A 46,584-nucleotide genomic window follows, 5' to 3' on the forward strand; every position below is an offset into this window, starting at 1 on the left:
GATAAATCAGAAACTTGAGCTCTTACGTCGAATATCGGAGGATGAAAATTTATCCTTAATAGAGCTGGTCGAATCAGCGTTGAAAAAAATGGGAAAAACAGAATTGCTACTACTAGCTAGCTCTCTTCAAGAATCAATTAGCTTCATTAATGAAATGATTAAAAGTGAATACAATCAGTATCATGAGTATAATAAGATATTTGAAAGCCAAGCAGGATATACTTATAAAAATGAAATCACCATTGAAATGAGAGACAATCGATACGTTTTGATTAGTGAAATAACAGTCCATGAGCGCTATAAGAGACCGACACCACCACCACCTACTCCACCACCTACTCCACCACCACCAGAAAGAGTGGAGCGGCCTTTTCGTCATAATAGCTTCATGTATTGACGATTCCTTTTGTACAGCAATCATTTTTATGAGCTTTTTTTATGTTGGGCCTTTGAAATCATGTGGCCATAAATGGAGTGACTCTAATTTAATTTAGGAGATTTATATAATGAAGGCCGTCACATATGTAGTCATTATTCTCAGTTCTCTTTCGACTCCGGCATTTGCAGGATCAGTACTGGACGATTTATTTAACCTAGCAACACTTGGAAAATATAATCAGTCGTATGAAGAAGCTAAGGCAAGAACACTCAGAGATCTGGCTCATGAACAAAACGTATTGCAGAGCAAGTTAAATGACGTCAGTGCTGAAAGGGATTTATATCAGCTTAAGGTATTAGGAATTCAATACGACTTGGCAAACATTAACTATGAAAAAGCCAAAACATTTAGCAATTCTCTGATCGCCATCGTAAAGATGATTGAGAATATAAATTTATCCCACCTTAGATCTAACAACGACATTAATTTGTCACTTGAAGTGGCCAGTGACCTTCAAGAATCATATAAATATATGATGGAAATTAAAAATGTCAAATTTGATTCAAAGTACATTGAAAACGTTCAAAAGGTTTGGTGGGACTCCTTTTCCAAGATAGCAGAAATTGCAAAAGAAAATCAAAAAAGTCCAGATGAACTCTTCATCGAAGCCCTCATGAATTTAGATGAGAAAAGTATAGAATCGCTTTATCGATTATTGATTGAATTTCAAAATAACGTCACTTCCAAAATGGTCTCAGATTACAGAGAGAGAATGAGACTTCTCGCGAGGAAATACAATGGACAACTTAAGATAGTAAAAACGTTTGGAAAAGGCTTAGAGTTGAAAGAAATTGAATTGATTGAAGGTGATAAATGAGAGGAATAAAATATTTTTCTATATTAGCATTGTCCCTTATTTCAGCAGGTTGCTTCAAAAGCAAAGGCGAAAAACAAGATCAACAAAAAATAAGCAATCAAGAAACAAGGGAAGAAAGAAAGCCAGAAATTAAGGAATACAACTCTTCGAGTATCTTCTATATTTTGTCCAAAAGTATTTTTACACCTGAAAAATATGACATTAAATACAGCCACTATCTCTCATCGCGTGTTTTTGAGAAAGATAAAGAGACGTTTAAGTACATTGTATTTTTCGAAAGCCTGTTCAAGTACAATAAAGAGTATTTTGATTCACAGTACAAACTTCAAACGATAGCTGGAGACGATCGCATTCTTCCAGGAGCAATTATTGCAAATCATATTATTTTGAAAGTTTCGCCTCATGGCGAACCTTTGGGAGTGGTACATCAATACATCGACTTATATCATGGAAAGTACTCAATGAATTCAGAATTTGAACAAGCGATTTTTGGTTTTGATAGTTTTGGCAATTTGAGTGCTTACTGGCGAAACGGATTAGAAGTTCAAGGACAGGGAATGGTACTGTCAGAAATAGTTGAAGACAATTTTCATAATTTTATCGGCGACAAGTTGTCAGATGAATTGGGAAAAATTGATGGAATTCAACCCGTCGAATTCCATTTAGAAGATAATCCACTCGTTTTCGGATTTTTGATATCCGATAAGCTTAAAGTCAAGCATTCTCTATTAAGAAAAAGGCATTTGAGCGATCAGCTTTTGAGTCCCTTCGGACGGATTACCTCGGAAACATTACGCTACTCTAATAAAGTTCGCTATGTTCTACCTGGTGCGATTATTCATAGAAATATAGAGAGAAAGACATATCTCCAATCAACCATTGAAATGGACTTTGTGAATTTAAATTGGATTCTTTTTGTGAAATGCTATGAGGGGGTCAGTGCAGATAGAACAAATGAAAAATTCATGGGAAAGTTAGAACTTCACGATAACCAACTGATTCTTAAGAAAATGGGAACGATTGATTTAGATAGTTTTATCCTAAGATTACCAGACCTGTCGTTTTTAAGTAAATTCCCAAAAGATTGCAGACCCGACCAGCTTAAGTCATTTGAAGGACCTTTAGATTATCAGATCCATTTGGAGTCTAGGTAGACCATGAAAACATTTAAGGCATGTATAAAAATTTTTTTGGCGTTGTGTCTTTCGAAGCAATCATATGCTGAGAATCGAGAAGAGTATATTGTTAAACAAGTTGCTAAGGCAGCTGCGCAACAGGCTGTCAGTCATGAAATGCATAAGTACATATCACAATGGATAAACGATCAAATTTTGAAATCAATACCTCGCCTTAGGGGAAAACCGGGAGCCAAAGAACCGAATATTGGTGGAACAGTCGTTTCCACTATTCAGATCGGTCTTAGCATAGATAATTTCATAAAGTCAGAGAATGGTGATTTTAAAACGCTTGCAGGAGCAAATGTAATTGCTAGCATTGTTACTCTTGTTAATCCAGCGATTGGCGTGATCATGGAGGGCATTTTGTTTGTCGTCGGTGTTTTCATGGCCGCGATGGCATTTGATCATCAAATAAAAATGAGCGAGATTCTTGGAGAAATGCTGCAGGAATATTCTCTTTTGATAAAATCAAAGATGATCGATGCGAAGGCCGAAATGTCGAGAATCGAAGTGCCTTTGACTATAGCAATGATTTCACATCTGGAATCTCAGGCCTATACAGATTACTTAAATGTCAAATGTAATATCAGTACCGACTTCCCAGATATTGAACTAGTGTCAACTTGCCTAGCAGCGGCTGAAAGTGTTATTTCGTTAAAGCGAATATTTGTTGCACAACTCATGGAAGTTGTAAATTTAGATTTGAAATACATTCCGATTAGAGAGGCCTTAGATGCCTTAAAATATCCATACGAGAGAATTCAAACAGAAATAGCTGGCTACAATGAAAAACTAAAGGATGCCGAAAGACGGATACAAGAATATAAGAGCAGTATGGCCCATGAATATTTGGTTCAAACATATAAAAATCAAAAAGGCGATTTATCATTTGAAAGTACTGAATATGAGCACCTATTCACATGTAAATCCATGATAAGACGAAGTTTAAAAGACATCATCAAATTCAATTACGAGCAGCCGGAATATAAAATTAATGATAAAGGTGAATTGGAAAACAGAATTCTAATTCAGGGTGAGTCCGAAGACTTTCATACATGCCTTGAGAAGGTCTTATCGTCTGGCTCTTCTGGTGAGAAATTAGTTCAAAGTTACTTAGACCAATATAGATTATTTAGAAAGCGTAAGGAATTATGAAAAATTTCTTCTTAAAGATATTCTTTTCATCTGTTTTTTTGTAAACGGAGTATTTGCTGATAATGGCAGAATTCCGTTAATAAATGATCCTGTCAATAGAGTTTGGAGCATTAATGACTATTTGACTCAGTTCTTTCAGAATAGGAGTCCAAACGAGAAGGTTGAATTTAATTACGGTAATTTTAGGTACACGGCGACCTTCGCTGGGATTGGTAGTGAGGGACAATTTGTTGTAACTAATGTTGTAGCTGTGCCAATTTCCAGTGCTGGCGAAGTTGATTCGAAAGTGGATTCTCAAAACGAACGAGCAAATCCAAACAAAGGTAGTGCTGACGTAAATAAACCCTCTGTGTCCGAAAAAAATGGAGCGCAAGGGGGCGGTCCAAAATCTTGGCCTTTAACAGATGTTCAGAAGGCTGGATTCACAGGTGCAGTAAAAGAGGGAATTAGATTACTTGCTGTGCCACCTGAAAAAGTTAAAGAGTTCATTTCAGCAAAGGCATATGCAGAATATCAAGCTGTACAGTTAAACGAGTTACAAGAGGAATTTAAGCACCAAATTACGGATGGAACAGTTAATTTAGCATTGGCTGTAGCAGTTAGCCTAAGTGAGCTAGAGAAGGGACCTAGTTTAGATCTGGATCCACAGATATACATAAATTCTGACAAAAAATTCAGTTCTCCAAAGAATGTTGAATTTAAATCAGGTGACTCGCTTTTTTTATCTCAGTTAAATGATTACTACGCTAGGATTTACAATCATGTACCGATAACAAGAGTAGAAACATTTGCTCGGGAAATAGGCTTAGCCTCTTTAGTAGTCTCCGACGAGGCAAATTCAGAGGGATTAGTTGAAATCTCTAATTCACAGATGAAAATAGCAACAGCAATGGCTGATATTCTATTTTGTTTACCCATACATAAAAATCGCGCAATAAAATATCAGAGATCCAATCAGCTACTACTGCACATATAGCGCCTTATAACTTTCGCTGGGATCTTATGGTTGTGTGCTCATCTCACAATTTGTGGCGTTCAGCTCGAGATTTCTGGTCTTCATGTTTAAACTCAAGTATCCGTAGCAATTCTCATGCGGTGCTCTTCGTCCTTGAGAGCCTTGACCCCGGATCCCATCCACTCTCTTTTGCCTGAGCGGCATTGGTATATTTCACTGTCCACTTTTTCGTTTATGGCAAAATCGGGGGAAAATTGTTAGTAAATTATCGAGCGCGAATAAAATATCCGTGTCCATTTGATCCATCCAAGATTATCTTGAGATGTTTTGGAGTTTTTTTGCCTAAATGAATGGGTAAATCATTATGAATCATCGGAGATCATCATGAGTGATAAGCCCATTACTGAAAATTGGCGGGACGGGTTCTGTGGTGGGGCCGGTTCAGAAACGCACCTGCATGCTCGAACGCCTTTGCTATTGATCTCCCAAAGCTTTGGCCAAGCAAGTTGTTCTAGAAAACACATCAAGCTTGGCTCGACACAAAAATACAGGTGCCATGTTTCGAGAAGTGATCTTCTTGTTGCGTATAGTGGCTATGCACCTGAACATGTGTTCCTGGTTAAACCGCAATCGGCGCGCGGAAGAAATTGGGTTTATGGCATTTCCGATCGAACTCGCCCGACTACTACAAAGCGGTGAAAGACTCGCTTCGAAATATGAGTCTCTTATCAGAATGATTAGTTGTTCTATATATTGAGGAGAAATGAAATAGGCGAAAACCCTGAAGGCTTGCTCATCGATATAATGATTAGAAGCCTGCGTTAAAGCACCGTAAACAAGTCTGTAATCTTCGCCGCGAGAAAGTGATACGGAATACTCGAGAACGCTCTGCGGAATAACTTTTTGTATAATGTCAGTTTTGCATTCCCACCAGAAGAACCAACCCTGAAAGAATCCATCACACAATTTTGAAGCATCATCCAGTGAATGAACTACCGTCTGCCTCTGCTGTGGAAACTGGCTCAGGTACTGAATGGCCTCATCGACTGTTTTAAAGGAAGTTGTTTTGTTTCCGGCATCCTGTTCCTTAATTTTATTTATAAATGAAGCCACATCATCAGAACTAGTTTCACCTTGCTGAGCCATCAGCGGTATGGACCATAGGAGGCAGACCAGCAGAAAATATTTCATATTATTTTTCTCCATCCAGTTCTCAATAGTTTAGAAGCCCATTTTCAACATCTCTGCAAGCACTATGCCGATTTTGCTAGGGAGCGCGAGATCCGAATTGACCGAATTGACTCATAGGAAATCCAAAAGCGGAGACAAGCCAGCTCCCAAGGCTGCCTAAAGCAACATCTTAAATCCGAATGTTCCTATTGAATCCGAATCGCTGGTAGAGTTTCCCAACAATAGTGGACAGTTTTCTTCGAGCGCTTTAAGCTGACCTGCCCGGGCTAACCAGGTCCAATCTTTGTGTTAAGATGGGCCTCAAGACGGAGGTCAAAAATGGCGAGAAAGCGCTATACCCCAGAAGAAATTATCCAACATTTACGAACTGTTGAACTTGAGCAAGGCAAGGGCTCAAGCCTCGATCAAGCCGCCAAAAAAGTGGGGGTTACACCCCAAACTATCGTGCGTTGGCGCAATGAGTTCGGAGGACTCAAAGGTGGATCAAGCCAAGAAACTCAAGGAACTCGAAAGGGAGAACGCCCGGCTCAAGCGCTTGGTGGCCGATCAGGCTCTTGATATGGCTATTTTGAAAGACGTGGCCGAGGGAAACTTCTAAGCCCGATCAGGCGACGTGAAGCGGTTTCTCATGCGATGGAAAGTTATCGTGTGAGTGAGCGCCGCGCCTGCAAGGTTATCGGGCAAGCTCGAACAACACAGAGATACCGACCCAGTACCGATGAAGAAAAGGAGACACTTCGAGAGCGAGTCATCGAGCTGGCTACGGAGTATGGACGCTACGGTTATCGTCAAGTCACCAGTTTGATGAACAACGAGGGGTGGAAAGTGGGAAAAGACGCTGTGTTTACTATTTGGCAAGAAGAAGGTTTACAGGTGCCACAGAAGCAACCTAAGCGACGACGGCTGTGGCTTGCCGATGGATCTTGTATCAGGCTTAGGCCTGAGTATCCGAACCATGTTTGGTCTTACGACTTCGTTCAAGATAGGACTCATGATGGGAGACCCTTCAGGATTTTGAACCTCATCGACGAATACACCAAGGAGTGTCTCGCGTCCTTTACAAAGCGCAGGATCCGCTCGCAGGATGTTATCCTCGTACTTGCGGAACTGTTTTTGACCAAGGGAATTCCGAAGCATATTCGATCTGACAATGGCCCGGAATTCATCGCCAAGAAGTTGATCCATTGGCTTAAACAACTGGAAGTAGCTCCTTTATTCATCGAGCCAGGAAGTCCTTGGGAGAACGGCTGCTTGAATCATTCAATGGGAAAATGAGATACGAGTTTTTAAACGGAGAGATATTTTACTCGCTATTCGAAGCACAAGTTTTGATTGAGAAATGGAGGGTACATTACAACACTGTGAGACCGCATTCGAGCTTGGGAGGAAGACCTCCAGCACCGGAAACTTTTCAACCAACGTTAAACATACTTGCAGTGTGAGTTGAACTTATGTAGTGGTACTAAAACTCCCGGCTGGTCACTACCGGGGAGTCAGAATTATAGAGTTGAGGATAAAACTAGAGTTCCCCAATAATAGTGGGCGAGAGGCGCAGAGAATAGAGAAACTTTCCAAAGTTTCTCTAAATAGTGCTGCCACTAGACCTAGATGACCAAACTCCTCGACTTCAGTAATGGGCTTATCACTCATGATGATCTCCGATGATTCATTTTGAGACTCTCTTTTTATCGGAAGTTCGACCAAACTTTTGAAGGGATTTATTGGAGATTTGAAAATGGTCTTTGCCTGAGCGTTCAACTGCGAAATGTCACTTGGATGGCCCAATACAAACCTCACCCCAGCACTCCACCAATTAGTTTTAGTATCCTCTGTTTGGTCTATTTTTTTTCACTCAAAATACCTAGTGTTTAATTAATTATCCCCATGGCTGTGCGGACGTTTTGTTGCACCAATGAGGAGGCTGAAGCCCTTATCCAATTTAGACTGTCCTCTTACCTCTTGACGATGCCTTTCGACCAAACTCGACCCTTTCGCCTTATCTCCAAACTTCAAACGATCATACCCATCCATTAAGGCACCATTCTTGGTAAACCTCCTTCCCCCTCGAATTCGGCCCAAAAGGCCAAATCGTCTTTTTGTCTTACTAATATCCTTTAATAAATCAATCAGTGATGAGGCCTTTCATCCATTCGATGGTCAATAAAATGGTGGTCTTTTGTAATGATTTACCCATGGGTTTAGGCAAAAAAGCTCCAAAACATCTCAAGATAATCTTGGATGGATCAAATGGACATGGATATTTTATTCGCGCTCGATAATTTACTAACAATTTTCCCCCGATTTTGCCATAAATCAAAAAGTGGACAGTGAAATATACCAATGCTCGCTCAGGCAAAAGAGAGTGGATGGGATCCGGGGTCAAGGCTCTCAAGGACGAAGAGCACCGCATGAGAACGCTACGGATACTTGAGTTTAAACATGAAGACCAGAAATCTCGAGCTGAACGCCACAAATTGTGAGATGAGCACACAACCATAAGATCCCAGCGAAAGTTATAAGACGCTATATGTGCAGTAGTAGCTGATTGGATCTCTGATATTTTATTGCGCGATTTTTATGTATGGGTAAACAAAATTGACAAACCTCGAAATCCCAATTGCTCTTTCTTTGCGCCATCTTCCCTGACATGACCGGCTTAAACTGATGCAGGTGCTACGTCAATCCGGGCGGGAATTCTTCAAAAACACCTAAGGCAGATTAATTTGAGCAGGCGCACCATCATTAAAATATGATTTCAGGACGGGGCCAATTACCAGTGCCATCCACAATTTGACCTCGTGCTCTAGTTCGTTAGCTTCAGTAACAACATTTCGACCAAATATTTCGGCAAGATCAAGACTGGGCATAAACATCGACAAGACGAAGAGACTGGGTACGGACTCAATTTTAATATCCAAGCCTCCTTCTGTACCTCTAACAACTTGTCCTCTAATGACATGATTGCCCTCTAAGTTTACGTTAAAGGCCCCGGGTCGCTCGCCCTTCCAGTGTAGTTTCAAATAAAAATAAAATATTTGTGATGACTTGAAGCGATCGGGATGGACCGAAGTCGCCAATTGGTCCAGTTTTACCTCTACAAAGGCTCCCTGTTTGTCGCTAACCGAACGAGCCGCCATTGCACCAGAAGTGTCATTTTTTGGAACCATGGTACGCGAAAAGTCATTCAGAAAAAAGCAACTTTCTGCCTGTCCAGAAGCATCCAAAGGCTCACAGACAATCTGTCCGATTGGCACCGAGTTCTCCATATACCGAGAAATCCCTACACGCTCATCCGCTCTAGCGAAAGATGAAAGGACCAAGATAGAAAACATCAAACATTTAATTAAATAGCTACATCTCATTCTCGCCTACCTAGCAAAATCAATGCCTGAAGGCAAGAACTCTTCGATTCACAATTCAAGAAAAGGTATGATCGAGTTCACGTTACAGAACAGGTAAGTTACTCACGGAACCCAAGTTCCGCCGAGATTTGCACCGATACAATCGGCTTGAGCTGTGCCCGCGTTCCAGTGCCCGTTGTTGTAGTAGTACATAGTGCCAGTCGATGCAACAGTACAGGAGCCTACGGTGTTTGAGGTATCGCAGCCATTACCATCGCCCGAAGTCCAGCTTACGCCATTAATCGGGATGCTCGCGTAAACAGATTCTAAATCTGTCGTTACGGTTGAGTCACTGCACTTAGCGGCTGCGGTGTTGGCGTCGTATCCCTCGATGAAATCGAAACAGTGTATGATCACGAGACTCAGTCCGACTGTCTTTTTCAGTTCGCATTTTCCACCGCGAACATTTAACGCCTGGTCAGCGTCTTTGACGACCTGACAAGAAAGAGAAGACACAAGAGCAGTAGCGAGTAGTACGAAACTTATCTTTTTCATATCAGATGATTCTAAGCAAAGATCGCTTTTCCGCAACCAAAAATGCCGCGGACAAGGCTTCTTTGACTGGTACCTTAGCCCAGTCGCTGGGATTTTGCATGGCCCAGGGTTTAAACCAGTTACGGTAGGCGGTAAGCCGGATTATAGAATTTATCTAGGAAAATACGGATACAGATTTACCTGATGAAAGTGCAGATAAAAAATGAGGCCGCCCCGGAAATGAGTGTTGTATCAACGGCACTCATTTCCGAGCCAATCACCACAATCGCGATCAATTTCCGGAGAAAGACGCCTCTCAAGCACCCTTCAGCTCTTTTACGATTTCAGGCCTCTTGGAAATAATTTCTAACAGACGATAGACAGAGCCAGAAGGCTTCCGCAAACCCTGTTCCCAATGACGAACTGTTCCCTGTTTTACATTGAGAAGTGATGCAAATTCGAGCTGAGTACAATGGAGGGCTTCGCGTAATTTCTTGATTTCAGCTTTGGAAAACTCAGGTGCAGGCGGAGCAAGTTCACGCTCAACAGTTTTAAACTCAGTTTCGCCACGCTCATGAGCTACGGCCGCAGTTAGACTGGAGATCAGGGCTTGCCCCAAGACAGATTTTTTTCGTTTCACGGCAACTGAAGGCATTACCACTTGCCATCAGCATCGATGATTTTGAACGACTCGCGGCAATGTTGGTCAATAGACCAAAGCTAGGTTGACTTCAATAATGGGGTCGATAGCCCGCTTACATTCTTCCACCCGAAATCTGAATATGCCGAACCAGCATGCAACATCTCCAAAACCTGTGCTTATTCTCTAACCTTGCTGGCTGGCACACCATGGCAGCAATAATATCTGCCCTGATGATGGATTATATTGTTGATCGGATTCTCTAATTCGTTGATATTTTCTAAATGCGTTTGATGTTCAGTATTTGTACTTTGATTTTAATTTTTTCGTGCAGTGAAAAGCCGAGGCTTCATCTGGCCGACCTTAAAATGTCCAATGTGCCGTCTTCAGAGATAATTCTTTTCGAAGATGGATTGGATATGGATATTAGCACTGAACCCTCACATAATGTCGAGCCACCTCATGGAAAAATCGAGCGAGAGCGAACAAAATTGTTTCTAGAAGGAAATTGCATTGAAATTGGTTCCTATAAATTCTGCAGTGACAATGATATGCTGAATTCCAGACTTAAAATATCTGTAACTTCAGGAACCTCACGAGTCCAAGGGCGACCTCTAGGGGGGTCAGTTTCTGATATTTTGTATCGTTTCATTGGTGGTCCACCTGCAAGTCTCCATCGAATTGTTAGATTTGGACCAGAGTCCTTCGGTCTGGTTCATACATATGGACTGTCAGTCTTCCACAAAGGAATATTCTGCGAGCCAATTAAAACCAACCCTAACGGCAAAATTTCATTTGGGGTAGATTCGCAAAACGTTCCTTTGATTTTCATATCTGGGCCGCTGACAAGTGTTGATAGGCTTGTCGAGGGCTGGCGGGAATATGAAATTTCAAGCCTGTGCAAATAACAATACCTAATTTTTGCAAGCCACCGGCAAGGCTTGCGAGAAAAGATTGATTTGTTTACCCATACACAAAAATCGCGCAATAAAATATCAGAGATCCAATCAGCTACTACTGCACATATAGCGCCTTATAACTTTCGCTGGGATTTTATGGTTGTGTGCTCATCTCACAATTTGTGGCGTTCAGCTCGAGATTTCTGGTCTTCATGTTTAAACTCAAGTATCCGTAGCAATTCTCATGCGGTGCTCTTCGTCCTTGAGAGCCTTGACCCCGGATCCCATCCACTCTCTTTTGCCTGAGCGAGCATTGGTATATTTCACTGTCCACTTTTTGATTTATGGCAAAATCGGGGGAAAATTGTTAGTAAATTATCGAGCGCGAATAAAATATCCATGTCCATTTGATCCATCCAAGATTATCTTGAGATGTTTTGGAGTTTTTTTGCCTAAACGCATGGGTAAATCATTTTATTATCAGTGAGCTTTTTTTGATTCTCTGAGGATTTCAGGCGAAATGCCCCTTGCGCCTATTGGCGCTCTCTCCTCTACGACAAAGTCAGGACGATGGGGAATGGTTAACCTACCTTTAACTTTACGCGCTCTTTTCTCAATTGATCTTGAAGAGCCAACTTGACCAGCCACTCAGCAGGCAAATCCAATTTTTTTGCAATCTCCTTGGCCAATTTAATGCTGATATTGAAGCGATTGGCTTCGATATCGCTAAGCCGCTGTTTGGAAACGCCAAGTTCTTTCGCGAAATCGGTCTGAGACAACTCCTCGCCCTGCCGGTGGACTTTCAAAAACTCGCCAAAGCTTAAATTAACATTCAATTTAGTATTCATGTTTATTAACCTCTAAAATTTCAAGAATATCGTGCTTTTCATTTCTGATTTCCCGATAAATGATCCGATAAGATTTGGACAACCTTACCGAACGTTCGCCGCTTCGCTTTCCATGAAGAGGCTCGTCGTGGAAACCCTTATATTTCCTTGCTTCCCTTAAGCCCATATGAATAATCAAATCCTTCCAATATTCAAATTTGCATTGAATATGATCTGGCAACCGTCCTATCTGCTTACGCGCCACATTGGTCAAGCGGATTTCCATTTTCTATTAGTACGTGAAAAATACGTACTTGTCAAGAATTTTGATGAATGCCTCTCTTTTTATTCTCTTTGGCCTATTCGGCGCTACCTATACAGATAGGCCATCAATGTACCCGTGCTAAACAACTCTATTGAAGGTCTGTTCGAAGATATATTTTTCGTTATGCCGCCGCAAAAGTCATCTCGCCTCGCCAGACTTGAGTCCTGCGCCGAGACCGAAATTGCCTCTGAAAACTTGAACTCAATTGATGAACGAGGACAATGTTTGATATTTGAAATAGAAATCTCAGGACAACGAGGGAGAAAGTGTTGCTCATTTGAGCTCCCTCAGGCCGGCTCTGATTCATCTCCTGGGCCTGAAGCTCTAAAAAGGCGTCTTCTGAGATCATTGGTGTCGGTTGTGAGTTTTCTGGCCGCTGAGAGCCAAGCTTTATTCATGAATACCTCAATCGCCAAGTCGTTCTTAGCCATCGCGGCTTTGAGCCCAGAAATGCTTTCTCGCAGAACCTCTCCCTGAGCAATATTGCCCATGCCCTTACCAATCACATTCGAAGAAAAGGACCAGGATGAATAGAGAAAAAGAATCACGAGCACTGCTTTGACCAAAATTTGACTTGGCGGGTTTGAGGGCCTAAGAAAGGCAAACACGATCAATAGTCCTTCAACGAGAACGGCCGCGAGAATTGATTGTTCAAGGTTTGAATTGTTTGACTGATAAAATTCAACCGCTTCGCGGAGCAAAAAATAAGTGATTCCGGCAATAAGGAGTATCTGGGCCAGGAGGCCAAGAAATTCAAATTTGAAAGTTTGACTCCGAGGTTGACCGATTTGAGGAGCACGTTGAATTTCAAACAAGGAGAGTTGAGATTCAACTCTTGAGGCTTGAAATTCAGTTTTTTGAGTCTGTCTTTTCTGTCTGATTCGCTCTTTGTTGCGAGCGTAGTATTCTGAATTGTATTGTCTTCTGCAAAACTGACCCATCTTTTCTTCCCCTCCATGAAAATCTGATCCCCAGTCCCCTACTCCATTTCTTGGAGCTTTTGTTAAGAATTTGAAAGGCCCTCTAAAATCTTGGCCATCACGAGCCTGTCATGAGAAACACTGCCGATTTTAACCAGTCCATTTTCCGGGACGAGTCCAAGCTTCTCCTTTTCCGTCAGGTGAGAGACGATTTCCTGAGCCTTCGCCGTTAACTTGTCTTGAGCTTGGCGCTTTTGGAGGTCTGCCATCTCCCGTCTGCGCTTCTCGTTGTTCTCCACCTGGACTTTGAGCTCGTTCACTAGACCTTCAGAAATGTAGGCTCCAGAACGCCTGAGGATGCCCATCAGAAAGCCAAGCTTTGAACCGCGACTATTTACCTTTCCCACTTCTAGATCGTAAGCAAAGGCATCCAGGGACTCCTGAACCTCTGATGCGGATAAGGTACCCAATTGGAAGAGTTGTTTGATCTGAGTCTGACCAAAACCAATGGCCTTTACATTTTCGGGTGTCTGGATCTCGAGCCAGTCTTCGGGTAGGTCAGTTGGCTTGGATTCAGAGACGCTAGTATTAGTAATATTATTATAATTAAAATCACTACTACTACTAGAGAGCGCTGTTCCCTTATTAGTTCCCTTATTAGATCCCCAATTGCTCCCTATTTGTTCCCTATTCGATGCGCTGAAGTTATCAGGCCTTTGAAGTTCTCTGTCCAATAGCATCTTTTGATACAATTCCCGCCCAATAGCGAATTGTGTGAAACCGCCTTTGCCTCTTTTTCCTCCCGTCCTAAGGATGTATTGTTTTTTGCATAGTCTTTTCACAACCATTTTCAATACTTCCGCGTTCATATTGAGTTTTGAGGTGATTTCATCGAGCGTAATCGGTCCAGTGTCGAAGCTCCCCTGTGAGAGGCATTTTATAAAGACATAATCAATAAAGCGACTTTCATTTCCAACAAGAAGGTGGATGGAGGAGGCGAATAGGAAAGACTGTGATTGTTCCCCTATTGTTCCCTGATGTGTTCCCTGAATAAGCCCCTTGTTGTTATCTGATTGCTCCCCAATTGCTCCCCTATTAAGAGAAGAATATTCCCTTATTGTTCCCGTATCGCTCCCTTTTTGTTCCCTAATATGTAAAGGATCAGAGGAAGTTAACAAATCCTGAGATGATAGAATTCCAGAATAATCTGTTCCCTTATTGTTCCCTAAATGAGGTGGACTTCTTTCTGACTTTGTCTTTGAAATATGGAGATACTGCTCCCTAATTGTTCCCTTATTAGGGCTACCCGTATTTAAATTCATGACTCAAAAATCTCATGGGCACCCAAACTACTACTGCGCATATAGCGACTGATCACTTTCGCCCGGCCCTATGGTGTGTGCTCATCTCACTTGTGGCGTTCGGCTCAAGTCTTCTGGCCTTCGTGTTTAAACTTGAGTAGCCGTAGCAATTCTCATGCGGCAACCTTCATCCTTGAGATTGTTGGCCCCGGCCCCCGTCCTCTCTCTTTTGCCTTAAACATCGGCATTGGTATATTTCACCGTCCACGTAATTATGCTACCATAGTCTCGACTCAAGAATACTCAATAATTGGCTCTCAATGGGAGCTATGGCGTTTTTTTGCCGAAAACACGGGTAAATCACTTGATCGGGTAGGCAGGTGCATTGCTGAACGGGCATACCCGATCGATTTACACAGCAACCAGCCAATAAAATTGACACCAGCACTTCAGGACGGGGCCAAGAAAAAGCAGCCAATCGGTTGGCCTGCCTTTGTACTAACGGGATGCACCACCGCCAAAATGCCGAATACATATCCCCGCGTATTGAAGAACCGAAACACATAACGATCAAGAATTCATTCTTCCGCCTCAGCTTCCTTAACCGATTTCACGTGGCAAACAACCGATTCCGTTTTACCCCAATATTTCCATTCAAGAATAAATTGCAAATTCTGATCATCCTCTTCATCTTCAGGTCCCTTAACTTCTAAGGAAGAATAACTCGTATTGAGTGCTACTAAGTCTTTAATCTTTCTAAGGCACTCTTCTGCGTTCTCTATCTGATAGGTGCTTCCTGAAATGGAGTCCGTTCTCGTTCGATAAGGAATTGTAATCTTATCGTTATCTATCACCTTAAGACGACTTAATAGATTCACAATATTCTCTGTTCCATCTATTATTGTGAGGGTCCCTTTCGGGAAGTCTGATCCGCCATTCATTACAACCCATCTTCCATAGCCATTCTCAGCGTAAAAGAAAAATAGAGAGCAAAATCACAATCGGGATTAATCGCACTTTCATCGTTCTCATTTGGAGAGCTCCTCATGTTACAAGTTAAATAGGCAAGGCCCTAGCTTTGTGACATTATGCATTAATTGACGTCAAGGATTATTCTTTCTGTCATGTAAGAAAACCCTTATTTTCTTGCCTTCAAAATATGATCATAGCGCTATACCTGACCCTTCCAGATGTTGGGGCAATTCAATTTGAGATATTCTAAAACCACCGGAGCTTGTCAGGTGAGGACGGCGGAATTGTAGAATGGATGCTAGAGGAAATTCACTTAAATGACAAAATACATATTAAATGAACAATGGCGATGTAGGCGTATTTTCATTCTGATTTCTTGCTTAAGTGTGTTTCTGAGTTGTACGAGTACGAAACAATATCCCCGAGACACCAGGCGACCTGCGCAAGCCAAGAGCCTAGTGCCTATGGAGTATATTAATATGCTGCCAACAGAAGGTCTTAAGGACGCTGCGATTGAATACGCACGCATGGTCGGTTTAGATACAAACAAGGAGGATGAAGGTGATCTAGGGTTTAGCAATGCAAGCCTGGTGAATTTTAACTGGGGCCTCCTGCAGAAAAATAATTGCTTTCGAGAACTGGTTTCTGAATTTTACACGAAAGTCGCGGCATACAGTGCCTTTCATAGCCGCAAATTCAAGCTAAGTGAGAGCCCCCTTTTTAACAACCTTGCCGTGTCAACAAACAAAGAGAGCGAAGGTTGGCTTTGGAAATTGGCTTTTGATATGTCGAACAACAATTCAAATTTGGCCTTGAGTCTTATTGGAATTTGCGGTCATGACAATACGGCGCAGTTGCCCGGCTCCAAAATATGTTCCAAAGAGCGTGATGGGCAAGGGAACCTTATTTCAACCAAATGTAAGGATGACAGCCAATTCATCCCATTTGTAAGTGAAAAACAAAGGGAAAAATATCTGATATACGCCGATGAGTTCTACAATAATTTTCGCAACAACTGGAAGCCGAAAACCAAGTCCAAGATGACTGAACCGGCAAATTTGAAACGCGAATTAGTTGGCGATGAAAGCAAAGGCTTGGCGTGCCCAAAGTTTGCCTCGCCGATGTTTATACAGGGTGCATTGGGAGCGCAAACTTTGCTTGATCCTGCTTTTATTTCGGAAATTGCAGCAATACAAGCTCCTAACAAAGGAGCTGAGTTCCTTCCTTCAAAGTACTACCACGTTATAGGTGCGGCCGCAACCGTGTGCTCTTTAGTTAGGAACGGTATTCCCGGATTTATCGCCAAAAGGATTCAAACAACAGCTATAAATACGTATAGGATGGTTAACGTTTGTGAATTTGTGGAATCCCGGTTGGAGAGTGAGAAATACGTACACAGCACCCCTGAGGATGATATTATCAAAAAAGTGTTGGCGGTTAGAAAAGAACCAAAACTATGCATACCAGATTACGATTCAACAGAGGAATTTCACTCATTTCAGTTTCACTTACCTGAATGTCGAATCGTTGCAGTACTTCAAGATATGTTGTTTGACAAAGAGGTTGATGAGGCCATTTTAAGAAACAAAGTGTCGCGAATGGCCAGCGAAATAGATGCGTCAACTATCTTCAAAAAATATGTAACACAAGGATCTGATTGCAAAAGAGTGCAGTATACCGGCGGTGCAATTCACAGACTGAAATCGGTATCTGATTCAGCTAGATATGTTAGATATTGCGGAACGCTACCGGCAGCTCGGTGCCAGGCAGCCAGAGATGTTTTAAGAACTTGGTGGATAGATTTCATGTGGTCGGAGGCCCAGCATATCAAAGGCGCAGAGTTTGCCATAGATCATTGTGAGGAAGAGCATAATTTCTTGGGATCAGGACTCGAAAAAAAGTCTTGCCAAGCATTAGCTGTAAGAAAATAAGCTCAATCGTAAAGTCGGATGAGGGCAAGCGGTGTGGTCCTGTAAACGCTTTTCAATACTTCCGCATGTCACAATCATCACTGTTTCTCCCTAAGGCATCGCCACATCGAAGTCTGAATAGGATCTCCGCGTTTTTTCACCATGACAATGCAGGACTCCTGGATGTCACTTTCGTTTCTATTAAAGTAGCTTGCTTCATACACAACGGAGTTAGAGAAATCTTTTTTTTCAGGGGACCATCCTGCAGTTTTTAAATAATCATCTTTATTCTTAAAATACTTTTTCCAGTTGCTGTTTTCGAAGCTTAAATTAGGGTCAAACTCTACCTTCAATTTATCATTTTCAAGTTTAATTGATTCGACGGCTTCCAGATCTTTATCGAACGCCGACATTTTTTGGCCGGTATTAGATGTCATATTGATTTGATCCACATCACTTCTAGGAATCATTGTTGCGAAAGCAAATCCATTCTTCGCAGAAAGTAGTTGCGTCACCGCACCAATTTCCTTCTTATCCAAAATCTTGTTTGTGTGAGTATTGAAAACAACGACTTGGTAGAGCTCTTTGAATGGGCGATTGTCTTTCGAGTAAAGAATAGCCACAATGCCATTATTAAGTTCGTAGCCTTGAGTCTTATCACAAATCGAGCCTTCGTTAGGTTTCACGAAACTAAAATCTCCTGGATATGGATCAGACAGAGATTCTACGATTTGAGGCTTAGGGCTTTTGATGAAAACCATAGGAGCTCCTGAAAAATCATTTTCCTCAGGCGCTATTTTTTTATCAAAGCGTAATAAGAGTTCGACTTTGGATTTCCCACCATGACATTGGCTTTGTTGATACGGAATTGTCTTTTGAAATGTTTGTGCTTGCGCAAGTAGGGTTGAAAATAAAAGAGTGAACAAGATAAAAGTGTTGCGCATATAAGTCTCCAAATCCAAGATTTCGCTTCGATATATCGATGATGTGCCTTAAAAATCGAACCAGTATGTGTACAATTTTATTGAAAAAACGGAAAAAGTCAAAATTGCGTTCCCAAGTAGATGAGTTCCGAACCGCTTGTGCTTGTTAAATCATGACAACTAAAATAGCCATTTGGACTGCATTTCAAGACTGTTGTCAGATTTCCTCCATCTTGTGCCACAGGAAATTTCCCACTGAAACTTGCCGCTCGCTGTTTTATGACTGGCACATGGTCAGGAAATCGCCTGGCACAAATCGCGGAAATTCGACAATCGGGCATGCCAGTTCAATAATGTACCGGCCTTCCAAATCGATTATTTCGCCTTGGCTGTCAAAATCTCAAACTCCTCTTCATCATCGTTTTGAGGGATACCCACAATCTTGATCCCCATTCCAATGCTTTTCATGTAGTCGATCAAGGTGGAGAGTTTGATGTCAGAGCGGTTTTCAATCTTTGAAATCTCGTCTTGCGTGTAACCCTCAACATCTACTTGACGGAGGCCCATCTTTTTTCGGGCTTCCGCTAAATGAAGAAATGCCACAACCTGTTCGCCACGCTCAACGGCTCGTTTAAACTTGTCCTGTGGCATGACTTCTCCGGCGCTCTCAAAAAAGTCTGAGTATTTCTTTTTTGTTTTAGCCATTTTGATCCTCCAAGTATTCGTCATATAATTCATCTGCTTTGGCGATCATGCGTTTATAAAAACGCTTATCGCCTTGTTTGTTTCCACCGATGAGGAAAACCGCCTGACGTTTGGGATCAAAAGCGAAGAATATCCGAAATGGCCGTCCCTTGCTTTGAACCCGGAGTTCCTTCATGTTGGAGTGGCGGCTGTCATAAACTGTATCTACATGAGGTCGGCCCAGCTGGGGACCATAACTTTTCAACACTTGGGCTGCTTCAACAATGTCGGCTTGAGCCGACACATCCAGTTCCGCAAACCACTCTCTGAAGGTGCTTGTCTCGGTGATCTTCCACATCGTCCTTAAATATGACATATAATTCATATGACGTCAAGGTCATAATTTAAATAGCTGTAACTTCTAGAAAGTAGGAGAAGATCGCGCGATTGGCGACCGGAACACTTCGTGTGTTTTTTAGGTCTGGGCGATTTTGGGGCGAGAGACTATATGCAAGGCCACATCAATTTCAATCTATGTAAGAAAATTCGTCCTTTCATGCGGTAACTTGGCCCCTCAAAAATCACTATTTTGTCCCGCTCAAACATCCGATCGATCGCCGCATTGGCCACCGCCCTTCTAACGGATAACTTGCCCAACCTCAATGCCAAATTTGAACCAACACACGTAACTGTTTGCTTCTTTCTTATTCTTATAACCGTACCTTTGGCGGGAATGGGCACAAGCAACATTTTCTCCCAATTTGTTATCGACATCAGTCGCTCCATACCTCTCAGTTTCACCATCAAATTTTTTTAACAGCTCAAAGATCTCCTTTGCACGAGAACCTTCTATCACCAGGGATAAAGTTCTCGATCATCGGTCGACTGCTTTTTTTCAAGTCTAGTGCTAGTCTTCACTTCATCATCTTGACGAAATTGAAACAAAGCGTCTCCAAAGCTGTACTCAGTATATGAAGTAAAAATAAAGGCCAAAACGACGAGTGGGATGATCGATCTCTTCATATTTCGCTCCTAAATCCTAAAGTTACAAAGTTAAGAGTTTTAAGGGATGCACTCTTTTGACATGCTGAATTATTTGATGTCAAGCGTCAAGTCTGTGCTGACGTAAGAAAATCCCTATAATCATTCAGGTATTTTCCGGCACTTCAAGTTCCGCTTGACTTTTAGTAGTCAATCGGCTACTTTTTAATCTGTGCAAGCAACACCGAGACGGCTTATTGAATACGAAACCACTAATGGCAAGAATCCAATTGAAGAGTGGCTATTGGATTTAGACCGTACCGTGGCCGCTCGTATTCGGTTGAGAATCCGACGGCTAGCCGTCGGAAATTTTGGCGATGCTAAGCCAGTCGGTGAGGGCGGAGTGAGCTTCGAATTTTTTCGGTGCTGGATACAGAGTTTATTTCGCCCAACACGGAGAGGAAATCATCGTCCTTCTCTGTGGGGGCGATAAAAGCTCTCAAACCAACGACATTGAAACCGCTAAACTTTATTGGGCGGACTTCAAGAGGAGGAGCGATGATTAAAATTAAAGGCAAAACTTATGCTGGTGCTGACCACAAAGAAGGCACTATTCAATGGTTAAAACAAAGCACAGAAAACCAACGGGAATACCTTAAGGCCGCCATTGAAGATAACTCCGATATGCCCGAAGTGATTTTGATGGCCATTCGTGAAATTGCCGAGGCCCGTGGCTATGAGAACTTCGCAAACGATGCGGGATTAAGTAAAAAATCTCTCTACCGTATTCTTGACGAAGAAAAAGAGGCCAAGCCTCGCTACGAAACAATTTATCAACTAATTCATGCACTCGGTCTTCGATTCACCGTAGAGGCCGACCCTGCGGCGAAAGTGGGATAATGGAAACGGCAAAATCTAGCTCCAAAATGATTTACCCATGCGTTTAGGCAAAAAAACTCCAAAACATCTCAAGATAATCTTGGATGGATCAAATGGACATGGATATTTTATTCGCGCTCGATAATTTACTAACAATTTTCACCCGATTTTGCCATAAATCAAAAAGTAGACAGTGAAATATACCAATGCCGATGCTTAAGGAAAAAGAGAGATGACGGGGGCCGGGCCAACAATCTCAAGGATGAAGGTTGCCGCATGAGAATTGCTACGGATACTTGAGTTTGTAAACATGACGACCAGAAATCTCAAGCTGAACGCCTCCACTTGTGAGATGAGCGAACAAACCATAAGATCCCAGCGAATGTTATAAGGCGCTATATGTGCAGCAGTAGCTGATTGATCTCTGATATTTTATTGCGCGATTTTTGTGTATGGGTAAAAAATGCTTACTGAAATGTTGTTGAATCACTTTGAAGATCCCGGTGCGGAAATTCGCACGCCGGGATCTGTGAGGGTCTTTACCTTGCGCTCTTCATGAAGGTGTGAGGTAATTCTACTCGATGATTAGTAGGTTATCACTTATTCTTTTTGTAATTTTTGTTTCCAGCTGTACCACGGTTCGTCGTGATATCTATTTTAAGGATATGGAATCTCAATATGGTAAGAAATCAATATCTGCAATTTTCCCAGGTAATGTTTACTGGTCTGACTTCCTAAAAAAGAATGGCAAGAATGTCGGACGTGTGAGAATGGAAATCCTTAACTCGGCAACTGGGAACATACATTTGGGATAATTATTCCTTTTTTCCAATTTTCTATTTAAGTGAAAATCAGTTTGAGTTGGAATCTAGAAATTTTAAAATAGGTTGTAGGGTAGAGAATTTTATCAACTTTAAAAAGCCGGGTATTTGCCACAAGCTGAAAATTGTTTCTGACGGTAAAGAGTATACTCCAGTTAAGATAGAAAATACTGGTTACGAAAAGGTTTTTGAATTCGAGCTTTTAGCAACTAATGTAAATCAGCTTTTGCTTCAATTAGACTCTTATGCCACAGGAGAAGGAGATAAAATACAGGTGCCAATCAAAGCAAATATGAAGGTTGAAGATTGGACAAGATTTCATTTGATCCCTGTTGCTCCATAAAATGAAGTCACCTACTTGCGCGAACAACTAGAAGGAAAAAATATAGCCAACGCAAAAAAAAGGAGGCCTGAACCAAGAATACTTCCGCACAAAGATCCCAGCGAAAGTTATAAGGCGCTATATGTGCGGAAGTATTTAATTGCGTAGACATAGAGTTCCCCAATAATAGTGGACAGTTTTCTTCGAGCGGTTTAATCAAACCGATAGGAGATAACAATGAGTTCAAAGAGAAGGGCTTTTTCACAAGAGTATAAGACCGAAGCCGTTGATAGATCAAGATGACGACTGACTTGCCGATATTTAACAGGCCGTAAAATCACCGCCCGAATGTTTTTCATTTTCCCAAATAATCGGCTTGTTGAGAAATTCCGTTGGACATTCTGTATCCATAAAGCATTCAATTATTTCTTCCTTGGATTCGCTGGGAATATGATACGGAACAGCAACTTTGCAGGATTTTCTATCGGCTGCGTCTCTTCGACCCGGAAGAAGTGGCGGATAGTACACGTGTTGTTCTATTTTATTGTTCCAATCTGCACATGATCAGAAAAAACAGACAAAACCTTCAGCGAGGCGCAAGTATCACTAGTGTACTTCTGTATCTCACTTAACTGATCGCGTGGCGAAACATGTTGCAATGAAATTTCGATAGACTTCGAACTTTCATATGCCTCCATACAGACGTAGGCTTGGCCTAGAAAAGAGACCCCCATAAAAATACTCGAGATAATTATCCGGCCAAAAGCAACCATCATAAAACTTATCCTTTCATTTTTCATTCGAATCGATAGCCAATTCCAATTGGCACCTCTCTACTCAATGCGTTATCTAATGTCAAGCGTCAGCCCTGTGTTGATGTAAGAAAACTCCCATAATCATATCTGGATGATTGTGACGTGCTGAAGCTTCTAGCCAAAGGCATCCGTCTGAACCTAGTAAAAAAGGACCATCTCAAGTTCTGTGTCACTTGATCTCTTTACCAAGCCAGTCGCCTATACCCTGAAATTGGCCTTTATACACAGCATAGGGATTGCCCGGAATATCCACAGGCAAACGCCCCTCTGTTGAGGCCTTCTTCCACTCAGAACTGGATTTAATTCCGCTATTTCTCGCCCATTCCCTCGCCTCTTCAAAGGATCGCCATTCAGTCCCAAGCCAGTCGCCCATACCTTGAAATTTACCTTTATACACAACATTGGGATTACTTGGAATATCTTCAGGGAGACGCCCCTCTATTGAAGCCTTTATCCACTCAGTACTGGATTTAATTCCGCTTACTTCTCGCCCATTCTCTCGCTTCTTCAAAGGATCTCCAATCAGTCCCAAGCCAGTCGCCCATACCTTGAAATTTACCTTTATACACAACATTGGGATTACTTGGAATATCTTCAGGGAGACGCCCCTCTATTGAAGCCTTTATCCACTCAGTACTGGATTTAATTCCGCTACTTCTCGCCCATTCTCTCGCTTCTTCAAAGGATCTCCAATCAGTCCCAAGTTTAGATATCCTACCTGTCCCAAGCCAGTCGCCCCAACCTTTGAATTTTCCTTTATACACGGTATTTGGAGCACCCGGAATATCTTCAGGTAAACGCCGCCTCTCTTTAGAGGCCTTCTTCCACTCAGAACTGGATTTAATTCCGCTATTTCTCGCCCATTCTCTCGCCACTTCAAAAGGCCGCCACTTGGACTGCCTTCGTTGCCAGAACTCTTGAATACTTGATTTAAGGTTATTCCACGAGTCCTGTGCGAATATATGTTGGTCTATGCCTACTGCCGAGACTGATGGATATTGCCTCTTCAATGGCCTTTGACCATTTGATCTGGGTTGAGTCATATTTTTTACCTCACTCAAGATGCTCAGCAACTCAACTGCTGTGTCTTCATTTATTTCAACAAGGCTTACAGCATCTACCCAAGACTTTCCTTCCTTAAGTCGGAGAAGACGACCGAGTCTTTGCAAAAACTGAGTGACACTGGCCGTGGAGTTAAGATCGATTAATAGATCAAGATCTGATAAATTAACCCCCTCATCAAGCATACGAACCGATAGAATTATTGCCTTTTGAGCTTTCTTAAACTTTTCTATAATTTCAATATTTGTGTCGATCTCTTGTTTTGAATGAACAAACTCGACAAAATGACTTGGAAATACACCTTTGAAAACTTTGCTCAAAGACTCAGCTTCTTCAATTGAGTTTGCGACAATCAGTACCTTATCTTTTTCTTGAATTAGTCTCTTTAAAAACCGAGCAATATATTCGTAATGTTTTGGATTTATGACGTAGCGGCAGCCTGGCACATCGAGATTGTCCAGACCTTGAACGAAGAGATCTTCAATCCCAAATATCTCTTTTGAGAGAAAAAATAATTGATCAAATGGAGTCAGCTCTCCCTTTGAAAAGGTTTGATAAAGCTGCTCAACCACATCACTGACATTTCTTTCGAGAAATTCAGTCTGATTCATCACCTTTTCAGCGCTATCAAGATGAACCCAAAAGCTCTGATTGTAGAACATCTCCTGAAGAGAGATGTCTCGGTGCACAGGAGTTGCCGTAAGACCCAGAATAAACCCAGAAAAATCTTTCCGAGTATTCAAGTCCTCTAAAAAATCACGCATGAGAGGAGCTCCCAAATGTTGGCTTTCATCATAGACCATCAATTTTAAGACGCTCGCGAGTTCATCTCTTTCTTTTTCATTCAAACTTTTAAATTGATTTCTAAGGGTGGCCGTCGTTGTGACGACATATTTTTCAGCTGACCTGGATTCGATCGCAGCCGCTCTTAAATTAGGACGCTCTTGCGAATTTGCCGACCACAGACTATGTGAAATACCCCTGAGATTCAGACTCCTTGAAAAATCTCTTAGATTAAGGACTCGGTCTGCAATAATAAGGCGAAGACCAGAAGCAAATCTAGCCTTAGATAAAAATTCAACTGCAACTTCAGTCTTACCAAACCCGGGAGGGGCTACCAGCAATATTCTATCACGGCCACGGTTGCGAAAAGACTCTATGACTCGAACAGCCTCTCGTTGAGAATCTTTTAGAATTCTTGGGCCATTGGCTGTTGAATTGTAGGGATGAAATTGCGTTCCAACTAAAGCCTGTAGAATAATATCTCTAGGAGGGACTCCGCCGGTGAGGCCACGACTTGGCCAATAAAGTCGCTTGAGCTCAGTTGATATCACAAGCCTTGCCTCAACTTCCTCGGTCGACTGAATCACTAACCCATTAAGGCTTATCCCCTCTGAGGTCACAGTCCACGGAAGACCCAAAAACAAAGGCTCTTTTGAAAGCCACTGGGAAAGGCCACCATAGGAAAGGGTGGATACTTCACGCTTGGATGAGTCTGATACAAATAATCTGCAAGACTTAGAATTTGACGAGGAAGCCCTGGATTCAAACCAACTTCCAAAAAAACCGGAATGATCGTAACAGAAAAAAAGCCAATACTCTCAAAGACGACACCGATTTACTCCCATTATGAGGCCCGAAAAAAACAACTTCTCCTAAATCTTCTTTTTCGTCGCCATCTTTAAGAGGAGGCCTCAAAATCAAGGTGGCTGAATCTAGCACAACTAGATGCACAGTGTGCAAGTTTAATTGATGTAAGAAAATTCCTATAATCTGATATCTTTTCTTGGAGGAACTTCACAGACGTATCCAATAATCGTAATGGACAATCGACTGCGGCCCAGTTACCCCCCATGGCAACGAACTGTGCTTTTGGTTGATAAAAAGAATCAACACATGCCCCCAATATTCCATGGGGCACACACAATTGAACAACAAGTACTTGCTTTTTTATTCCGTCAATCGCATCCCGGTCTCACCCCAAAGCAGATCGATTCTTGCCTTGATTTGAGCGATTAGCTCTTCATTTTCTCTGATTTTATCGACAGCCGCTGACAGACTTTTTCCATATTTAAAATTTCTCAATTCACGCACTATATTATCGGCTCTGTTTCCTACTTCTGTATACCTCCGAGCTAATTCTTGAAATTTTGTCCATTGGTCATCATCAGACACAGGTCTCTCGTCGATAAAGATTTTCATGTCCTCTACTTTTTTGCTGAATGATTGGTATCGTTCTGCTCAAAAAGTCCGCTATTTCCTTTTTATGCTCTTCTGTTGTAAACTTCAGGATGTGCAGGCTATCAGCCAACCATTCTCTTTCACCTATCGCGCTAATATACAGGTTGTTGTTGAAAAAATACCATTGGATGTCCTGAGATGATGCCCTGTGCAGAATTCTCTCAAAAAATCCCATTTCCCCTTCTACTTGCCCCACTGCTTCTTCATTGAAAAATCCAGAAAAAATAAATACTTTTGAATCGGTAGGCTTTGAAGAAAACCACCCTGTCTTTTCAAATAAAGCATCAACAACAGTTCTACTGCGATCGGTTCCCCTGATTCTATTTCCTGAGATTGATCCATATGAGTACTTGTAATCAGCGACCAACTCATCAAGGTGCGTTTTCATCTGCAATAAAAAATCTTGCTTATTCAAAAACACGATATTTGGGTTCTCTACCCGCCTTCTTCCTGGGACAACCAAATCGGTGTCGATAACCCTTAAGACCAATTCAGAAAGAGGAAGATCACTGGCTTTTGGTCGTCGCGAAGATTCATCAACCTGTTCTGCTGTTACCTGCGCCGCATTGGACATGAGAAAACAAAACAATAAGCAACACACTTTTCCCGACATGCAATTCTCCTTTAGCTATTAGATAAAAGACGAGGGACAATTATTCGATGCATTATATAATATCAAGCGTCACGTAACTTCCAATGTAAGAAAAGTGCAATAATCATACATGATTTCATGCAGAATCCGGGGCCCAAAAGGACCTCCCCGCCTGTTACGATTGTTACAATTTAATCGGATGAGCCATCACTCTCGAGTTAGAGAGAAAACGTCAACTATATGATATTTTTAAGCTTATAACCATTTTTATCGATCAAAAAGGCAGATGCTACTGAGTCAATCACTTCATAATCACAATCGATTTTCCGAACCAAACTCCTCTCAAGCACCCTTCAGCTCTTTTACGATTTCCGGTTTCTTGGCAATAATTTCTAACAGACGATAGACAGAGCCAGAAGGCTTCCGCAAACCCTGTTCCCAATGACGAACTGTCCCCTGTTTTACATTTAGAAGTGATGCAAATTCGAGCTGAGTACAATGGAGGGCTTCGCGCAATTTCTTGATTTCAGATTTGGAAAACTCAGGTGCAGGCGGAGCAAGTTCACGCTCAACAGTTTTAAGCTCAGTTTCGCCACGCTCATGAGCTACGGCCGCAGTTAGACTGGAGATCAGGGCTTGCCCCAAGACAGATTTTTTTGCTTTCACGGCTTACTCTCCTTTTTCAAAGTTGCTACCAGTTCGCGAATCAATTTCTTTTCATCGGGCCTTATGTCCTCAGACTCTCCCTTCTTCAAGAGAAACAGCACATGCGATTTCTCCACATGGGACAAATCCAAAAACAAAACCCTGATACCGCCTCGCTTTCCCTTACCCCTGGATTCATCGGCCAGTCGGAATTTTCTTACGCCACCGGTTCCCGGCACGATGTCACCCGCCTCAGGGTTATTAAGAATCACATTCTCAATTTCACGAGCCTTCGCATCAGAGTCGCTAAACTCTGCGAGTCGGGATTGAATCATAGCTGCATATACAAAGACTCGCCTCATCCCACTAAGGTACTACAGAGTAGTAGTTATCGCAAGCTAAACCATGGTATTCTAAGCCTAGAACGCCTAGACCTCATAAAATTGGCCCTATTGCAAAAATACAGAGTCTTGGGCCACCAACCCGCCCTACGATGCCTTCTCAAGATATTGAATCAATGCCTCGCGAATGAGCCTTTGATATTTTGTGTTCTTTAATTCCGCAAGTTCCTTAAGTCTCCTCAAAAGATCATCCGATATCCGAAACGTCACCGTCTTATCTTTAGGGACAAATTGGAAGTAATGAGAGAATGGCTTCCAGTCTCCATTTTTGATGAGATCTGAAAAATCCCTCTCCACAGGGTCACTCTTTACACTTTTACTTACCTTTGCTTTTTTTGCTTTTTTCTTTTTCATTTAATGCCTCTATTTCCTTTTTCTTCGCGTATCTGGCACTAATTACACGAATCATAAATCGACCTTCAATTACCCGAAGCGTAAACACCCCTACCAAGTACCTACCGTCATAAAGACCGAAAGCCACGTACCGATCTTCGGCCTCGCTGTGTTTATTATCAGATGTGACCAACGGATCACTCAGAAAGAACGCCTCGATCATGGCTATCGACAGGCCGTGCTTCTGACACTTCTTTTCGTTATGCTGATCCCAGTTGAAATAGCTAATCTTCACTAGGTTGAGTATAGCAATGTACATGCAAAATGTAAATACAAAATGTCAATTTATTATTTCCTGGTAAATTCAGATGGTTATATGAAGAGAGGATCCAATGTTTTGAGCCCTAGAATAGGGCTCAAATAGTCTATTGAGAGATTGATTTCTCATCATACCGCAGCAAAACTCATCTCGCCTCGCCAGACTTGAGTCCTGCGCCGAGACCGAAATTGCCTTTGAAAACCTGAACCTAATTGATGAACGAGGACAATGTTTGATATTTGAAATAAGAATCTCAGGGCAACGAGGGAGAATGTGTTGCTCATTTGAGCTCCCTCAGGCCGGCTCTGATTCATCTCCTGGGCCTGAAGCTCTAAAAGGCGTCTTCTGAGATCATTGTTTTCGGTTGTGAGTTTTCTGGCCGCTGAGAGCCAAGCTTTATTCATGAATATCTCAATCGCCAAGTCGTTCTTGGCCATAGTTGCTTTGAGACCGGAAATGCTTTCTCGCAGCACCTCTCCCTGAGCAATATTGCCCATCCCCTTACCAATCACATTTGAAGAAAAGGACCAGGATGAATAGAGAAAAAGAATCACGAGCACTGCTTTGACCAGAATTTGACTTGGCAGATTTGAGGGCTTAAGAAATGCAAACACGATCAACAGTCCTTCAACGAGAACGGCCGCGAGAATTGATTGTTCAAGGTTTGAATTGTTTGACTGATAAAATTCAACTGCCTCATGGAGTAAAAAGTAAGTGATTCCAGCAATAAGGAGTATCTGGGCCAGGAGGCCAAGTAATTCAAATTTGAAAGTTTGACTCCGAGGTTGACCTATTTGAGGACCACGTTGAATTTCAAACAAGGAGAGTTGAGATTCAACTTTTGAGGCCTGAATTTCAGTCTTTCTCTTGAGCCGATGTTCTCTGATTCGCTCTTTGTTGCGAAGGTAATATTCCGAATTGTATTGCTTTCTGCAAAACTGACCCACCTTGCCTCCTTCCATGAAAACGGGATCCCTTTGTCCCCTACCCGATCCGAAGATAGTTTTTTTAAGATTTTGAGAGGCCCTCAACAATTTTAGCCATCACGAGCCTCTCATGAGAAACACTGCCGATCTTGACCAGTCCGTTTTCGGGAACAAGTGAAAGCTTCTCCCTCTCTGTCATGTGAGATGCGATCTCCTGAGCTTTAGCCGTCAACTTATCCTGAGCTTGGCGCTTTTCAAGGTCCGCCATCTCACGTCTGCGCTTTTCGTTGTTCTCCACCTGGACTTTGAGCTCGTTCACTAGACCTTCAGAAATGTAGGCTCCAGAACGCCTGAGGATGCCCATCAGAAAGCCAAGCTTTGAACCGCGACTATTTACCTTTCCCACTTCTAGATCGTAAGCAAAGGCATCCAGGGACTCCTGAACCTCTGATGCGGATAAGGTACCCAACTGGAATAGTTGTTTGATCTGAGTCTGACCAAAACCAATGGCCTTCACATTTTCGGGTGTCTGGATCTCGATCCACTCTTCGGGTAGGTCAGTTGGCTTGGATTCAGAGCCGCTAGTATTAGTAATATTAATATTATTAAAATCACTACTACTACTAGCGCGTCTTGTGTCGTTTGTGGTGTCGGTGTTGTGTCGGTTTTTTTCCACCAGATGTGTTGGTATTGTGTCGGTATTTAGGCGTTTGGAATACAGTTTGGATACTAAATCTGGAACGAGAATTTGCACTAATGTTCCACGTCCTTTTCCAATAGCTTGTAGTTCGATAAAGCCACTGGACTTCAGTCTCTTTGTTGTCGTTCGTACACTGCCGAGGGGAATCTGGATGTTGATGGCGATGGAATCGTAGGTTGTTCTGAATCCTTGAAAATTGCTTTTGAGAGTCATTTCATAACAAAAGTGAAAGACTCTGAGCCGGTGACCACGCAGCGCGAGGAGATCGCGATCAATTGTGTCGGTATGGTTTGGTATGCTGTGTCGGGACTGTGTCGGATGTGGTGTCGGTATTGTGTCGAATGCGTGTCGGAGTTGTGTCGCTTTTATCTGAACATTGAGTGGAGTGTGTGCCGGCATTGTGTTGGCAATGTGTCGGTTAACTCTATTTTTTGACTTATTTAGAATAGGGTTGTGATCTATTCCATTTGTTTCGGTTGTGTGTCGCAACTGTGTCGGTATTGAACCTTTTTTTGTGTCGGTATCGTGTCGGATATTTACTTCATTTTGTGTCGGTATCGTGTCGGTAATGTTGTTAGATAACGTTCTTGAATGATTAATGGCGGGATATTCTTCGGAATTAATTCTCTTTTTTTGTGTCGGTATTGAACCTTTTTTTGTGTCGGTATCGTGTTGGATATTTACTTCATTTTGTGTTGGTATCGTGTCGGTAATTTTTCCGCTAAAGGTTTTTAACGGTTCGATACTATGTTCAAAAATCTGTGTCGGTATTGTCTTTATTTGTGTCGGTATTGTGTCAGTAGTTTCTTTTAATTGGCCTGTTTTTAAAAAATGGGTATCAGAAGTAGGGGGTATGACATCACTTCCTGTAGCCAATCCTGAAGCCTCTAGCGACTTGTTTGATACTTTGTTCCTCGATGAATTTAAATCTACCTTGTCTGGGATGATCTCATTTTTTATTGCCGGCGAGAGTTCATCCGAAAGGGCATTTTTTAAAACAGGGTTGAGTTGTTCAATGTCCTGCTCCGAAGATGCTCCGGATAGCCTCTCCGTTTGTCCGATTTGCCAAGGTCTAGTTGCTCCGGTTCTTCTAATTTTTTTTGGCTGATTAATTCTATCAATTCGAACTTTATTTTTCTCGAGCACGTCGTCAATGTTAGCCATTTTATAAATACCTTAAAGAGTTAGTTACTTTTCTTAGAAAAAAAAGTGTCAATCCCCATTATTTCTTTAACAAAAGAGTCATAGTCATCCTTGGCGTTAGAATTTTTGTATTGAAAGAGATCTTCCTTTTTTGTAATTGCATTTTTAAGATCGGACGCAGTCCGTATCATCGTCTTGAACATTCTTTCTTTATTGCTATCAGCTATTTCGGAGAGGTATTTGAGAGAAGTGTATTCCCTAGCATCAAAGCGAGTGAATATGACCCTGGTTTCCCTATTTCCAATTTCTGGAAAGTCTTCCTCTATTTGATGGATCTCTTTGAGAGTTTGTTCGAGTCCGATCTGAGAAAACTTATCTGGGGCTACCGGTAAAACAACTAAATCAGAGGCACAAATGATTGCGGTATTAGTTAGGTTCAACGCTGGAGCGCAGTCAATAATGATATAATCGTACCTATCTTTAACAATCTCAAATATTTTTGAGAAAGGAACGCTAGGATTCTTAAAGTTATCCCTAATCTTGCTCTCCAATATTGAATTCAGTGGCGTTGAAGGAATTAGGTGAAGGAACGGCGAAAATGCTATGATGGCCTCATCAATTGAGGCATCTTTGGTCAAAAGATCGACTAGAATTGGAGTTTCCTCGTCAATCTCAATCTTCATGGAACTTAAATCAAATGCAGAAGTGAGATTTCCCTGTGAATCGCCGTCGACAACTAGAATTCGAGCTCCATAAGCGGCCATTCTGTTTGCAACGAAAAAGCTTGATGTTGTTTTTCCAACTCCGCCCTTACACATCATGAACGAGATAACTTTTGCTGGAGTTGGATAGACAAATCCCTTTGCCTCAAGAAGTCGTCTTGAGTCAGATGATGAAAATCCTTAGCTGCGCCTCGACCCGGCTTGGCCTGTCCCGGCAAATACTGAACTCCAGTTTTTTCAAAAGGTCATTCATAGTTGCTGGAGCAATATTTAAGGCTGTCCTCAGGTCCGTTGATCTAATACTTATTAAGTTGTCCTGCATAAAATCAATCCTCCATTTTGGCCGAAAACTTTTATATAAAAACTATAAAAACAATTCGGTTTCAATTCAAAGCAATATCGAATAAAAAATTACAAAACTGGACTAAATCAAGCCAACCATCTGAAAGATCGCCTAAGCGCGTATTTGACACAAAATGCATTCTTCACTAACTAACCGCGAAATCTTCAACACCTGTCCTTGCCCGAGTTGTCGGATTTGATTTGGGTGCACGACAAATTCCTCAGTGTCCCTGACGGATCTATCTCCGGTGTTTTGATCCCAGAGCAGTCCTCGTTTATAACGCATTGTTGATTTTTGTATGGTTCGTGTGCCGGCCATGGAGGCAAAATACTCTGCATCATCGGGGCTGTCGGTTCCGAAGATCAGTTTGGTATTGCAGTTTCTTTCCAATTGATCACAAAAAGTGGGGGAGACTTTCATCAGATCTCCTCGGGATTGGTGGGCGACCATGATTCCGAGTTTTGCACCTCTTGCTCTATTGAGAAGATCGATGAAGTTGTCGGTCGCAAAGCTTGCGAATTCATCGACTATCAATAGGCATGGCTTTCTTTCATTTTCGGGAACCTCGTCGTAGATCTCGCCGACGGATCTAATGAGATCTTGAAGGACCAATTTTCCAAGCTGAGTGCAGGAGGCTTTGTCGGCCATGGAGTTCAGAAGAAAGTACGTGATTTTACCTGTTTTCATCGTGTCTTTGAGATCAATAGCCAAAGGGGATATGGACTGCTTTCCGATGAGGGGACCGGCCGAGGATCTATATATATTGATAAGATCAGAGAGGAGACCAGATATTTCACGAGCTCCGTCTTTGCTTCTTAATGATTCAGCTCGATCTCTCAAAGTTTGCTTTGTGTCATTGTCGAGAAATTCTGAAACGGCGAGTGTTTCAAGTTCATCGGGTTGAGAGAGATAACGGGCCAGGTCTTCAATTGTGAATTCGGATTTCTCATGATCTCTGATTTGGCAAAGGGCTAAGAGAAGATCAGAGAGAGCTCGGGAGGCGGTTTTCTTATAGTATTCCTCGGACCAATCAAGGGAGTTCATAATCTGGGAGAGAATTTCCTGAGGAGTTCCATGTTTGATGGGGTTATAGGGTTTAGAGATTTTGTGCTGAGTGAGGCAGAAGAATTCCAGGTCCTGCAATCGATCAGTTTTCTGGGCCTCATTTTTGATCCACTGGATCGTGTCAAAATCAGCCTTGAGATCGACGAAGATGATTCCCATTTTTTGAGGAATGAGCCTTGAGAGAATGACCTGGATCAATGTGGTTTTGCCGGCACCACTGCCACCGATGAGCTGAACATGATAATTGAGATTGGCCTTTGTTAAATAGACAGGCTGATTTTTGTTTCCAATTTTATGACCGATCAGAATTTCATCTCTTTGTGGTTGAGTCTGATCTTCTGAATATTTAAGAATGCTTTGGGCTAAATGAGGAGTGAGTCGGAGAATGGAGAGTCCTAAAGTTGGGAAGACGAAATAGGGGAGAGCTGCGGCCTGAATCATCGGAGAGACGTCTGAGAACTGCTCAAAAAATCCTGACAAGAGAAATAGGCTTGAAAATCCTATTTTTAAAAAACTCTCCCTTTGAGGAGTGGCCGGTCTTAAGGAGCTCAAGAAAGCAGAATCGAGAAATGGCCTAAAACACTGATAGAAGTTACTGGCTAAAGGGGCCATGAGGTTTTTTGACAGAGCCCCTTTCAAGAGGATGTTGAGGAAGAACCAACCAAATTGGGCAAAGAAACCTAGGAGAAAGACTTTTAAAAAGTAGAGCTGCACATCAACGGTCGAGAGGGATTTAAGTTTCAGGATCTTTTTGATCCATAGATAAAAGGGTCCAGTCTCAATCAAGTGATTGTAAGTGGAGGCCATCCATTGGAAGAGATCAATTCCCCACTGATATTCGAAAATCCCCCAATAGATGTGTCCCGGTGTCGGAAACCCAAATACAAAAACAGTTATTGCCAATGGCACCAAAAGGTTTGTGAGAAACACAAACACTTTTGTTTGAGCGGGTTTTTCAATTCCCCAAGCTCCGCCCAAAACAAGACCGAGCAAAAGGCCTAAGAAAACCATGGGCAGATATTTGGCAACTTTGACAAGAAGAAGTAAAGCTCCCAGGAATCCTGAGACAATGAGGACTCCGTTTTGATCACTTTCATTCATCTTATTTTTTGAGGACATGGCAGAGTTCTCCTTGATCAAATATTTCCCCGATCCACTGAACTTGAGCTTTCAATCCTTGCGTCAGAGTTTTGTAACTCTCAGCGACAAGTTGAGAGGTGCAGACGATGTGAATGGCTTGGTAGTGTGTGGGCAGATAGGTCAATAGACCTTTGAGTTTTGAAATCCTGATCTTTCTTTGTGCGGGGGACTTTGGATAGTGCTCCATTTCAAATATGACATTTTTTGAAAATTGATTTGTGTAAACTCCGTCGGGGATGAAGACCTTCATTTTATTCATGAGAGCTTTTCTCTGAAGGGGGAGATCTTCGCTGATGAGTCGTCTTTCGGATTTCCAAGAACGTGCTATGAGGACTTGTTCGAGCTTGATCCTGTTCCAAGCGACGAGGACTGAGTGATTTACATTAAATGAAAATTGAGTTGTTGGTTTGAGCCGACGGACTTCGGGTCGATACCATTTAAGAGCCGAGACTCCCATGGGGGTTGTTCGATAGAAGAGAATTTTCCTTCCAAGGACAATGGCCTCGATGAGTCCATTTGATCTGAGCCGATTGATGCGATTCCTTGAATTTTTGAGTTTCGTCTCCCAGCAGTCTTGTCCCCAGAAGGCATAGGCTAAAGGTTCAAGTTCCATGGGTCCCATTTCGTTTAAGAACTCAAGTAGAAGAAGATCTCTTTGTGTGAGCGACAATGGTTCCTTAAAAAATCTCTCTGGCGACTTCATGTTTTCCTCTGTGCATCAATCTTCGTTGTGTCTTCAAAAATAATTCTCATTTCATTAACCTCACCCCCTGTTTTTATTCCAATCTTTGGGACCCTTCCGAATGGCTCGGGCGTTCTCAAGACCACCCGACCCCAATTACTCGTTGGGGGTGGGTGGTCTTGAGATTGGCTATAGCCAAAGCCCGAGCCAAGAACACACTTCATTTCAATAGGATATGAATTTGAGGGATACGTGTGAGGGTACGTTTTAGGTGTGATTTTTTGAAGCCCTAAAACGTAACCTAAACCGTACCCATCAACGCAATGAGAACTCAAAAATCTGTGAAGAATGGGTTGGATTTTATTATCTCGATCAACTGTTTTTTTGATGAAATCCACGATCACACTTTCTCCCTATTTTTTAGATGATCCATTTCTCTTCCCTCATGTTGCACCCCCTCCCATCTCTTCCTTCTGTGCTCTCCATCTACTTCAAAATCTTCGTCCGAAACGGGCTCTGGCGGTTTGTTGACCACCCGACCTCAACTATTTGTTGGGGGTGGGTGGTCAACAAAATGGACGCAGTCCAAAGCCAGAGCCAAAAATCATCAAATTCAATAGTTTAACTCCCCCTCGGGTGCACCGGCGCCTATACCATTTGGAAGGGGGTAATCGGTACACCCCAGCGGTACAGGTCGCGGTACAGGCTCCGGTGCATGAAGAAAAAAGAGGCTCTTTATTTTCATGGCCTCTCGCCGTGCTTTCTTAAGACAATTTCTGGAGTGTTGTGGTGGTCTTTGTTTGATATCAGTCTCGATCTGGGAGGAGAGGCCTTCACCAATCCCAGAAGTTTTCCTCTGACCTCGGGATCTGAAATGGCCTTGCCGAGCAAAAAGGATTCCTCGGCATAACGGTTGATGAGATTCCACCAGGCCTCATCTTTTTCCATTAAAATAAGATGAGAGATAACTTTGGTCCAATCAGAGCTCCTCAGTCCCATGCCTTTTGCATGCTCCTTGAAAGACTTGATTCGACTTGCGGCTTCGGAATTTATTTTGATAACGGACATTTTCGACTCCTCTTGTTAATTGTTAGTTTTCGATGGCAGTGGCAAGAACTAGAACTTTGATTTCAAATGGACCTTTGAGTTCTGAGAACTCAGGAAACTTTTTAAGCTTTTCTCGAAACCTCTCAGCCGAGCTCATGGCACTTTGGCTGAGAGCTTTTTTTGTTGAGGAGTTAATGGAGGTGTCCTCAATGGTTCCCCCAAAGGGAGTCAGATATTTTGGAACCTGAGCGTCAAAGTAGGCCGCCATAAAAGTGGAGATAAAATCGCCTGCAAAATACTTGGCCTCTTTTGAATGATGAATGCCCTCAAAACCTGGAGTGCCGAGCTCTGTCAGAGCTGTGCCTTTGAAGAAAAAAGCTTGGGCCTTGGATTTGGGAGAGAGCATTTCAAAATCAATGAAGACTCGATTTGAGTTTGGCTCAAGGCGGGAGAAGCCCACGAGTCTTGATTGGGCGAGATGACCTGAGGTAATTCGGGCCACAACCGGAGCCTTTTCATCGGGGAAGGCAATGACGGAGTGTTCAACTTGAGCTGATAAAATATCCCCAGGCCTTAGAGTTTTGAGAGTCTCCTTGACTGAGTCCATGGGAAGAATAATGGAACTCTCAGTGTCTTTTGATTTTTGGGAATTTACTGCCAAATAATATTGGGGAAGATTGGATCTGACACTTTGAGAAAGGGCAGATTTTTTATCTACTTCGATCTTGGCCCGGCTCCTTTTGGTATTCGGAGCCGTGGTTTCAGTAACTGAAGGCATTTCTTTTGGAGAGTGATTTTCAATTGTCTTAAAATCATCGACAGATTCCTTAACTGATTCTGGCTCATTGAGTAAAGAATGCCCGTCGAGGATGTGATCTGAGGCGAAGGAGTTGAGCTGAAAGGTCCCTAAGGTATGCGGAGCTTTGCTCTCTCTCGTAGGAGACTGTTTCGGTGAAGGCGGGTCCTTTGACGGCTCCCAAAATTTTGATCACATCTTGATGAAGTCTTTGGTTTGCAATGACGTCGAAGACAAAAAGCCCATGGGAGCATCGAACGATCAAGTTGGTCGGATCAACCAGATTTGTCCTGGCCGATAGGACGAGTTCAGATTTGAGAGTTTTTGAGACCTGAACTTCAAGGCTTGATTTTAACCCCACCTTGGCTTCATCAATATCGCAGGGAAATTGAATGACACTGGAGAGTCCGGGTTTGATGTAGATCAGGCCTACTTCAGAGCGATCGAAGAACTGAGAAGAAATCCGGCCTGAGCTTTTGCGAAAAAATAGGGAAAAAAGCCTACAAAAACACTCAAAATACACACTAAAAAGCAGGGAAAAAGGGCTAAAATCATAGTTTTTCCTCCCGAAGTTCTATGATCTCCATGCCCCAGGGGTTGATGTCTGACCTCTCGATGCGCTGGAGCTTGAGAATCACTTTCACTTGAAAACTCTCGGTCTGAAGGCGGGATTTCTGCTCTATTTGCAAAAGAGCTTGAAAGTTCTCCTTATCGACTTGGCTGAGTCCTCGAAGTCTTGAGTTTTGCACAAGGCCTGACTTTTCAACGGCTGTCTTTAATCTTTGGATATTTTCTCCCTCACTCTTCCAAAGACTCTCAGACATGAGATTTGTGGCCTCTCCCACGTTTTGGGAGAAATCGAGTGGGGTGAAGTTGTAGGCCTTTGAGAAATAGTGCTTTAAAAATGAAGTGAGCTCCGTCTTAAAGAGAGGATCGTCTTGGCTTGTGATAATTCTGGTGCCGTTGGCATCAATGCCGATCAGGAGGGTTTTGCCCTGATTTTTGACTGCTTGAAAAGTCGCAAAACAAGCCCAAGATGTGAGGGCCAAAAAGAGAAGGATTTTTAGAATTTGTGGCTTTAGTATTTCAAATGCCAATTTCATAGAGAACCTCCAGAGGTCTTAAAGATTGGGAAACTCATTGCTCACGCCCCCCTTTTGAGCCATCAATCCAAGTCTCGTTTTGTCTCAATTGTGTTTTCTGAAACGAAGAATAAGATCCTCTTCTCAAACCCTGAGACCTTTCTCTTGCAATCCCACTGGGAGTGCTGGAATTTCCATTTCCATTTCCATTTCCATTTCCATTTCGATTGGCCGAAGTATGTGGATTTGATTTTTTAAGTCCTTGAGAGGACAGAGCGCGACCAAGAGTATCTCTGTTCGACGAGCCATAATTATTTTGGCTAGATCCATCCTGGGTAAAAAGATTTTGGCCAATTGAAGCTCTAGATGGATTTCGAAAGGGACCTGTCAAACCTACTTGGTTTGACAGGTTTAAGGGGAGAGCTCCTGAGTCTTTTTTTGAGTCTTGAGAGTTATGAGTCATCAGGTCTGTGTTTTTAGAATTTCTCATTCCAGAATAATTTCTCATTCCAGACTTTCCGCTTATTCCATGCGTGATTGGGGCCTGATAGTTCCTGGAACTTTTTTGAAATGAAGAGCCCCTTGAGGAGGCAAAGGGCGGAAGAGTTAAGCTTCGATTTCCTAAACCAAAAGAGCTGTTTATTTGGGGCTGTCCCCTTCTCTTCGACTGTTGAGGTAAATATCGAGGGGGAGTGAAGCCATGGACAAATCCTCCGGCAACCCGTCTTCCCACCTCTTTTCCTCCGGAGAGGGCACTTAAGGCTGAGCCTCCAAACGTCGATTGAAGAAGGAGCTTGCAAAAGGAGAGGGGACTTAAGAGTTTGAAGAGCTCGATTAAGAGATCAATGGACCAGTAGAAAATCTGACTTTCAGATTTTAATCCATTTTGGAGTAAGCTTCCTCCCACTCGGTCAAAGACTGAAAACAAGAGGGGCCAAGAAGAGCCAATAAGAATGAGAAAATAGAAGATCTTGATGAGTGAGGGCATGGATAAAACTGTGCCGAAGAGAAAAACAATGGGAGCCAAAGCCGACATAAAGATAAGTGAAATAATAAAAAGACACTGAGATAGGTAATAAACAACAGAAGTGATAAGCCCTAGAGTTTTTCGAACGAGAGAGAGGCCGGGAGTTGCAATGGGGTCTTTTTGTGAGAGCAGAAGTCTTTGAGTTGTTTGTTGAGCAATGTCGCCCTCTAAAGCTCTTGAAAAATCAAAAGTCAGAGAGAGGAGATATTCATAGGAGAGAAGAAGAGCCAGAAAGAGGGCAGCTCCCTTGACGAGCTCTCCATACTCTCTTGAGTTTGCGGCCGTCATGTTGAGATAGAGGAGTCTTAAGGAGAAGAGCACAGGAAAGATCAGAACGATATAGCTCTTGGTTTCTCGAAAGACATCATTACTCATTTTTTGGGTGAACTCAAAGCTCATGGATGCACTCCCCGACGCTTGATAAACTCTTGCGTCATCAGTTCATCAAAACTCCTCGATTCGATCTCGGACTTTCTCATTTGAAGTTTTAATTCGGTCAAAATCTCAGTCTGAACAGCGAGCGAGGATCTTTGAAGTTTGAGCTGTTCTTGAAGAGTAAAAGCACTCTCTGATTGGGCATAGGCCGATGAGGCTTTTGGAAAATTCGCCAGCGCCAGGAACAGACGCTTAACTCTTTTTAAATATTCACTCGAAGATCTAATACTGTCGGTTAAGGTCATTTTTGAGAGCCTTGGAGCTTTCATCAGGGCTTCGATTTCGTTCTTGGCCCAAACCGCTGTTTGGGTTTTGCCCTCGATTTTATCCAGAGAAGCTGAGAGCTCACTGATGGATCGATCCAGATCAGAAAAGCGTTTGTTTGAGGAGTCCCTCTCCGAGGAGTTGTTCTCAACGGTCTTAAGTAGTTCATGGGTGGCATCGACGAGAGCTGAGGCCTCGGCTACTTTTTCAGCAGAATCGACAAGGGTGTCTAAAAAGGCTTGAGCCCTTGAGGGAGACAAAAGACAGGAGATACACAGTAGTAGTAGTGAAATAAGAGTTTGAGAGGAATGGGATCTCATCAATCTTGAGCCTTTCTATCCAAACTCAAGACTCTGATGGCTTCAAGACGAGTGAGGCTTGGAACTGTCTTCATGAGACTCTCGATCTTCTGGTTGTCCTCTCTAGTGCTTGAGAACCTCCAATACTCCTCGGGGCTTAGGATAATGCGAAATATTCGAGAGCCAAATTTGTCCTGATACAAGACCTCTGAAAACCTCCTCTGCTCTCCTTTTAAATTCTCAAGGACCTCCATCTTGTCCCTCGACAATTGAAATCTCTCCTGAAACTCTTTTCTCTCTCCATCAGGGCTAAAGAGAAATCGGTTGGGACTGTTCTCGATGATACCCTGATCATTTTGAACGATCAGATCCGTTGATTTTTGGCTGATGGAAATGAAGGATCCACCAAATTTTCTCACGTTAGCCGTTGAAAACTTAAAGAAGGCAAAGCATCGCTTGATAAAAAAAGGAGTCTCATCTGCGATAAAAACGAGTTTTTTGTCCTTTGATCTGATCATTTCAAGGTTAAATTGAGCCATGACGAGGGAGAACCCGCCCTGGCCGAAATCAGCGTCACTGGCCTGATGAATATCTGAAAAATTATAATAGCGAAGGCAACAGTTCTCTTCATGCGGGTCTTGCTCGTTTTTACTGATCAGAGCATTTTGATAGATACCACCTTTAGCCCATCGGTAGAGGAGAGACTTTCTCGGAAGATCTTTTGATTCCCTTAAAAACCCATCAATGGATGGACTTTCATTGTCTTTTCCTTTGATCCCTTCGGCATAGAGAAATAAAGCTCTTTCCACCTGGGCTCTTAATTCCTTAGAGAGTGTCAGCTCTCCTTCTTCTGTCATCAGCACGTTGAGGAAATTCGATAGCACAGAGATCGAGGACTCATGCACCCCCTCTTTAAGACACAAAAATGGATTCATGCCAGAGGGCTTGTCAAGGCTCAGCCGGTATTCTCTTCCCTTTAAACTTTCGGTTTCTTTCGAGTGGCTTCCGCCCACATCGACTTTGATAATATGAATTCGCCTGTCATGAAGAAGGGCTCTCGTTAAAAGATTGGTGAGGACACTTTTTCCACTGCCTGTCTTGCCACAGATAATCGCTGAAAAGGCGTCGTAGCGTTTATCAAACAAATCAATCGAGTTCAGACTGTGGTCTCTGCGGTGAAGATAAAGACCGTGGCTTTGTTTAAGATTTCTGTCTTCTCCCTTTAGACCTTGAGCCTTTTTTTCCACTTTCGTTCCTCGAGATCCAAGAAGGGGGAAATAGAGACCTAAGATGTCTCCTCTTTCCTTAAAACTTAAGTGATGAAAATTTCCTGGCAGAAGAGACTTAAAGCAGTTAAAGCTTCCGAATGTTTCAAGGGCGAAGGCTCCCATGGGTTTCAGAGCATGAATGACGATTTTTGAATCCTCTCGAATTAACTCCTCAGAGACTCTTGGCAAAATCACGTAGAGCTCGTAATTAAATAGGGACTCCCTTTCAAGGGCTACTTTTTCCAAAAGATCTTCGGAATCATAATACTTCTGAGCCGATATCTTATCCCCTCCGCTCAAGCCTTGAGAGGATTTGCGACGGAGCAAGAGTTCAGAGAGACTTGAGGGCATCTTTCTGAGCTTCAAGGATATCTGATAGGGCTCGGGGATTTGTTGTCTGAGACTGTGAAGGGAGTTCAAGTTTAAAGCTGTGGGTGTTGGTCCCTGAAACTTTACGATGCCAAAAATATCGTGCGATATTTCAATGCCGGCTTTGAGTATTCTTATAAATTCACCCCGTGTGCTGAAAACCGGAGGTTTTTTTAATACTCGACACTGAAGGCCTATCTCTTCTAAATGTTTGAGATTACACCCATCCAGGAGGGAGAGGGCATAGGATTCCTCAACTGAGGAGGATTTCTTTCTCAAGAGGGTCTTAATCAATTGAGAGAATCCGCCGATTTGGGTCTCAAGACTTATTGTGATCTTATCCCGTGAGAATCCGATCTCTGAGAGCTCCTCTTTTCTTGATGAGAGGTTAGTACTTGAAGAGGAGAAGGCCCATTGAGAGCTGAGATTAATTTTAAGAGTGATCCTTGGATCGAGTGAAAGGGCAAATTGAGTGAGATGACGGCTCACGTCCTCCAAATCGTCCCGCTCGGGATCGATTCCATCCACCTCAAAGGCTGTTAAGAGGCTTAAGTTTTCAAAGACCCAGAAGCGATGAGCTTTCAGATCGAATTGATGAGTCAGTTTTGGATAAATCACTTGAACCCTCCTGTTAAAGGCCCGGGTTAAAAAGTCCCTGACCGTGTGTCTTCGAAAGTTAAGTCTTAAGAAAACAAGTGAAAGAGAGCAGATCAAAAGATGAAGAAGAGGCAGAAACCTTAAGGATTCAAATTGTTTAAAAATTAGAAGGCCAGATAGAAAGAGAAGGCCAAGGAAAATAAAGTCCACCTCACTCAGTCCAAAAAACAAAGACGAATTATTGAGGGAATATGAGGGTTTTTGGATGGGTTTAGGCACCAAAAACACTCCTTAATAATTCAATAATGGCAGGTCCTCCAAAGGTGGCCGCAAGCCCTATGACTCCGCCAATGAGAATCTGCTTTCCCAAGAAGGGAGCCCCAAAGTGATAAAAAATAGCGCCGAGGGCAAAGGCAATCCCACTCGTTGCCTGTGCAAGACTTAAGAGACTTTGGTTGGCCACACTGGCCGCCTGACTGAGCCTACTTGCGTGGGCTGGATGAGAGGAACTTAAAATGAAAAGACAAAGAGGAGAGAGAAGTTGAGCGAATGAAAAAGCAGAGAGATGGTTTATTAGGGTTTTGTAGGTCTGATTATGTTTCATTTGTTAATTCCCTTCTAATAATTTGTTTTGCCTTAGATGAATCCCTTATTTTTTGAACTTTTACGGAGTTAAAGACGGTGGGATAAACTCATACATCAGGTTGTAGTGAAGCCAAGTGTTGGGGTTGCCGGAGTCTTGAACCCATTGATCGACGGAGTATTTTCTCCACTCTCCGGGACTGATGAGTTTTCTTGCCTCATCAGGCAGCGAGTGACTAAAAAGCCCTGAGCCTTGAGAGAGAAGTCTCGGGGCTTCTGATTTTTTGAACTTTATTAATTCAGCTTTAAGCGCTTCAGTCTCTATTTTTAAGTCTTGCGAGGCCTTCTCATTGTCAAACAGGTAAAGACTTGCAATTGCGAAACCTGATGAGAGAAGAGCTGCCCAAAGGGCTCCATGGCTGAGTTTGCTTTCATCCTTTGGTGCCGACATGGACCCAAAAGACCCTCCAACAATCGCTCCCACACCCATTGCAGACAACTGCGATTGTCTGTGAGTGGCACAGGAGTTTAAAAGAAATCCCATTAAAACAAGTCTCAGTGCTTTCATCTGGTTCTCCAAAAAGAAGGGCTAATGATCTGTCAGAAACACAATGAAATCTCATCTCGCCTCCATAGACTCATCTCTCTTCACTAAAAAGAGAGAAGAGAGAGAGGAGAGTTGGAGATGGTCTTATTTTGAGGTCTTCGGAGTCCAAATCCCCATCAAATCAAAGTGAGAGAAAAGAGGCAGAGCTCTTTGATCAACAATTGTCATCGATGGGGTTTTGATATTCTGAGCTTTCAGATTGAGTCCAGATTCGCTCACAATGAACTTCAAGCTCTCAAGTTGTCTACCTTTGAGGATGTCACCCTGATCGCGAACGAGCTTTTTCTCAACACACCTTGTTCTACAAGCAGCTGGAAGAAGCTGAACCTTCAAAAATGGAGATTCCTCAAAGAGTTCTTCTCGATCAAGAGAAGTGGGCATATTCCTCGGAGGTGGAGGTGTGCAAAAGTCTTCTTCCCTTACACATTCCTCGTGGCAAGTCGTAGCTCCCCTGAATGTTCTCATCGTGTCTTGAGGTCTTCCCTGGTCAAAGAGAGTGAGAGTTTCTGGATCTGATCCATAAAGCCCCACATAAAGGGGAATTTGGGGCTTTAAGTGCAAAGTGAGCTCTCTAGGGAATCCCTCACCCAAATGAACTCGGTCCATGGCAAACTGCAAGGACTCCTCATTAAGCGGAATCAACTCAAAAGGCCCTGGATTTTCGAAATTCAAATGTTGCTCATCGACTGCGAAATTACATCCTAAATCTCGGTAAACCCTTTCATAGATTTTCGTTTGTATAATCCCCAAACCTCTTTGTCCGAGGACAATCTCAACGGGATTTTCCTCAAATGAGGTGATCTGAAGGACTCTCAACAATGCAAATCTTTTATCTACGAGCTTAATTTCAGAAAACGAAAGACTTTCACTTTCCTTCGACAGACTTGAAAACTCCTCAGGCGTCAGGCTCTTTGATTCAATTCGGCTGGGAGGTGTTGAGAGCGAGAATTTTAGGACTCTGACCTCATTCTCTTTTTGTCCATTGATCTGAATCCGCACCGAAGCCGTCCTTGATTCAGAGGGAGTAAAGATATTCTTTAGTCCATGCACATGAAATTCCAGATTGAGATTGGACTTCAAATCTGGTGTCAAACCCGCCACCACTTTGACGGCCGAGAGAGGAAGCTCAGCCTCTGATTCCATGTATTTGATAAAAGCCCTAATCCCCCCCTCATGAATGGAGGAGTCCGGGATATTGGAAAGCATCAGCACCATCTCGTCAGGCACAAGAAAAGGAAGTGAGAAGTTCTCACCGGATAGCTCTATTTGAGAGAGGGCTTTGACTTCATTGAGCTTCATCTCTCCATGAAGCGTTTCATCAAGCTTTAAGGTGAGGCCCAAGGCCTCGCTTTTAACCGGAGACGGAGCCTTTGAATGGTCATTATTTTTAAAACGAACAAGCAAAGCACAGAAACGAGACAAGGAAAATATTCCAAAAAGAACGCATAGCTCCCCCTTTTGCCCGAAAATCGGACAAGAAAACGAGCTCACCCTTGCGTTGAGAACCAAGACGGAATAACTTCCAATTGCTTTGTGTTGGAAGATATTTTCCGCACCGGCTCTCCCTGGCACTTTAGTTTCAGCTAAAGTTGTTAGGGCGAGCTTTTTTTTATTTAGTACCCACCATGAAAAAAACTCGAGCTTTTCACATTTACTCAAGCCTTACCCATGAAAACTTTGTTGAGACATCCAAATCAAAATATTCCTTTTGAATAAAGAAAAATCTTTGGCTAAACGAAGATTAACCAACTTGGTTAAATGATTCATTGTGCAATCAACTAGTTACGTGCCCATTTAACCACTTTGGTTAAATGGCAGAGCAGATGCATCAGGAAATGGTTCAATTAAGGGGGGCTGATACGTGGCATTGAATTCAGAAATTAGGCAAAAAATTGATAGCTGGCTGAGCGCTGAAGCAGGACGGTCAGTGTCGGAGCTAGCAAGACGAGCAAGAGTTCCTTATTCGAGTCTAAGAAGAATTTTGCAAGACGAAACTGCGGCAAACTACCCCACTCTTGCCAATGTTCTGGACGTGGTCGCTTGTGGTTCTGAAATAGGTCCGCTACTCAGCAAGCAATATCCAGAGTTATCGAATATTTTCTCTATCTTTAGGGAAAAAGAAGTGGCTGCCGGAACACTGATTTCCTCACTTGATCAAGATACCCTTTATGTACTCGCGTTTTTGACCTGTGATAAACCAGTATCTCTAACGGAATTGAGGGAGGAATTCGGAACAAGAGGCCTTCGATCACTTGAAATACTTAAAATGCGAAAAGTCGTTGAAGTGTCTGACGATGGAGAGACAATCAAGGCTTTGATGCCTGAAATCTCCTTTCATCACGCAGATGATATATTGAAGGTAATCCATTCTCACTTGCACTTTACAAACACTGCTAATATGACTTGTCACAAGGCAACGATAGGAGCTATGTGGGGGTCTATGAGTATAGATGGGTATATTCAATCGCTAAAAATTCTCGAAACTGCGGCACTGGCTATTAGTAAGATCAGGAGTTCTTGTCCAGGACAGATCCCTATGTACTTTACTTATTTGATGAATTCTTACCATGACCTACACTCTGTTCAGAAAAACGGGGCACAAAATGAAATTTAAATCTTTATTTTTTGTTTTATTGATAACTCTAGTTGGCTCTCGTGCCTTTGCAGGGGGAACGGGTCACACAGGAGGCGGTGGAGGGTTTCACACTCAACCAACTGAGAAAGATCAGGAAGACGGATATTCGCGTGTGCAGTTTATTCAACATCATCAGAGCGGATCGGCAACCGCAACTAGCTCTCATGTCTCTGCTGGTGGAACTGGTTTCGCCGGAGGAAGTGGCTTCATCGGTGGAGGCTTTAATTCTACGACGGTTGAGGAATACCTAAGAACTCACTTCATTGCCGGTAATGGTTCGGCAGTAGGTGGCACCGGAGGATTTCACGCTCAATCCGTTGAAAGTGAACTAAATCCTGATTTTCTTGCCTCTGCTGGAGGAACTTCTCACATAGGAGGCGGTGGAGGATTTAACACTCAACCAACTGAGAAAGATCAGGAAGACGGTTATTCT

General features: G+C 42.6%; 52 protein-coding genes and 2 pseudogenes. 14 read left to right on the forward strand and 40 right to left on the reverse strand.

The annotated features are described in order from the left end of the window. The first annotated feature begins 103 nt into the window (after window positions 1–103). The 5 genes from IPJ71_19240 to IPJ71_19260 all read left to right on the forward strand — a co-directional run bounded on the left by IPJ71_19240 (window position 104) and on the right by IPJ71_19260 (window position 4,565). A complete protein-coding gene (locus IPJ71_19240) occupies window positions 104–397 on the forward strand; it encodes a hypothetical protein (GenBank protein MBK7845777.1) in 294 nt (97 codons plus the stop codon). A 109-nt stretch (window positions 398–506) separates the two neighbouring features. Then, window positions 507–1,256: a hypothetical protein gene (locus IPJ71_19245; GenBank protein MBK7845778.1), complete on the forward strand. Its 750-nt coding sequence runs from the start codon at window positions 507–509 to the stop codon at window positions 1,254–1,256. Next, on the forward strand, window positions 1,253–2,410 hold the full coding sequence (locus IPJ71_19250) for a hypothetical protein (protein MBK7845779.1): 1,158 nt from the start codon (window positions 1,253–1,255) through the stop codon (window positions 2,408–2,410). The genes IPJ71_19245 and IPJ71_19250 overlap by 4 nt, the downstream gene beginning before the upstream one ends. Window positions 2,411–2,413: 3 nt before the next feature. Then, entirely contained in the window at window positions 2,414–3,589 is a 1,176-nt protein-coding gene (locus IPJ71_19255) for a hypothetical protein (protein ID MBK7845780.1), read from the forward strand. Between the two features lie 121 nt (window positions 3,590–3,710). Beyond that, window positions 3,711–4,565 carry a hypothetical protein gene (locus IPJ71_19260; protein MBK7845781.1) on the forward strand — a complete coding sequence of 285 codons (855 nt, stop codon included), beginning with the start codon at window positions 3,711–3,713 and terminating at the stop codon, window positions 4,563–4,565. 453 nt (window positions 4,566–5,018) lie between these two features. Here IPJ71_19260 and IPJ71_19265 read toward each other — a convergent pair whose 3' ends face one another. Beyond that, window positions 5,019–5,735 (reverse strand): hypothetical protein, encoded by a 717-nt coding sequence (locus IPJ71_19265; protein ID MBK7845782.1) that lies wholly within the window; start codon window positions 5,733–5,735, stop codon window positions 5,019–5,021. A gap of 318 nt (window positions 5,736–6,053) precedes the next feature. Between IPJ71_19265 and IPJ71_19270 the strand changes: the two are divergent. Beyond that, a pseudogene (locus IPJ71_19270) lies at window positions 6,054–7,177 on the forward strand (IS3 family transposase). Between the two features lie 1,266 nt (window positions 7,178–8,443). Here IPJ71_19270 and IPJ71_19275 read toward each other — a convergent pair. The 3 genes from IPJ71_19275 to IPJ71_19285 all read right to left on the reverse strand — a co-directional run bounded on the left by IPJ71_19275 (window position 8,444) and on the right by IPJ71_19285 (window position 10,265). Then, a complete protein-coding gene (locus IPJ71_19275; GenBank protein MBK7845783.1) occupies window positions 8,444–8,989 on the reverse strand; it encodes a hypothetical protein in 546 nt (181 codons plus the stop codon). A gap of 210 nt (window positions 8,990–9,199) precedes the next feature. Continuing rightward, complete coding sequence (locus IPJ71_19280) at window positions 9,200–9,667, reverse strand: hypothetical protein (GenBank protein MBK7845784.1); 468 nt, start codon at window positions 9,665–9,667, stop codon at window positions 9,200–9,202. Between the two features lie 259 nt (window positions 9,668–9,926). After that, on the reverse strand, window positions 9,927–10,265 hold the full coding sequence (locus IPJ71_19285; protein MBK7845785.1) for a helix-turn-helix domain-containing protein: 339 nt from the start codon (window positions 10,263–10,265) through the stop codon (window positions 9,927–9,929). A 353-nt stretch (window positions 10,266–10,618) separates the two neighbouring features. On the opposite strand from IPJ71_19285, the gene IPJ71_19290 reads away from it, so the two are divergent. After that, window positions 10,619–11,158 (forward strand): hypothetical protein, encoded by a 540-nt coding sequence (locus IPJ71_19290; GenBank protein MBK7845786.1) that lies wholly within the window; start codon window positions 10,619–10,621, stop codon window positions 11,156–11,158. 572 nt (window positions 11,159–11,730) lie between these two features. On the opposite strand, the gene IPJ71_19295 is transcribed toward IPJ71_19290, so the two are convergent. From IPJ71_19295 to IPJ71_19315, 5 genes are all read right to left on the reverse strand, one after another. Further along, on the reverse strand, window positions 11,731–11,997 hold the full coding sequence (locus tag IPJ71_19295; GenBank protein MBK7845787.1) for a helix-turn-helix transcriptional regulator: 267 nt from the start codon (window positions 11,995–11,997) through the stop codon (window positions 11,731–11,733). Continuing rightward, a complete protein-coding gene (locus tag IPJ71_19300) occupies window positions 11,987–12,262 on the reverse strand; it encodes a hypothetical protein (GenBank protein ID MBK7845788.1) in 276 nt (91 codons plus the stop codon). Before IPJ71_19300 ends, IPJ71_19295 begins: the two co-directional genes overlap by 11 nt. A gap of 326 nt (window positions 12,263–12,588) precedes the next feature. Continuing rightward, on the reverse strand, window positions 12,589–13,242 hold the full coding sequence (locus IPJ71_19305; protein ID MBK7845789.1) for a hypothetical protein: 654 nt from the start codon (window positions 13,240–13,242) through the stop codon (window positions 12,589–12,591). 62 nt (window positions 13,243–13,304) lie between these two features. Beyond that, on the reverse strand, window positions 13,305–14,543 hold the full coding sequence (locus IPJ71_19310) for a hypothetical protein (GenBank protein MBK7845790.1): 1,239 nt from the start codon (window positions 14,541–14,543) through the stop codon (window positions 13,305–13,307). A 557-nt stretch (window positions 14,544–15,100) separates the two neighbouring features. Next, the gene (locus tag IPJ71_19315) at window positions 15,101–15,463 is read right to left on the reverse strand and encodes a hypothetical protein (protein ID MBK7845791.1); all 363 of its coding nucleotides are present in this window, start codon (window positions 15,461–15,463) and stop codon (window positions 15,101–15,103) included. Window positions 15,464–15,973: 510 nt separating this feature from the next. Here IPJ71_19315 and IPJ71_19320 point away from each other — a divergent pair. After that, complete coding sequence (locus IPJ71_19320; protein ID MBK7845792.1) at window positions 15,974–17,425, forward strand: hypothetical protein; 1,452 nt, start codon at window positions 15,974–15,976, stop codon at window positions 17,423–17,425. Window positions 17,426–17,502: 77 nt separating this feature from the next. Here IPJ71_19320 and IPJ71_19325 read toward each other — a convergent pair whose 3' ends face one another. The 5 genes from IPJ71_19325 to IPJ71_19345 form a co-directional block, all read right to left on the reverse strand. Then, window positions 17,503–18,348 (reverse strand): hypothetical protein, encoded by an 846-nt coding sequence (locus tag IPJ71_19325; GenBank protein ID MBK7845793.1) that lies wholly within the window; start codon window positions 18,346–18,348, stop codon window positions 17,503–17,505. Window positions 18,349–18,702: 354 nt separating this feature from the next. Continuing rightward, a complete protein-coding gene (locus IPJ71_19330; GenBank protein MBK7845794.1) occupies window positions 18,703–19,032 on the reverse strand; it encodes a helix-turn-helix transcriptional regulator in 330 nt (109 codons plus the stop codon). Beyond that, window positions 19,025–19,369, reverse strand: a complete 345-nt coding sequence (locus IPJ71_19335) for a type II toxin-antitoxin system RelE/ParE family toxin (protein ID MBK7845795.1) — start codon at window positions 19,367–19,369, stop codon at window positions 19,025–19,027. The genes IPJ71_19330 and IPJ71_19335 overlap by 8 nt, the downstream gene beginning before the upstream one ends. 146 nt (window positions 19,370–19,515) lie before the next feature. Next, a complete protein-coding gene (locus IPJ71_19340) occupies window positions 19,516–19,815 on the reverse strand; it encodes a hypothetical protein (protein MBK7845796.1) in 300 nt (99 codons plus the stop codon). Between the two features lie 48 nt (window positions 19,816–19,863). Then, window positions 19,864–20,034 (reverse strand): hypothetical protein, encoded by a 171-nt coding sequence (locus IPJ71_19345; GenBank protein ID MBK7845797.1) that lies wholly within the window; start codon window positions 20,032–20,034, stop codon window positions 19,864–19,866. A 190-nt stretch (window positions 20,035–20,224) separates the two neighbouring features. Between IPJ71_19345 and IPJ71_19350 the strand changes: the two are divergent. From IPJ71_19350 to IPJ71_19365, 4 genes and pseudogenes are all read left to right on the forward strand, one after another. After that, window positions 20,225–20,558: pseudogene (locus IPJ71_19350) on the forward strand (type II toxin-antitoxin system RelE/ParE family toxin). Next, entirely contained in the window at window positions 20,551–20,892 is a 342-nt protein-coding gene (locus IPJ71_19355; protein MBK7845798.1) for a putative addiction module antidote protein, read from the forward strand. The pseudogene IPJ71_19350 and the gene IPJ71_19355 overlap by 8 nt, the downstream one beginning before the upstream one ends. A 560-nt stretch (window positions 20,893–21,452) precedes the next feature. Further along, on the forward strand, window positions 21,453–21,686 hold the full coding sequence (locus IPJ71_19360; GenBank protein ID MBK7845799.1) for a hypothetical protein: 234 nt from the start codon (window positions 21,453–21,455) through the stop codon (window positions 21,684–21,686). 46 nt (window positions 21,687–21,732) lie between these two features. Further along, complete coding sequence (locus IPJ71_19365; protein MBK7845800.1) at window positions 21,733–22,035, forward strand: hypothetical protein; 303 nt, start codon at window positions 21,733–21,735, stop codon at window positions 22,033–22,035. A gap of 191 nt (window positions 22,036–22,226) precedes the next feature. On the opposite strand, the gene IPJ71_19370 is transcribed toward IPJ71_19365, so the two are convergent. The 26 genes from IPJ71_19370 to IPJ71_19495 all read right to left on the reverse strand — a co-directional run bounded on the left by IPJ71_19370 (window position 22,227) and on the right by IPJ71_19495 (window position 45,175). Further along, window positions 22,227–22,373 carry a hypothetical protein gene (locus tag IPJ71_19370; GenBank protein ID MBK7845801.1) on the reverse strand — a complete coding sequence of 49 codons (147 nt, stop codon included), beginning with the start codon at window positions 22,371–22,373 and terminating at the stop codon, window positions 22,227–22,229. A 177-nt stretch (window positions 22,374–22,550) separates the two neighbouring features. After that, complete coding sequence (locus IPJ71_19375; protein ID MBK7845802.1) at window positions 22,551–22,790, reverse strand: hypothetical protein; 240 nt, start codon at window positions 22,788–22,790, stop codon at window positions 22,551–22,553. Between the two features lie 208 nt (window positions 22,791–22,998). Then, the gene (locus IPJ71_19380) at window positions 22,999–23,340 is read right to left on the reverse strand and encodes a hypothetical protein (protein MBK7845803.1); all 342 of its coding nucleotides are present in this window, start codon (window positions 23,338–23,340) and stop codon (window positions 22,999–23,001) included. Continuing rightward, a complete protein-coding gene (locus IPJ71_19385; GenBank protein MBK7845804.1) occupies window positions 23,300–25,318 on the reverse strand; it encodes a DEAD/DEAH box helicase family protein in 2,019 nt (672 codons plus the stop codon). The genes IPJ71_19380 and IPJ71_19385 overlap by 41 nt, the downstream gene beginning before the upstream one ends. Window positions 25,319–25,841: 523 nt before the next feature. Beyond that, on the reverse strand, window positions 25,842–26,093 hold the full coding sequence (locus IPJ71_19390; GenBank protein MBK7845805.1) for a hypothetical protein: 252 nt from the start codon (window positions 26,091–26,093) through the stop codon (window positions 25,842–25,844). Further along, on the reverse strand, window positions 26,059–26,745 hold the full coding sequence (locus IPJ71_19395) for a hypothetical protein (GenBank protein ID MBK7845806.1): 687 nt from the start codon (window positions 26,743–26,745) through the stop codon (window positions 26,059–26,061). Before IPJ71_19395 ends, IPJ71_19390 begins: the two co-directional genes overlap by 35 nt. Window positions 26,746–27,066: 321 nt before the next feature. Next, window positions 27,067–27,390: a helix-turn-helix domain-containing protein gene (locus tag IPJ71_19400; GenBank protein ID MBK7845807.1), complete on the reverse strand. Its 324-nt coding sequence runs from the start codon at window positions 27,388–27,390 to the stop codon at window positions 27,067–27,069. Further along, on the reverse strand, window positions 27,387–27,704 hold the full coding sequence (locus tag IPJ71_19405; protein ID MBK7845808.1) for a hypothetical protein: 318 nt from the start codon (window positions 27,702–27,704) through the stop codon (window positions 27,387–27,389). The genes IPJ71_19400 and IPJ71_19405 overlap by 4 nt, the downstream gene beginning before the upstream one ends. A gap of 153 nt (window positions 27,705–27,857) precedes the next feature. Beyond that, complete coding sequence (locus tag IPJ71_19410) at window positions 27,858–28,124, reverse strand: hypothetical protein (GenBank protein ID MBK7845809.1); 267 nt, start codon at window positions 28,122–28,124, stop codon at window positions 27,858–27,860. Beyond that, window positions 28,087–28,422, reverse strand: a complete 336-nt coding sequence (locus IPJ71_19415; GenBank protein ID MBK7845810.1) for a BrnT family toxin — start codon at window positions 28,420–28,422, stop codon at window positions 28,087–28,089. The genes IPJ71_19410 and IPJ71_19415 overlap by 38 nt, the downstream gene beginning before the upstream one ends. Before the next feature lie 128 nt (window positions 28,423–28,550). Continuing rightward, a complete protein-coding gene (locus IPJ71_19420; protein MBK7845811.1) occupies window positions 28,551–29,369 on the reverse strand; it encodes a hypothetical protein in 819 nt (272 codons plus the stop codon). 61 nt (window positions 29,370–29,430) lie between these two features. Then, complete coding sequence (locus tag IPJ71_19425; GenBank protein MBK7845812.1) at window positions 29,431–31,212, reverse strand: hypothetical protein; 1,782 nt, start codon at window positions 31,210–31,212, stop codon at window positions 29,431–29,433. A gap of 20 nt (window positions 31,213–31,232) precedes the next feature. Further along, window positions 31,233–32,012, reverse strand: coding sequence for a ParA family protein (locus IPJ71_19430; protein ID MBK7845813.1), 780 nt, complete (start codon window positions 32,010–32,012; stop codon window positions 31,233–31,235). 355 nt (window positions 32,013–32,367) lie between these two features. Further along, a complete protein-coding gene (locus tag IPJ71_19435; protein ID MBK7845814.1) occupies window positions 32,368–34,440 on the reverse strand; it encodes a TraM recognition domain-containing protein in 2,073 nt (690 codons plus the stop codon). Then, window positions 34,424–35,164, reverse strand: a complete 741-nt coding sequence (locus tag IPJ71_19440; GenBank protein MBK7845815.1) for a hypothetical protein — start codon at window positions 35,162–35,164, stop codon at window positions 34,424–34,426. The genes IPJ71_19435 and IPJ71_19440 overlap by 17 nt, the downstream gene beginning before the upstream one ends. Next, window positions 35,161–35,541 carry a hypothetical protein gene (locus IPJ71_19445; protein ID MBK7845816.1) on the reverse strand — a complete coding sequence of 127 codons (381 nt, stop codon included), beginning with the start codon at window positions 35,539–35,541 and terminating at the stop codon, window positions 35,161–35,163. Before IPJ71_19445 ends, IPJ71_19440 begins: the two co-directional genes overlap by 4 nt. A gap of 343 nt (window positions 35,542–35,884) precedes the next feature. After that, a complete protein-coding gene (locus tag IPJ71_19450; protein MBK7845817.1) occupies window positions 35,885–36,211 on the reverse strand; it encodes a hypothetical protein in 327 nt (108 codons plus the stop codon). 22 nt (window positions 36,212–36,233) lie between these two features. Further along, a complete protein-coding gene (locus tag IPJ71_19455; GenBank protein ID MBK7845818.1) occupies window positions 36,234–36,968 on the reverse strand; it encodes a hypothetical protein in 735 nt (244 codons plus the stop codon). Between the two features lie 64 nt (window positions 36,969–37,032). Next, window positions 37,033–37,347 carry a hypothetical protein gene (locus IPJ71_19460; protein MBK7845819.1) on the reverse strand — a complete coding sequence of 105 codons (315 nt, stop codon included), beginning with the start codon at window positions 37,345–37,347 and terminating at the stop codon, window positions 37,033–37,035. 190 nt (window positions 37,348–37,537) lie between these two features. Further along, the gene (locus tag IPJ71_19465; protein ID MBK7845820.1) at window positions 37,538–38,089 is read right to left on the reverse strand and encodes a hypothetical protein; all 552 of its coding nucleotides are present in this window, start codon (window positions 38,087–38,089) and stop codon (window positions 37,538–37,540) included. A gap of 34 nt (window positions 38,090–38,123) precedes the next feature. Beyond that, entirely contained in the window at window positions 38,124–39,494 is a 1,371-nt protein-coding gene (locus IPJ71_19470) for a hypothetical protein (protein ID MBK7845821.1), read from the reverse strand. Beyond that, a complete protein-coding gene (locus IPJ71_19475) occupies window positions 39,491–40,117 on the reverse strand; it encodes a hypothetical protein (protein ID MBK7845822.1) in 627 nt (208 codons plus the stop codon). Before IPJ71_19475 ends, IPJ71_19470 begins: the two co-directional genes overlap by 4 nt. Further along, entirely contained in the window at window positions 40,114–42,348 is a 2,235-nt protein-coding gene (locus tag IPJ71_19480; protein MBK7845823.1) for a hypothetical protein, read from the reverse strand. Before IPJ71_19480 ends, IPJ71_19475 begins: the two co-directional genes overlap by 4 nt. A 250-nt stretch (window positions 42,349–42,598) precedes the next feature. Beyond that, window positions 42,599–42,931 (reverse strand): hypothetical protein, encoded by a 333-nt coding sequence (locus tag IPJ71_19485; protein ID MBK7845824.1) that lies wholly within the window; start codon window positions 42,929–42,931, stop codon window positions 42,599–42,601. Between the two features lie 60 nt (window positions 42,932–42,991). Then, window positions 42,992–43,477 (reverse strand): hypothetical protein, encoded by a 486-nt coding sequence (locus IPJ71_19490; GenBank protein MBK7845825.1) that lies wholly within the window; start codon window positions 43,475–43,477, stop codon window positions 42,992–42,994. A gap of 123 nt (window positions 43,478–43,600) precedes the next feature. Then, window positions 43,601–45,175, reverse strand: coding sequence for a hypothetical protein (locus IPJ71_19495; protein ID MBK7845826.1), 1,575 nt, complete (start codon window positions 45,173–45,175; stop codon window positions 43,601–43,603). A gap of 202 nt (window positions 45,176–45,377) precedes the next feature. Between IPJ71_19495 and IPJ71_19500 the strand changes: the two genes are divergently transcribed. After that, on the forward strand, window positions 45,378–46,130 hold the full coding sequence (locus IPJ71_19500) for a hypothetical protein (GenBank protein MBK7845827.1): 753 nt from the start codon (window positions 45,378–45,380) through the stop codon (window positions 46,128–46,130). Beyond that, window positions 46,120–46,584, forward strand: a 465-nt coding sequence (locus IPJ71_19505) for a hypothetical protein (GenBank protein ID MBK7845828.1), incomplete at its 3' end; no start/stop codon positions are given. The genes IPJ71_19500 and IPJ71_19505, both read left to right, overlap by 11 nt.

This window comes from Bdellovibrionales bacterium (assembly GCA_016714165.1).
Lineage (GTDB): Bacteria > Bdellovibrionota > Bdellovibrionia > Bdellovibrionales > UBA1609 > JADJVA01.

Bases quoted from the DNA above. Each gene is read 5' to 3' on its own strand.
- IPJ71_19355 (MBK7845798.1), top strand. From the start codon at position 20,551: ATGATTAAAATTAAAGGCAAAACTTATGCTGGTGCTGACCACAAAGAA.
- IPJ71_19255 (MBK7845780.1), top strand. From the start codon at position 2,414: ATGAAAACATTTAAGGCATGTATAAAAATTTTTTTGGCGTTGTGTCTT.
- IPJ71_19415 (MBK7845810.1), bottom strand. From the start codon at position 28,422: ATGTACATTGCTATACTCAACCTAGTGAAGATTAGCTATTTCAACTGG.
- IPJ71_19410 (MBK7845809.1), bottom strand. From the start codon at position 28,124: ATGAAAAAGAAAAAAGCAAAAAAAGCAAAGGTAAGTAAAAGTGTAAAG.
- IPJ71_19425 (MBK7845812.1), bottom strand. From the start codon at position 31,212: ATGGCTAACATTGACGACGTGCTCGAGAAAAATAAAGTTCGAATTGAT.
- IPJ71_19440 (MBK7845815.1), bottom strand. From the start codon at position 35,164: ATGAAGTCGCCAGAGAGATTTTTTAAGGAACCATTGTCGCTCACACAA.
- IPJ71_19455 (MBK7845818.1), bottom strand. From the start codon at position 36,968: ATGCCTTCAGTTACTGAAACCACGGCTCCGAATACCAAAAGGAGCCGG.
- IPJ71_19435 (MBK7845814.1), bottom strand. From the start codon at position 34,440: ATGTCCTCAAAAAATAAGATGAATGAAAGTGATCAAAACGGAGTCCTC.
- IPJ71_19265 (MBK7845782.1), bottom strand. From the start codon at position 5,735: ATGAAATATTTTCTGCTGGTCTGCCTCCTATGGTCCATACCGCTGATG.
- IPJ71_19305 (MBK7845789.1), bottom strand. From the start codon at position 13,242: ATGGGTCAGTTTTGCAGAAGACAATACAATTCAGAATACTACGCTCGC.
- IPJ71_19325 (MBK7845793.1), bottom strand. From the start codon at position 18,348: ATGCGCAACACTTTTATCTTGTTCACTCTTTTATTTTCAACCCTACTT.
- IPJ71_19395 (MBK7845806.1), bottom strand. From the start codon at position 26,745: ATGTCGGGAAAAGTGTGTTGCTTATTGTTTTGTTTTCTCATGTCCAAT.
- IPJ71_19315 (MBK7845791.1), bottom strand. From the start codon at position 15,463: ATGAATGGCGGATCAGACTTCCCGAAAGGGACCCTCACAATAATAGAT.
- IPJ71_19370 (MBK7845801.1), bottom strand. From the start codon at position 22,373: ATGAAAAACATTCGGGCGGTGATTTTACGGCCTGTTAAATATCGGCAA.
- IPJ71_19430 (MBK7845813.1), bottom strand. From the start codon at position 32,012: ATGATGTGTAAGGGCGGAGTTGGAAAAACAACATCAAGCTTTTTCGTT.
- IPJ71_19330 (MBK7845794.1), bottom strand. From the start codon at position 19,032: ATGGCTAAAACAAAAAAGAAATACTCAGACTTTTTTGAGAGCGCCGGA.
- IPJ71_19390 (MBK7845805.1), bottom strand. From the start codon at position 26,093: ATGAAAATCTTTATCGACGAGAGACCTGTGTCTGATGATGACCAATGG.
- IPJ71_19300 (MBK7845788.1), bottom strand. From the start codon at position 12,262: ATGGAAATCCGCTTGACCAATGTGGCGCGTAAGCAGATAGGACGGTTG.
- IPJ71_19320 (MBK7845792.1), top strand. From the start codon at position 15,974: ATGCTGCCAACAGAAGGTCTTAAGGACGCTGCGATTGAATACGCACGC.
- IPJ71_19450 (MBK7845817.1), bottom strand. From the start codon at position 36,211: ATGTCCGTTATCAAAATAAATTCCGAAGCCGCAAGTCGAATCAAGTCT.
- IPJ71_19490 (MBK7845825.1), bottom strand. From the start codon at position 43,477: ATGAAAGCACTGAGACTTGTTTTAATGGGATTTCTTTTAAACTCCTGT.
- IPJ71_19470 (MBK7845821.1), bottom strand. From the start codon at position 39,494: ATGAGCTTTGAGTTCACCCAAAAAATGAGTAATGATGTCTTTCGAGAA.
- IPJ71_19290 (MBK7845786.1), top strand. From the start codon at position 10,619: ATGTCCAATGTGCCGTCTTCAGAGATAATTCTTTTCGAAGATGGATTG.
- IPJ71_19345 (MBK7845797.1), bottom strand. From the start codon at position 20,034: ATGAAGAGATCGATCATCCCACTCGTCGTTTTGGCCTTTATTTTTACT.
- IPJ71_19335 (MBK7845795.1), bottom strand. From the start codon at position 19,369: ATGTGGAAGATCACCGAGACAAGCACCTTCAGAGAGTGGTTTGCGGAA.
- IPJ71_19295 (MBK7845787.1), bottom strand. From the start codon at position 11,997: ATGAATACTAAATTGAATGTTAATTTAAGCTTTGGCGAGTTTTTGAAA.
- IPJ71_19485 (MBK7845824.1), bottom strand. From the start codon at position 42,931: ATGAAACATAATCAGACCTACAAAACCCTAATAAACCATCTCTCTGCT.
- IPJ71_19245 (MBK7845778.1), top strand. From the start codon at position 507: ATGAAGGCCGTCACATATGTAGTCATTATTCTCAGTTCTCTTTCGACT.
- IPJ71_19465 (MBK7845820.1), bottom strand. From the start codon at position 38,089: ATGAAATTGGCATTTGAAATACTAAAGCCACAAATTCTAAAAATCCTT.
- IPJ71_19405 (MBK7845808.1), bottom strand. From the start codon at position 27,704: ATGATTCAATCCCGACTCGCAGAGTTTAGCGACTCTGATGCGAAGGCT.
- IPJ71_19360 (MBK7845799.1), top strand. From the start codon at position 21,453: ATGATTAGTAGGTTATCACTTATTCTTTTTGTAATTTTTGTTTCCAGC.
- IPJ71_19375 (MBK7845802.1), bottom strand. From the start codon at position 22,790: ATGATGGTTGCTTTTGGCCGGATAATTATCTCGAGTATTTTTATGGGG.
- IPJ71_19250 (MBK7845779.1), top strand. From the start codon at position 1,253: ATGAGAGGAATAAAATATTTTTCTATATTAGCATTGTCCCTTATTTCA.
- IPJ71_19310 (MBK7845790.1), bottom strand. From the start codon at position 14,543: ATGAATTTAAATACGGGTAGCCCTAATAAGGGAACAATTAGGGAGCAG.
- IPJ71_19340 (MBK7845796.1), bottom strand. From the start codon at position 19,815: ATGGTGAAACTGAGAGGTATGGAGCGACTGATGTCGATAACAAATTGG.
- IPJ71_19285 (MBK7845785.1), bottom strand. From the start codon at position 10,265: ATGCCTTCAGTTGCCGTGAAACGAAAAAAATCTGTCTTGGGGCAAGCC.